Below are 51,214 nucleotides of genomic sequence, written 5' to 3' on the forward strand. Positions count from 1 at the left end.
GGACATATATGGACGACCGTACCCCTGCAGCGATTGCAGCGAGAACCACAGTTGCAGCGGTCGTTGGGGGAACAGCTTCAGTGATTGGTGGCGGGAAGTTTGAAAATGGGGCCAGAACCGCAGCGATGGCGCATTTGTTGAGTGCTGAGACGACTGCGGGTGCACAAAAGGGCAGGCTGCTCTTGATTTGATTAGTGAGCACAAAGATACAATTATAAGTGCTGCTAGGGCGATGGGAGTAGATCCCCAGCATGTGGCTAGCATCATATTTCAGGAAAAGTACCATGGCGTTTGGGCTAGCTTAAAAAATGGGCCTGCGTGGGCAATGATTGCAGCCGGGGCTAATGATGCCAGTGTCGGTTTAGCGGAAATGGATATAAATACTGCGGCTCGTCTTTTGGATGTGAATGTGTCCACAATGAGTGGAACCACAAGAAATCAAATAATAGGGCTTCTAGCAAATGATCAGTCTGCTATATCTCTAATTGCGTTAAATGTTGCTAGTTTTCAAACAGCGCTTGGCCGGCCAGTTACTCTACAGGAAGCAACTTATGGACATAATGCGGGGGTAGCTGCTTTGGTTAGAGATTTACCGATCGTTCAAGGCTCTCCAATTTCTAGGCGGTCATGGGGACATCAGGGCGCAATTTCGGATGCCTTAAGGTGATGGTGGTTGATGTGAAATATTTCAGATTTATAGTTATTTTTTTAGCATTTTCCGAAACGCTGCTGAGTCTTTTGTTTTATAAATTTGGCGGTTTGTATTTCTATCTTGACGAGCGATCTGAAGTGATGCCTGTCAGTAGTTTGGTAAGCCAGGGTGGCGGAGAAGATTTGCTGATTGGTATTGGGTGTGTTCTATTTTCTATTTTGGGTGTTTTTAATATTGTTCGCTCAAAATTCAGAGTTGGAAATGCTGATATTTTTACTTTATTTATTGTTTTGGTTGTTCAGTCCGTATCGCTGGCGATGATTGAAGTGGCTTCTTTCTCAATCAGTATCGATCAAGCGCACGGCTGGATGTTGTCGATGTGGTTTATTGTTTACGCTTCTCTATGGAGCGCACTTTTTGTATCTATCGTCAATAAGATTAGTGGTGGTCGTTTACTGTCAGGAGGGCCGAGCGCTGTTGTTTAAGTCTTACAGCTGCAGCGCTGATAATTAGGATCTCAAACAGAAATGACCAATGAAAAACAAAGTTTAAAATCCAGTGTGAATACTGGCTTGGCACGGTGATCAGGTGGTAGGAACTATTGGTAATGGGGAAAATAAAAAGGACGTCCATAAACTTGTTAGTAATAAAAAGGACATCCATAAATTTGTTCTGATATGAAAAAATTATTCCATGATTTAGATTGCAAAAATGAAATGAAGTGAGAGGGTGTTCAAAATTCTGTGTCAGCTAAAAGTCACAAAGGCAATTTACTTTTGATTCAAAAACTGATGTAGAATAAATAAAAGGACATCCATAAACTTGTGGTAGAGAATAACTATGGAATATGACCTTAACGCATTAATAAATTTCATCATATTATCGTCTTTTGCTATATGTTGGATAATAGCATTTGCATCGATATTATATATGATGTCTGCGTGGGTATTTATGTTCGAAGATGCAAAGGAATCTGGAAAATTTTGGGTCTCATTTTTCCCCATATTTTTATTTAATGACTCAATACTAAGCAGTGCGGGTAAAAAAAGGAGAAAAAATTTTTTCAAGGCTTCTATCAGCTTTTTGTTTAGTATATTGATAGTTACGATTCTCATATATTCTGGAATACTGAAATAAGTTGGCCTACTATTAAATATTCTGAGGAAATTTTAACCACACAAGACCAATAGGGATAAGCGTCAAACTAAGCCCGTCCTATCCGATGATCGCGGAAGCAAATAACCTAGCGAGGAGCAAGATAAAAAGGACACCTACAAACTTGAATTCCTCTCGCCGTCCTGCAAAGGGGGATTTTGGACAGAAATATAGACAAGTTACTCAACAAGCTAGGTTTTGACGTGCCAAACTTACCGGATTTGGATTTCTCAGTATCATTACGGGTTCAACCTGCTATAAGCCCTGAAGGGTTTGATATGGACATCGTGATTATTAGAAGAGCAGTAGGGTCAGAAAATTTTGCAATGCAAGCGAAAGGAGCTGTGAATTTCAATATAGGAACTATCCAATATGTTGCTGGTAGCGGTGGCAAAATTGGTATTTTTGCAGACAGAGTAGGTGTATCCGCTTCTCTTGATGAGTCAGGAAATATAACGGGAGCTAGTTATGGGCGAGGACTTGGAGTTGAGTTCTCTGGTGCTCTTGAATCATCATCAAATTGGACTCTCTTTACCGGTTATACTAGCTTTGGCTGTAAGTCTAATGAATATATGTGTGGTGGAGAATAACTATGGAATCTGATCTTAACGCATTGATAAATTTCATCATATTATCGTCTATGTTTACATCCTGGATAATAGCATTTGCATCGATATTATATATGATGTTTGCGTGGGTACTTATGCTTGTAGATGCAAAGAAATCTGGAAAATTTTGGGTCTTACTTTTTCCTGTATTTTTGTTTAATGACTCAATGCTAAGCAGTGCGGGTAAAAAAAGGAGGAAATTTTTTTTCAAGGCTTCTATCGGCTTGTTGCTTAGTATATTGGTACTTTCTACTTTCGCATATTCTGGAATAAGTTGGTCTACTATTAAATATTCTGAGGGAGTTTTAACCATAGGAAACCAATAGGGGTAAGCGTCAAACCAACCCCATCCTATCCGATGATTCCAGAAGCAAATAACCTAACGAGGACAAGATAAAAGGATACCCACAAACCTGAACTCCTCTCGCTGTCATATAAGGCGGTGATTTTGGACAGAAATGCTTTTTGTCCAAAGTGCTGATGATATCAGCTGCTCTTTTTGTATCCGTATCGGCCAGTGCTTTATCTTGCAGTGAGAACAATCATTGTAGTGGTGTCGTTCCAAAGATATATCATATTGATTCGAAAGGAATGGTGTACTTGGGAGTAGAGGGTAAAATTCCGTCGACATGCTCATGGTATACTAGGCAATTTACCTTTGACTCAAAAACTGATGCCGGAAAGTCAATGTTGTCGTCACTGCTATCCATGATTGCTCAGAAGCAGAAAATTATGATCTGGTACTCCCCGGTTGATTCAAGCCTGTCTGATTCTGATCAAACAAGTGGTTGTACGCCGGAGACAATGGCGAAGGTGACTGGTTTGGGAGTTGGAGGTCTCTAGGTTTTTATTATTTTTTGGCGTCTTTGGCCGGGTAGCGTTGTCAATGCAGTTATGAGCAAACCGGCCAACATAAGTTTTTTATATGCCGCGAATATATTTATAAACCGTATTACGGCTGACTCCTGCGGCCTTTGCGGTTTGTGATACGTTGCCATTCATTTCCTGATAAATTCTTGTAATCCTGGTTTCCAGTTCGTCTTTATATTCTGTGTTTTTAATCGGTTGATTTGTTTGTATGTTAAAGGCTGGGCTGTTGTTGAGGTCATCATAAAAGTCGTCTGGTAGATGCCAGTCTTCCATTTGCTCTCCATCTGCCATGGCGAGTGCGACGCTGAGTACGCTGGTTAACTGACGGATGTTTCCGGGCCAGGGGTGGGCGGTGAATTGATTAAGCAGGTCCGGGCTTAGTGGGATAAATGGTTCTTTGTGAATTTCACATAGACGTTGATGAACGTATTTGATCAGTGCACGTTTGTCTTGTCGTTGCCTGAGTGCTGGTAATTCGAGATTGAGGCCGGAGATTCGATAGTAAAGGTCTTCACGAAACTTTCCTTCCCGCACCTGTTGTTTGAGATGGCGATTGGTTGCTGAAATCAGTTTGATATCGACGGGGTAGGATTCTGTGGAACCCAGTGGTGTGACTTTCCGTTCTTGCAGCACTCTTAATAAGCGAGATTGTACATGGCCCGGCATTTCACCTATTTCATCGAGAAATAAAGTGCCCCGATGGGCTTTGCGAATCAGGCCGATGGAGCCTTTGCTGTTGGCACCGGTGAAGGCCCCTTTGTCGTAACCGAACAATTCTGATTCAACCAGATCCGCTGGAATGGCAGCGCAGTTGACGGCCACCAGTGCGCCTTTGCTGCGACTGGAGTGATAGTGCAGTGACCGTACAAAGACTTCCTTACCGCAACCGGTTTCACCATGTACCAGTATCGGAATATCTTTTTCAATAATACGGCTGGCCTGTTTGATCATTCGTGCCATTTGTTGATCGCCGTGTTCCAGCTCGTTCAATGGTACAACATCTGGTGGCAATTCAGGATTGGTTTCGGTGCTGTTGTTTTGAGTCTCTGGTTGCTTTTGAGGCTGACGAAAGTCCGGTACCTTGAGGGGTTTGTTTTTGGGTTTTTGAACCAACAGGTGAATGTGGTATTTGCCCATGGCATTCACTTCCAATGGAATGCCTTCCGGTTGACATCGCAATTCATGCAGATGGCAGTTAAATATCTGCTCTATTTCGACCAGCGCAAGATTATGAGCCAGTAGTATTTCAGCGCGCCTGTTGGCGGAAATTATCCGTCCAGTGTCATCGATCGCAATCAGGCCGGACCAGGGACTGTGCAGGGAGCTGACATTGGTGTTAAACGTAATCAGCAAATGGTCTCGGGCAAACGCATTGTAGATCAGCCGGTTTTCCACCGTTAACGTCATGAGTTTGACCATGCCAAGAGTGTGGTCTTGCGGAAGATAGGCATCCGACGAAATATCCAGCACGCCGATCATTTCTTTGTGGGTATTAAAAATAGGAGCGGCGGAACCGACCATGTAACGATTGGCCCGTAGAAAGTGTTCTTCTCTGCCAACCTGCACCGCCTGGCCAGTGGCAATGGCGGTACCAACGGCATTGGTGCCAGTACCACACTCCATCCACTGGTTACCCACCTTAAGCTCTGCTTGATGAGGCAGTAGAAAGCGTTGTTCTCCCCAGGTGCTTAATACATGGCCATTAGGGTCCGCCAGCAGAATGAGACATTTGGAGTTTGCCAGAATATGACCGTAATACGGCAGAACATCTTTTTGGGTGGTATGAATCAGTGTGTGGTGCTGGTCGAGCAGCGAACTGATGTCTCCCTTATTCAGAGTGCCATATGTCGGCTGGCTGTTATGTTGCAAACCATAATGTTCACATCGTTGCCACGAAGCCTCAATCAGTTCCTGATGAGAGAGTTCCCGGTTCATGTTGTTTTCCCGCTGTTTTTATTGGTCCGTATATAACACCAAGTTTTTTATTCTAATGGCCGGTTTTAGATATAAGCCAATTGTCGTAACGGACTGCTATATCTGAATACAGTTATCTTGTTGTTATTGTGTCTGACTGTTCAGAGAAGTGTTCAAATGGTGTTTTTGTTTTGAACAGTTGTCAACAGGTTTTTCGTTTTTGAACATTTTTGTTTTTATTTTCATATCTCTCCAATCGATTGGTTTTTCTGGTTAACTCATTGATTTTAATAACACTCTGAAGTTTTAGTGAACGAATAATTCAGCTTGGCCCGCGCTTTGCTCCAGGTTAAAAATGTTCGAATCTGTTGAATCGAACAATTCCGAAAAAGTAACAATAACAACGGAATCAACCATAGCGGGTTTATTTATGAGTTTTGAATTACAGAACGTCAGTCGAACGGTCGATGGCGTCTATTGGATCGATCATGTTGATCTGACCCTTGAACCGGGTTCCTTTAATGTTTTTCTTGGTCGTACCCTGGCTGGTAAAACCACACTGATGCGTTTGATTGCAGGGCTGGATCGTCCTTCAGAGGGGCGTATTTTTATGAATGGTGTGGATGTGACCGGTGTTCCGGTGAAAGACCGTAATATTTCCATGGTTTACCAGCAGTTTATCAATTATCCCAATCTGACGGTCTACGAAAATATTGCCTCACCATTGCGACTGGCCAACCTGAGTGAGTCCACTATCCGTCAGCGTGTCCAGCAGACCGCCGAAATGTTGCATATTGAACAGTATCTGGATCGTCTGCCACTGGAGTTGTCTGGTGGTCAACAACAGCGCACAGCGATGGCCAGAGCACTGGTGAAAGATGCTTCCATTGTGTTGTTCGATGAGCCACTGGTAAATCTCGATTACAAGTTGCGTGAAGAGTTAAGACAGGAACTCCGAGAGTTGTTCAAAGAGCGCAATACGATTGCCATCTATGCCACGACAGAGCCCAATGAAGCGCTGGCGTTGGGCGGCACTACAACCGTTCTCCATGAAGGCCGGATGTTGCAGCATGGGCCGACTGCGGATGTTTATCATCACCCTAACGATATTCTGACCGCAGAAATGTTCAGTGAACCACCCATTAATGTGGTCAGTGGCTGTGTCACTGAATCAGAGGTGTCCTTCGATGAACAGGTACATTTTCCGTTAAACCAGGACCTGCGCCAGTTACAGCCAGGAAAATATCGATTTGGTGTACGGGCTTCGCATATTTCTCTGGTGCCTCAGAATGATGATGACCTGGAGTTGTCTGTAAAAGTGGATCTGGCGGAGATCAGCGGATCAGAGACGTTTCTGCATGTACGTAATGACTATATGAGCCTGGTATTACATCTGTCCGGTGTTCACGCCTATGATGTGGATGATGATTTGAATGTCTATTTTCCCACCCACAAGCTTTATACATTTGATCTGGACGGCCGTATTGTACAGTCGCCATCGCAGCGGTTGAGGATGTAATCATGGCGGAAATCCGTTTATCACAGCTGGCACACAGCTACAGCAGCGCACCGCAATCTGACAGTGATTATGCAATCCGGCAAATGGATCATATCTGGGAGCAGGGGGGGGCGTTCGCACTATTGGGTCCATCCGGGTGTGGCAAGAGCACCATGCTGAATATTATTTCCGGACTGCTGGCCCCCTCAAATGGGGAAATCATGTTTGATGGTCAGGTGGTTAATCATATGACGCCGGAACAGCGAAATATCGCCCAGGTATTTCAGTTTCCGGTCGTCTACGACACTATGACTGTATTCGATAATCTCGCATTCCCTCTGCGCAATGTGAAAATCGCCGAACATAAAATCAAAAGCAAAGTGCATGAAATCGCCAATATTCTGGAACTGACACCGCTGTTGAATAAAAAGGCCAAAGGCCTTAGTGCGGATGAAAAACAAAAGGTTTCCATGGGACGCGGGCTGGTACGTGATGACGTCTCTGCCATTCTGTTTGATGAGCCACTGACCGTGATCGACCCTCATTTAAAATGGAAGTTGCGCCGTAAACTCAAGCAGATCCATGAGCAGTTCAATATCACGATGGTTTACGTGACTCACGATCAGTTGGAGGCTTCTACCTTCGCGGACAAAATCGCCGTGATGTACAACGGTCAGATTGTGCAGTTTGGAACGCCAAGGCAGTTGTTTGAAAGTCCCAACCATACCTTTGTCGGCTTTTTTATCGGCAGTCCCGGTATGAATCTGGTAAGCGTGGAAAAGTGTGAAGGTGGAGTATGTTTCGGTCAAACCCGTATCGCGTTGTCAGAACAACTGCTCTCTCGTCCTGAATTCATTAATTGTGAAAATCTCAAAGTGGGAATACGACCGGAATTTGTCCATGTCTGGGATGAACCTAATGATGATGCCTATGTTGCAGAGGTCAAATATGTCGAAGATCTCGGCACCTACAAAATCATGACCTTTGTGCTTGATGGTGTGGACATGAAGGCGCGTTTGCAGGAAGACCAGAAGGTACCGCACGGTCAGGCTTATATCAGCTTTCCGGAGCAATGGCTGAAGGTGTATGTCGATGAGTTTTTGCTGGAGGAAGCATCATGAACAAGGTTGAAAACAATAAAGCCTGGTTACTGGTTTTACCGGTGTTTCTGATTGTCGCATTCTCGGCCATTATCCCGTTGATGACTGTAGTGAATTATTCTGTACAGGATATTTTTGATCAGAACACCCGTTATTTCGTGGGCACGGAATGGTTCCGGCAGATCCTCCTCGATACGCGGTTGCATGAGGCACTGCTGCGTCAATTTATCTATTCCCTGGCGGTGCTCGCGATTGAAGTGCCATTGGGGATTGCGGTTGCATTGGTCATGCCTTCCGGTGGTCGGTGTTCTTCGGCAGCGCTGATTCTGATTGCCATTCCCTTACTAATTCCCTGGAATGTGGTGGGAACGATCTGGCAGATTTTCGGCCGTGAGGACATCGGTCTGTTCGGCTGGACGCTCAATCATATCGGTTTGGATTACAACTATGCCGGTGATCCAGTAGATGCCTGGCTAACTGTTTTGTTGATGGATGTCTGGCACTGGACATCACTGATCGCGTTGTTGTGTTACTCGGGGTTGCGTGCCATTCCGGAAGTGTATTATCAGGCTGCCCGTATTGACCGTGCATCACGTTGGGCGGTATTCCGGTACATTCAACTGCCAAAGCTGACGAACGTATTGATAATTGGTGTGCTACTGAGATTCATGGATTCATTCATGATCTACACCGAACCATTTGTTTTGACGGGTGGTGGTCCTGGCAATGCCACTACTTTCCTGAGTCAGTCGTTAACCAAGATGGCGGTTGGTCAGTTTGATCTGGGTCCAGCGGCGGCGTTTTCGTTGATCTATTTTCTGATCATCCTGCTGATGTGCTGGCTGTTTTACACCACCATCATGACAATCAGCAGAGACGATAAATAGGAGTGTGTGATGTCACAACAAACTGTCAGTGTAAATCACAGTGAACGCTCAATACAGAGTAATATCCGAAACCGTTCAGGACGACGCATTATGATACAGAAATCCAGAATAGGACTGCTTGCGTATATCGCCTTTGTGCTGATTCCTATCTATTGGTTATTGAATATGTCATTCAAAACCAACGAAGAAATTCTGGGCGGGCTAAGTGTTTTTCCACAGCACTTTACTTTCGCCAATTACATTAAAATCTTCACTGACCCGAGCTGGTATCTCGGTTATGTTAATTCCATTTACTACGTATCCTTAAATATGGTTTTGAGTGTGGTTGTGGCATTGCCGGCCGCATATGCTTTCAGCCGCTATAAATTTATCGGTGACAAGCACATGTTTTTCTGGTTGCTGTCCAACCGTATGGCACCGCCGGCGGTATTTCTGCTGCCATTTTTTCAGTTGTATTCATCGGTTGGGCTGTTTGATACCCACATTGCCGTGGCACTGGCGCATTGTCTGTTCAACGTGCCGTTGGCGGTATGGATATTGGAGGGTTTTATGAGTGGTGTTCCCAGAGAAATAGACGAGACCGCATATATTGATGGCTACAGTTTTCCAAAATTCTTTATCAAGATTTTTATCCCTATGATTCGTTCTGGTATTGGTGTCACGGCATTTTTCTGCTTTATGTTTTCATGGGTGGAGCTGTTGTTGGCGAGAACGTTGACAGCTGTGGATGCCAAGCCTATTGCTGCAGTGATGACCCGTACGGTTTCGGCTTCCGGGATTGATTGGGGGGTCCTGGCTGCTGCAGGTGTGTTGACCATTTTGCCAGGTATGTTAGTGATCTGGTTTGTCCGCAATCATGTGGCTAAAGGGTTCGCCCTTGGCCGGGTATAAGCGAGGGTAAGATTATGAACTGGATGGCCTGGACATTGCCAACGGCCGTTTTTTTTACGGCAATAGCATTGATACTGACTGCAATGACCGTATGGGAATTTGCGTCACCCAGCATAGAACGAAGAGGTTTTCTGCCACTTAAGACCAGCCGTGGCGACAGGCTGTTCATTGGTTTGTTGAGCAGTGCATATATTCATCTTGTTTGGTTACTGTTGACAGAAACGGCTCTGTGGCCGGCAACGGTTATTTCTGTTGTCTGGATGGCCATTGTGATGCGCTGGGGGTGACCGCATACCAGATTTAGAGAACCTCTGAAAAATGGCTTATTTTCGTGTAGGACGTTGTCAGGCCCCGTCTCACATCCTCGTTTACGTCAGTAAATTGCGGTGTTGCGAGTGGTACTTCCTCGCCTGCATCAACACTATTCCTATTTTTCAGAGGCCCCTTAGAATTTTGATTGACGTTGTGCGTTGCCACGACTCTCAAAGTATGGAGTAACGGCGTAGGGATACATCCACTAATAAGAACAATGAGGCAGATTATGGACAACCATTATAAAACAAAGAGCCTGCTAACCGTTGCGATAACCCTCGCAATGGGAGTCAGTACTCTTTCCTGGGCGGATCAATACAGTGATGCAGCGAAGAAGTGGGTGGATAGTGAATTCACTGATTCGACTCTTACAAGAGAGCAACAATTACAGGAAATGGCCTGGTTTACCAAAGCCGCGCAAAAATTCCGAGGAATGGAAATTAATGTTGCATCTGAGACGATTACCACCCATGAATATGAATCCAAGGTACTGGCCAAGGCATTTACCGAAATCACCGGTATCAAGATCACTCATGATTTAATTCAAGAAGGGGATGTCGTAGAGAAATTACAAACCCAGATGCAGTCGGGTCGGAATATTTACGATGGTTACGTAAACGATTCGGATTTGATCGGTACTCACTTTCGTTATGGCAAGGTCGTTCCCATTTCGGACATGATTAAAGGGGATGGTAAAGATTATACCTTACCCACGCTCGATCTGAACGATTTCATTGGTCTGTCTTTCACCACCGCGCCCGATGGAAAAATATATCAGTTGCCAGACCAGCAATTTGCCAATTTGTACTGGTTCCGTTATGACTGGTTCAACCGACCGGACCTGAAGAAACAATTCAGGGAGTTGTATGGGTATGAACTGGGTGTCCCAAAAAATTGGTCGGCCTATGAGGATATCGCAGAGTTTTTCACCGATCATGTTAAAACGATTGATGGTCAGCGTGTTTATGGCCACATGGATTATGGAAAAAAAGACCCCTCACTGGGATGGCGTTTTACTGATGCCTGGTTCTCCATGGCAGGTGCAGGTGATAAAGGGCTACCTAACGGTTTACCGGTAGACGAGTGGGGTATTCGGGTTGAAGGTTGTCGTCCAGTCGGTTCGAGTGTTTCCCGGGGCGGTGCGACCAACGGTCCGGCGGCTGTTTTTGCAACGACCAAGTACGTGGATTGGTTACGCAAATATGCTCCTCCGGAAGCTCAGGGGATGACTTTTTCTGAATCCGGTCCGGTTCCGGCGCAGGGCAATATCGCTCAACAAATATTCTGGTATACCGCATTTACTGCAGATATGACCAAACCAGGATTGCCGGTGGTCAATGAAGACGGTACGCCAAAATGGCGTATGGCTCCATCACCTAAAGGGCCATATTGGGAGCCAGGTATGAAACTTGGTTATCAGGATACCGGTTCATGGACATTTATGAAGTCGACGCCGGTTGATCGCCGTTTGGCTGCCTGGTTGTATGCTCAATTTACCGTATCAAAAACTGTGTCACTGAAGAAAACATTGATTGGTCTAACGCCTATTCGCGAGTCTGATATCGTTTCGGAACAAATGGCCAAAGCGGCTCCGAAGCTGGGTGGCCTGGTGGAATTTTACCGTAGCCCAGCGCGTGTGCAGTGGACACCAACCGGTACCAATGTGCCAGATTATCCGAAACTGGCACAGTTATGGTGGCAATATATTGCTGAAGCGGCCAATGGGGAAAAATCACCTCAGGCGGCACTTGATGGATTGGCAGCGGCACAGGATAAGGTGATGATGCGTTTGCAGCGGGCGAATGTTCAGGGCGAATGTGGTCCAAAGCTGAATCCTGAAGTAGATCCGGCTGTCTGGTTGAATAAACCCGGTGCACCAAAAGCAAAACTGGCTAATGAGAAGCCACAGGGTGAAACGGTTTCATACGATGACCTGATCAAATCCTGGGAACAATAAACAAAAAAAACGGCGGGAACTTTTCGATCCTGCCGTTCTTTTTTATCCCGCCCTCGTTATTAATCATACTACCTGGCGACAGAACTGTTGGTTGATCACAGAAGAAAACCAGACAGGATTGTTCCGTTGTATGTATATAGCGTGAAGATATCCCCCACAAGACAGATACATGCTTTAAGATAGAAAACTTAGGATGCTTCTGAAAATGGTCTATGTTCGTGTAGGGCGGCTGTCAGCTCGACACACACTCTCTAATTCTCATATATCCCAGCAAACTACGGTTTAGAGTCGCTTGCCTCAAACAATTTTGATTATTCATAAATCCACATATTTATTAATGATATTTTTAAGGGACCTCTAAAAATAGGAGTAGTTTTGATGCAGGCGAGGAAGCACCACTCGCAACACCGCAATTTACGGGTGTAAATGAAGATGTGAGACGAGTGCCGACAACGCCCTACGCGAAAAAAAAGGCTATTTTTCAAAGGTTCCTATGAGTACACCTTTTTCAGGCCATACGTAGTATGGAATTTTTATTCGGCCTATGGGGATATATTTATGGGAAAAGCATTCGTTATTTTTTCCCAGTCGTAAAAATAGAACAGTACTCTGTGGTTCTGGTATTTTTGGGTTTTATATATTTTGATTTAATTGTGACTGGCAGAAATATCGCTAACTAAGCTTGCGGATTTACATGGAATATTCTTCTTTATTGCGTGATCTTTCACTGAATTTTGTCGTGTTCATGATTTAATTGTTAGCATGATTGTTAAATATAAATGTTCGAGTCGAAAACTAAATAGGTTGCTAAGTAATCGGCTACAATTAATGAATGTTAAACGAAATGTTCTGAATAATATCGATGGTTTGGAAGGTTAATCAGAAGTTCATTAAAAAACAGAGAGTGTAATTCTTTGTTGTACCAGGCAGGAAATCTGGATGGGATTCTCATATGAGAGGTTGGTTACAATATTTCTCGACCCGTATACGTTATAAGTTGTTTGCTGGTGCGCTTGCATCGGCCCTTTTTGTTGGTTTGACTGGTGTGGTCAGTTGGCGGTTTATCGAGATATTTACCAGTGCAACCGCTGTTGCCGGTGAAGTTAATCTGCCATTGTTGAGTCATTCCATGGATGCAACAAATGCCATTCATGAATTGACAGGAGCAACCGAAAGGCTGTTTTCGAGCTGTAATGCGATCGATAGCTCCTATATGCTATCGGCGCAATCCAGTCTCAATAGCAGTCTTGCCTCTGTCGATACACTCCTAGTATTTTTGAATCAAGTTCCTTTACAGGCACATACTGACAGTATCCATCAAGCCAGAAGTCGTTTGTACCAGGCATTTACAGATCTGTTGCAATCATGTGAGATGCAAAATTCATTGCAGCAACAACTGCAACAACAACAAAAGTTAGTGCTGACTAATATCGATTTGCTTGATCGCACATCGGATCAAGCGATGATAGAACTGACTTCGCAACTTATGCGAAAGCCGGACGAAAAGGCTATGGCCCACGACAACTATACGTCGTTCTGGCCGATACTGAATTCTTTTGTCCACCTCAAAGACCATACCCGCGATATTCAAAACAGCTTCCTGAAACTGGTCTCAGGGATTCCAGATAATGAGAAAAAAAGATGGTTTGCTGACTACCGGAATTTGATAACTCAGCTCAGTAATGAAACAGAGAAGGCACAACGTTTATTAACACAGGTTGATGAACATCTCACTGATTTTAAAGCGGTTGAACCCCTAGAGACACTCACGCTATCTGTTCAGCGCATTCAGGATATCTGGCAGAAACAAACAGCCTTACGAGTGGATATGCAGGTTAATCAAGCTGCCGCAGATTCGGCCAGACTCACAATGATCTCTACCTTGGAAACACTCGAGTCGAAAATCAGAGCCAACTATATCGATACAAATGCGTCCAAAAACCGGGCTGTGATTGAAGCTGGTTGGACGCTCACGCTTGTGGCATCCATAGCGTCAGTCGTATTGCTGTTGTCCGGTTTCTATTTGTTCCGTCGATTGCTGCAACCTTTAGAACGAATGGAACAACACGTTAACACCGTTTTGACTGACGGCGAGCCATCCCAGCCTGTACTGGAAAAGCTGACCGAGCGGCGTGACGAAATCGGTATGCTGGCAAATTCATTTCAGACCTTGCTTGCGGAATTGGGCTGGACAGGTTTGAAGACCCTGACTGGCGAGCAGGTGAAAATCAACAAGCAATATGAAAGATTATTAATAGCACTGGAAAGCATCCCTCAGGGGATTTGTCTGGTGGATGCATCTGATCGTGTGTTGATATGTAACCACCATTTCAAGGCTATCTATTGTCTGACAGATCAACAGATTCGTGAAGGAATGCCAATCCTCGATGTCGTAACTGCGTGCCAAGATAACGGCGCGGTATTTAATATGTGCAAACAGGAAAAAAATGGAGATCCGGTACCTGCGGGATTTTCATTATCACAGCAAATGATTAATTTCCGCGACGAAAAAATTATCGTGGTTAGAACTGCTGAAACTGCCGAGGGTGGTCGGATATCGATACATGAAGATGTCACTGAACGTCAACGGCAGGAAAAACAGATCACCTATCTGGCCCACCATGATGCGTTGACCGGATTAGCAAACCGGACATTGTTTCGCATCGAATTTAAAGACGTTCTGGATACACTCAATAGCGGCCAACATGTTGCGTTGTTATACCTGGATCTTGATTGCTTTAAAATGGTCAATGATACGATGGGACACCCAATAGGAGACCGGTTATTGGTTCACGTTGCAGAGAGGTTGCGGGTATGTCTGCGTGATACGGATAAGGTCTGTCGTTTTGGCGGGGATGAATTTGCTGTTTTGTTGACACAGCATTCTGATCAGGAAAGTGCCGTAATGATATCCGAAAGGATAATTCAAACTATCAGTCAGCCTTACAATATCGAAGGACAAAGTATTCTCATCGGTATATCCATTGGTATCGCTATTGCCCCAATCAATGGAAGCGACCCCGACAGGCTGATCAAATGTGCAGATATGGCGTTGTATCGTGCCAAACAGAAAGGACGAAAGACTTATTGTTTTTTTGAAGTGGCAATGGATGCTCAGGTTCAGTCTCAGCGAGCATTGGAGGTGGACTTGCGGATGGCGGTAGAACAGCGGCAATTGGAGTTATATTATCAGCCGCAAGTGAGTACTCTTAATCATCAAATTGCCTGCTTTGAAGCGTTGTTACGCTGGCATCATGCCGAACGTGGTCCCATTGCACCTGATGAGTTTATTCCCGTTGCAGAGGATACCGGACTGATCGTTCCAATAGGTCGCTGGGTGTTACTACAGGCCTGTCAGGATGCCAGGAAATGGCCGGAAAGCGTTTCTGTGTCGGTCAATATCTCACTGGTACAGTTTCGTACTGAGAAATTATTAACAGATGTAAAGGCTGCATTGTCAGTATCCGGACTCAATCCCAAAAGATTGGAATTGGAAATCACCGAAGATATTTTATTGCACGATACTTTCAACACACTAACGACGCTGACAGAAATCAGCCAGATGGGTGTGCAGATTTCGATGGACGATTTTGGAACCGGATACGCCAGCCTGAGTTACATTCAGAAATTCAAATTTGATAAGGTCAAAATTGACCGGTCTTTTGTGAACGATCTGGTTTGTTCGAAAGACAATCAGGCTATGGTACATGCCTTATGCCGGCTATGTATTTCTCTGGGTATTGGCACCGTTGCCGAAGGTGTTGAAAACCTCTGGCAATTAAAGTTATTGGAACAGGAAGGGTGTACCAATATGCAAGGTTACTATTTTGCCAGGCCGATGCCCGCTGATCAGGCCGCTATTGCACTCGAAAAGCAAATACACCATATTCGATAATTAACGAAATGTATCGGGGTGTTATAGAGCCTATCGGTAACCAGATGCAATGTTCATGTAGGCATTCAAATCTACTCAAATCTATTCATCGTGGTCTTTCACGACCAATCATAGAAGTATTTCAAAATCCCTCTTTGGCGAGTCTGTCATGATCTGTTACTTTGCCCTTTTTTACTGACATTATACAAAAATGTCTTGATCCTACTTAAAACCAACGAGGATTTCACAAGTCATTAGTCTTTTCTTCAAAGTGTCATAAAAATGAAAAATTTATCTCATATTTGAAAAATATTTTTGCTCTCATGATTTTGAATGTCATGAATATTGTTGCCAAATATCTATACATATCGCTTTTCAGTACCCGTACGAATGTAAACCATCCCTTAGTCTGGCCTGGATATCGTCGGTGTTTAAAAGTATCGTTATTGACCAAGTTCATAAATAAGCTTTTTGATGCCTATAACATAGCTTTTATGGTCATTTATCTACATTTACATGTTTTAAGACTGCAATATTGTTTTAGTGATACGCACTTTTAACACCATCATATGTTTATCCTACTTTAGAATGAGAATCATTCCTTGTGAGTGTCATGTCCAATTTGGAATGGTAGTTTAGTAGCAAAAGACGACATCAAAAGATCATCTTCTGTACATCATCCGACTGAATGTTTAGGCAGAGTCAATGATATTAAGTAATTATCTAAAGGCCTGTAGTGAAGTTTTCAGGCTATGAATTTTGAGTTCGGATTTGAATGTTTTTTTTTAATCGTTCTGCAATGTTCTTGCTAAAGAATGTTAGGTGTAATGTTTGTTGGGTCGATTCATTTCAAAAGTTGTGTATGACACACAGCGTATATTTGCTTCTCTGAATTGACCTGGAAACTAATGACCTTTATCAAAAATCAATACTGATAGATATAGAGCTTACTGTCGCTTTGTTGTCAGCAGGTTTTATAGCGGGAGGGAAAATATGGTAATGGTGACTGAAGAGACAACAGTCAAGGAAATAACAATAGAGTTCAAATCGGCGCCACATGCGGAGTTTTCTTTGCCTTATAGCGTTACCTCTGACGCCTCTATTACAAGCTTGGCGACTGAGGTGTCAGCTTTGATTAAGCAGCGGCTGCATCAACATGGTGCTATCTTGATTAGAGGTGCTGGTGATGTATCTATCGATTCATTCGGTCAGCTTGTTGCAGCGACAACCGGAGATTCCATAAACTACGATTTTGGCTCAACTCCACGTTCCCGCATCCAGAGTGGGGTTTATACTGCCACAGAATACCCCGCGCACCAGACAATCCCACTCCATAACGAACAATCCTATACCAACATCTGGGCCGATTACCTCTGGTTCTATTGTGAAAAGGCTGCTGTCAGCGGCGGTGCCACCACACTGGCCGACAGTCGCGAGATTTTTCGAAAAATACCTGAATCCATCAGACAAAAATTTATGGATAAAGGTGTTATGTATGTCCGTAACTATGGCACTGGATATGATCTGGATTGGCAAAAGGTTTTTAATACCACTGACAGACAGGAAGTGGAAAGTTTTTGTCATAAACGCGATATCCAGTTTGAATGGAAAAGCGAAGACGAACTAACCACCACTCAGGTTTGCCAGGCTCATACCGTGCATAAGGTTACCGGAGAAACGGTCTGGTTTAATCAGGCCCATTTGTTTCATGTATCCAGTCTTGCTCCCGAAATCCGAGAAGCGTTAGTTGAAATACTCGGAATCGAAGGTCTACCGAGAAATGCCTGTTATGGCGACGGTTCGACGATTGAAGATTCCGTGTTGGATGAAATTCGCGGCATATATGACGAAAATACAGTTATTTTCCCATGGCAGGCTGGTGACATCATGCTGGTGGATAATGTGCTGGCAGCCCATGGACGACAGGCATTTGAAGGCGATCGAAAAGTATATGTCATGATGACCTGATACTGCCGAATTCCCTCTGTCTGTTTATCGGAATAATAAATCTCTTAAACGTGTTCATAACACACTCTGGGCTTTTGGCTTCAGTATAAATGGCGTTACATCTTGGAATTTTTTGTGATCGAGCAGTAACTACCATAAGGCATCGGTATCAGGATGTACCGTAATCGGACAGTGTCAATTTGACAACGTCCACCCTGAGCCGTCAAAGACCAAGCCTGGCATTACGCCGGTCTGGTTTTGTCGGCTCTTAATCGGGCCGCTTGGGAAGAGCTGTCTGGTTATTAGATCAATCATATCCAGCACGGAAAGGAAACACAGTGGTCGTAGAATTAATACAGCGTTATAAATGGTCATTACTGTTTGCAACCATACTGAGTACGTTGAGTGCGTTATTCAGTATTGGTGTGATGGTGATGTTAAACGGAGAAATTTCCGCGCTCAGAGAGGGGGTGGATAATGTTTTGCGTAACGTGGCCATTTTCGCTCTGGCACTGGCAGGGCTGGGCGCATTTGGTATTTTCTCTCAATATATCCTGTCTTGTTTGAGTGCTGGTTTTACCAGTCGTATGAGAGACTACATGGTCAGGAATGTCCTGAATACTGACTATGAAGGTATCGAACGTCTGGGCGGGCATCGGATCTACGCCACTTTGACTTCAGATATCAGAAACCTCGCTGCAGGTTTCTCTCTCTTGCCCCATCTGGCCTACAACATATCTGTGGTATTGCTATGTCTGGGATATATGGCGTACAACTCCTGGCAGTTGTTTTCATTTGTATTCGTTTTCTTGGCGCTTGCTATCGGTTTCGCCCAGCTTCTGATGAACCGGGGGATGCGGCTTCTTAAGATACTGCGTGAAACGGACGACAACTTGTTTGGCAGTTTTAAATCTCTGGTCGAAGGCGGTAAAGAACTCAATATTAACGTCAACCGGAAATACTATTTCTATCAGGATATAGTGGCTCCTCAGGTTGAAGAAATTAAAAACAAGACTGTCAAAACCGAATTCAACTTCATCATCATCCATAACTGGACCAATGTCATACTGTTCATTGTGATGGGTGCAATCGTGTTTCTGTCACAAGCAGTGTTCACTCAGGTGTCTGTAGAAGTAGTGACAGGTTTTCTGCTTATCATGATTTATCTCGTCGGTCCTATTTCCTCACTGATGGATATGTACTCTGTTGTGGCAGCGGGGTTTGTAGCGCATCGAAAAATAAACAGTCTTAAGTTGTCCACCAACGGTATGGATTCCGAACGTTGGGATAATCGGGACCATGCCAATGTGACCACGCTAAAACAGTGGAATTGTTTGTCCGTGCGTAATCTTACCTACCACTATGAATCAGAGGCGGGTGAGAGTTATCACTTTGGTATCGGTCCAATCAGTATGGATATACAGCAGGGTGAGGTCATTTTTATTACCGGAGGCAATGGCAGTGGTAAATCGACTTTTATCAAAACCCTGGTCGGACTTTACACCGCTTCAGCCGGAGAAATTTATCTGGACAATATCAAGGTGGATCTGAGTCAGAACCGGGAATGGTATTGTCAGCATTTCAGTATCATTTTTTCCGATTTTCATTTGTTCGATTATGCCCTTGATCGGCATGGTAACCCTGCTGATGATGCACTTATCAATGAACACCTTAAGAAACTCAAGCTTGATGACAAGGTGTCCAGTCACAATGGCGTGATCTCATCATTATCGCTGTCACACGGACAAAAAAAGCGTCTGGCATTGTTATTGTCTTACCTCGAAGATGCGCCGATTTACATTTTTGACGAGTGGGCCGCCGATCAGGATCCGTACTTCAGAAAATATTTTTATCATACCTTGTTGCCTGAGCTGAAAGCCCAGGGCAAAACTGTTATCGCTATTACTCATGATGATGCTTATTTTCATACAGCAGATCGAATGTTCAAGTTTGAAAACGGACAGTTGGTGGACAGGCTGGACTATGAAGATGATCTGGCGGAGCCCGTTGAGTGGCTGAAAAGCACATGAGACACACAGTGTTTATCAAAAATATAAGATGAAAACATCTCAGAACTGAATAGCAAAAATGATTGCTCAGAAAGATGTCAGCGGGGCGACAGACAAGAAAATATCGAATTTGAACAGAGACGAAGTCTCTGAATTCATCGTAACGAACATTCTCGGGAATCCTCAGGTTTTTACGAATTGTGTCAGGACAAGTCCTGGAGGTGCATGTCGCTTTCACAATCCGTTTGGACACATGTGACGGCTCGCTGGAAATGGTTTGGACAATTGCCGGGTAGTAATTCAGAACAACACAAGAACGGATCGCGTCGACTGATGTAGTCAAGTTGGTTCGTGTTATCTCATTCAGATTAACCCGTTGAATATTTTTGTCGGCTTAATCGTGTGATGCAGGGATGAATCACTCTTGGTTGTGCCAAAGCCAGCCAAGAACAATCAAAAGATGTTTCGTGCAACATCATCGGATTTCTCAGCGCGGCCATCAAAAAGATCAGAGCAATTTATTTGATAGCTGGGTTAACAGTACGAACGGAATAAGGAAGGGTGTCATAGATAAAGGATGAGTAGTCTTATCGTGACGTTAAGTGAATTATCATTGACTGAACGGACATATTGGTATTATGGCTTCGGACATACTGACGCAAACGCAGGACCTGCCTTCAGGTTACGAAAAGCTGACTTCTTCACAACAAGCAGTTTACCTGGATCAGCTAATCAATCCGGAAGTACCGGCCTACAATATAGGGATCAAGATAAATTGTGATAGCAGCTTTGAAGCGGATGCCATCAGAACCGCTGTCGAAGCACTGTGTGTTCAACATCCATTTTTGACGGCAGTGCTGGTTGAAATTAATGGTGAAGTGCTGCAACAGACAAGCGAGGATTTTAAACCGGATATCGAGCTTGTTGATTATTCCGGGATCGAAAATGCCTCTCACCAGGCCGATGAGTATCTCATAAAACGTCTTCATGATACCTATGATCTGTTCCGTGCCGGCTGGCGGGCGGTGGTCGTAAAAATCAGCGAACACAGCTGGAAAATACTGTTGTGTGGCCATCACCTGTTTCTCGATGGCGTGTCAGTGGTGAATCTGTTTGAAGGCTTTCTACGCAACCTCGAACAACTTTATCTGGGTACAACCTTTGCGCAACTGACTCAGGAAAGTGACTGGAGTTACCGGGATTACATCCAGGAAGATCAGGCCTATCGCGCCTCTGCCCGATATCAGAAAGACAAGCACTTCTGGCAACAAAAATACCAGACCATTCCCGACTGTGTATTGCCACCCACCGGTGTGCCTTCGAAAGCCACCGACAAAAGTACATTCGAACGGGTCTATATTCCCCGGGCCGTATATAACCGGCTGGAAAAAGCGATCACCGACCACGGATTATCGATGGCTCATTTTGCCATTGCCCTGATTGCTGGCTATTACGCACGCCTTAAAAATCTTGATGAACTGGTCATCGGGGTGCCCGTTCACAACCGAACCAAAGCCCGATACCGCCACACCATCGGCATGTTTGCATCGATGATGCCGGTCAGGCTCCGCATTGATAAACAGCAGTCATTTTTGGCTCTGCTCGAAGAGGTCTCCAGAGAAGTACGCAGTGGTTTTCGGGCTCAGCGCTTTCCGGTAGCCGAAATTAACCGTCTGTGTCAGTTGTCCCAGATCGGTCGGCGACAGTTGTTTGATATCAGCGTGTCTTATGAAAGCAAATATGTTGAAAGCGATTATGCCGGTGGCACATTCAAGGGCATAACCATGCCTCTGGGATACGAAAACACTCCGGCTGCACTGGCGCTGAAGGATCACTACGAACAGGGCGATATCTGTCTGGAGCTGAACTGCAACTCCCTGTATGTCGAGGCCGATGAAGTAATTAAAGTTTGCCAGCGCTTAAAATACATGGCGGAGGTGCTGTCAGAGGCGCTGGAAAAACCGGTCGCCGAATTACCCATCGTCACACCCGATGAACAGCATTATCAAGTACATACTCTGAATCAATCTTTTTTTGCCTGGCGTGAATGTCAGTCTGGCAGGCCAAAACTGATACATGAATTGTTTGATGAATGTGCATTAAGCTTTGGTGATCATCCGGCGGTACTGTATCGATCCTGCAGGGGCGAAGAGCAACAGCTCAGCTATCAGCAGTTACATATCCGGGTTGATCGGGTTGCCCGTTACCTGAGTGAAAAAGGAATATCACCGGGCAGTATCGTTGGTGTTTATCTACCAAGACAGACTGACCTGCTGGCCATCATTCTTGGCATTCTCAAAGCCGGATGTGCTTACCTGCCGTTGTCGGTGGAGACGCCCGTCGATCGCGTCATCAAACTGACAGGATTGGCCCGTAGCCCGTTGTTGTTTGTAAATGATCAGAGCACCGCAGAACAATTTGCCAATGACTCTGCCATAGCTGTGGTTACTGCCGACAGAGCCTTGGTTTATGAAAGCTCAGCAGTTGTGACATTTCCGCAAGTGCATCCGCATGATCTTGCGTATGTCACGTTTACGTCCGGATCTACCGGCGAACCGAAAGGCGTCATGGTACAGCACGATGCCATACAGAGTATTTTTCAGGCCTGGCGCGGGAGCTATCCCCTGAATCCTGGCCATTGTCGTATTCTGCAAATGGCCAATGTGAATTTTGATGTTTTCAGCGGTGATTGGGTGCGGGCCCTGTGTTCGGGTAATACCCTGGTGTTGTGTGACCGGGAGAAACTGCTGTCACCGGTCCAGCTTTATCACGAGTTACTGGATAGCCGTATTACCTTCGCTGAATTCGTACCTGCAGTATTGCGTTCGTTGGTGGAATACATGGTCATGGAAGGGTTGCGATTTCCGCCGCTGGACATGCTTGTTGTTGGCTCTGACAGCTGGTACCACCACGACACCCAACAGCTGTTGGGTGTGCTTGGAGAACAGACCCGGTTTATCAATTCTTACGGTGCCACCGAAGCCGCGGTGGACAGTACCTGGTACGAAATCCATCCGGAGCAGGCGTTTGTCGGCAATATGGCGCCTATTGGAAAGCCGTTTGCCAATACCTGTACCTATGTACTGGATGACAATGGTCAGTGCCTGCCCTTCGGTAGTGTCGGTGAACTCTATATTGGCGGTCCTGGTGTGAGCCTCGGGTATTTGAACCAGCCAGAACTGACGGCAGAAAAATTCGTGCAGAATGCATTTCTGCAGGACGGCAGCCGTTGTTATCGCACCGGTGATATGGTGCGTTATCTCGCCGATGGCAATATCGAGTACATTGGTCGTACCGATAACCAAATCAAAATCAATGGCTACCGGATCGAACTTGCCGAAATCGAAGATCAGCTGGCGGCCATCGAATTTATCAAACATGCTGTTGTCACCGGACAAAAAAACCACCTTGGAACTCCGAGGCTGGTTGCGTACATTGAGTTGCACGATGATATCAGTATCGGGCAGCAACCGATCCCATTCATTAAGGATGCTCTCAACCGTAGTCTGCCGAAATATATGGTGCCAGCTGCGTTCAAACTGATAGATCAGTGGCCATTATCCGCCAATGGCAAAGTGGATAAAAAAGCGTTGTCGGCCATGGATGCCGATATTTTTAGTGAAGATTATTTGCCTCCAGTATCGAACGCAGAAAAAATTCTCACCGATATCTGGGCGAAGTTGTTTCGCATCGATCCTCAGCAGCTCAGTATTAATAGCAATTTTTTTGAACTTGGCGGCGATTCCATTCTGTCCATTCAGGTGGTATCGCGTGCGTCCGCTGCCGGTTTGAAATTGACCATCAAACACGTATTTGAACACCAGACCATTGCTGAGCTGGCGGCCTGCACAGAACTGCGTGCGACAACCGCCGTCGATCAGTCTCCGGTCACCGGAACCGCACCGTTGTTGCCGATTCAAATGCGGTTTTTCGAGGATCAAACCGATCTTGACCACTACAACCAGTCTGTCCTGTTAAGTACCACCGCGGCGTTTGATCCGCAGTCTCTGCCGGCACTGGTAAAGGCCTTGTATCAGCGTCACGATGTGTTTCGGTTGCGGTTCCATAGCTCTGCCGATGGCTGGCAGGCGGAACACACACCGCTGACAGATCAACGGCTGCGCGACAGTCTGGATATCGTTACTCTGGCGACGATTGAGCAGGCGCAGCTGCAAACGGTTTGTGATCAGGCTCATCAAAGTCTGTCTCTTGATGATGGCCCGCTGCTGAAGCTGGTCTACATTGGTCAAGCGGATACAGCAACTCCAGGTTATCTGTTTATAACGGTTCATCATCTGGTGGTTGATGGTGTGTCTTGGCGGATACTGCTGGAAGATATTCATACTCTGCTGGATCAGCATCAGGCAGGCAAAACATTCGGTCTGGCAGCGAAAACCACTTCCTATCAGGCTTGGGGCAGATTTCTTCACGAGTATGCCCGGTCGGAAGCATTCACGGAGCATCTTCAGTACTGGCAAGCAGTCAGTCGTATGGACACCGACAGCGTTCGTGCCACTGTTCCGGCCATTACTGAAACGCCATCGAAATCCTCCAACAGCATAAATATTGGCTTTGATGCCGAACTCACAGGTCAGCTGCTCAATCACGCTGGTCGGTGTTACCGCACCAATACCACCGAACTGCTGCTCAGTGCCCTCTATCTGGCAATATACCGGTTAACCGGATGCGCCCGAGTGGCCGTCGATCTGGAGCACCATGGTCGCGAAACTTTCAGCCAGGATATTGATCTCAGCGAAACCGTCGGCTGGTTTACCAGCCTGTACCCCCATGTACCGGATGTATCAACCTCACCCGGCTGGCACAATCCGGAAACATTGATCTGTGACCTAAAAGAAAGTGTACGCAGGATTCCGGCAAATGGTATCGGTTATGGCCTGTGTCGCTATCTGTTGCAGGACAAAACCCTGCCGCAACAGGCGGATATTGCCTTTAACTACCTCGGTCGCTTTGAAGCCCTTGCCGATGGTCGCTTTTTCTCTGACATCGTTGAAAACTACGGGCAGGTGATCAGTGAACTGCGGCAGCCGGAACATGGTCTGACGTTCGATGGCTGGGTCAAAAGTGAGACATTGCAATTTACCTTGAGTTATGACACCGGTCTTTACACCGAAGTGTTTGTGCAGTCTCTGGCTGATCAGTTTTCAGTAGCGGTCAGAGAGCTGACCGAACATTGTCTGGTTGCTGATCATGGCCGGTTAACACCGTCAGATATCGACCTGACGACCGTCGACCGGACCCAGCTGCAACTCTGGCAACAGCAGTATGAGCAGCAGAAACGCACTCTGGTGAACGTCTATCCGGCCTCCATGATGCAACAGGGCATGCTGTTTCACAGCCTGTTTGATAAAAGCAGTTATCACACCCAATTGTTGTTTGAACTGAGCGGCGAATTCGATACCGATGCGTTTCATTGGGCATGGCAGCAGGTGCTGGATCGCCATGACATCCTGCGCAGTTGTCTGGTGGCTCAACAGGATGGCCAGTGGCAACAGCTGGTATTCCAGGGCTTGGAACTGCCATGGCGATACGCTGATATCAGTGGTCGATCTGAAGTGGATCAGCATCAGGACATCGAACAATACCGGTTGGAAGACAAACGTCAGGGCTTTGATCTCAGTGATGCACCGCTGATGCGCGTAGCAGTGTGGAAAACAGCCCCCCGCAGTCATCAGGTGCTGCTGTCGCAACATCATATTCTTACCGATGGCTGGAGTATGCCGTTGATACTCTCTGAACTGCTGGCGCTCTATAGTGCCCGTCTTAGCCAGCAGCCATGTCAGCTGGCCAGTCCGGTGCCCTACCATCATTTCATTCGCTGGCAGCAGCAACAGGACAGCACCCGGGCCCGCAACTACTGGCGGCAGCGATTGGCAGATTTTCAGACGCCGACACCTCTACCCGGGCAGGTCACCCGTAGTGAAGAGCGGCATCCGGACAGCGCTGAATACAGTCATCTGCATGCGGTGTTCAGTGCTGCTGAAACCGCTCGTCTGAATGCCTTTGCCCGGCAGACCCAGACAACCGTAAACATCATTCTGCAGGCTGCCTGGGCTTGTCTATTGTCCAGCTACAGTCATGAAACCACAGTGACGTTCGGGGTTACGACTTCTGGTCGCCCGGCAGAATTGCCGGGGGTGGAAACCATGGTGGGATTGTTCATCAATACTCTGCCGGTCACCGTCGATGTGGACTCAGGTGTCACCATTGCCGACTGGTTGCAGCAACTGCATCAGGCCCAGGTTGGTAGTGAAGAATTCAGCTATCTGCCGTTCGCGGATATCAACCGGCTGGTGGACAAAGACCCCCATACTCCGCTGTTCGACAGTCTGCTGGTGTTCGAAAACTACCCCTCAGCTGAGTCTCTCGATCACAGCCTGAAAGCTGCGTCTTTACAGCTCACTGATCTCCACAATTACGAAGAAACCAATTTCCCGCTGACCCTGGTCGCCACGCTGGGTGAAACCCTGGCCCTGGACCTCGGGTTTCCGGCCGCAGATTTCGATGCAGCCATCATGGCCACTCTGCCGCAACGGCTCAAACAGATGATTCTGCAGCTGACAGACGATGCCCGGCAGCCGCTCGCAGCTGTTACGCCCGTCGATGCTATTGAACAACAGCAGCTGCATGCGTTTAATCAGACCGCGCGACCATTTGCCGATCAGCTGACCATGCATCGCTGGTTTGAACAACAGGTCCAGGCCACTCCGGACCATTGTGCAGTGGTCTGTGGTGAAGAACGTCTAAGCTACCGGCAGCTGGATGAGCGTGCCAATCAGCTGGCCCATCTGCTGCGGGCCCGACAGATCGGTGCCAATACCCCGGTTGGGTTGGCCTGTTATCGCAGTATCGAAATGATCATCGGTCTCTGGGGCATACTCAAAGCCGGTGGCGCGTATGTGCCGTTGGAACCGGATTATCCCGTTGAACGGCTGCAGGACATTATCGATACCAGTGGGTTGCAGCTGGTTGTGACTCATCAGGCGGCGGATATTCAAGTGCACTCAGTTACACAGATCGTCCTGGATGACGGTCTGGTTGTTCATCAACTGAATGCCCAATCGACGGCCGCACTGATCGATGAACCTGCCTGTGCCACCGATCTGGCCTACATTATTTTCACCTCTGGATCGACCGGCAAACCCAAGGGAGTGATGATAGAACACCGGGCGCTGGTCAATCGTGTCGACTGGATGCAGCGTGAATATTGTCTGGATCACACCGACGTGGTGCTGCAAAAAACGCCTTTCAGTTTTGATGTTTCGGTATGGGAATTCACTTGGCCGCTGGTTTGTGGTGCCACTCTGGTGGTGGCCAGACCGGAAGGACATAAAGATCCTCACTACCTTCAGGCCGTCAGTGTCGAGCACCGGGTTACAACTCTGCACTTTGTGCCATCCATGCTGCGGGTCATGCTTGAAAGCGGCCAGTGGAGTGGGTTTAGCAATGTTCGGCAGGTGTTTTGTAGCGGCGAAGCACTGACTACTGATCTGGTGGAACGTCACTATCAGCAGCATAACGCCGCGTTGCACAATTTGTACGGGCCGACCGAGGCGGCCATCGATGTCAGTTATTTTGCGTGTCAGGCACCCTCGGCCGGCGCATCCATGGTCAGCAATATCTCCATTGGCCGGCCGATCCAGAATATCCAGTTATACATACTTGGGCAGCAGCAACAGCTGTTGCCGGTGGGAGCCGTCGGAGAGCTGTATATCGGTGGTGTTGGTCTGGCCCGCGGTTACGCCAACCGCGACGATCTGACGGATGAACGTTTTGTACAGGTAACGCTGACAGATGGCGTACCGGTGCGTCTCTATCGCACCGGGGATCTGGCGCGTTGGCAGGCTGATGGCAGTATCGATTATCTCGGTCGCATGGACGATCAGGTGAAGATTCGTGGCCTGCGTATCGAACTGACCGAAGTGCAGCAGCACATTCTGGCGCTGGCCGGTGTGCGTTCGGCGGCGGTCATTACCCGGCCTGACCGCTCGCAGCAGCCGCGCATTGTCGCCTATGTGGTCTGTGAGGATGATCAGCCATTGCAGGCACAACAGATCCAGGTTGCGCTGCAATCACGGTTGCCAGACTACATGGTGCCGGCGGTGGTATGGGTGTTGGATGAATTACCCGTCACCAGCAATGGCAAACTTGACCGTAAAGCCCTGCCGGAGCCCGATTTCAGTGCCTCCGATACCGAATATGTCGCCCCGAGCGGACCACTGGCTCAACGATTGACACAGATCTGGGCAGATCTGTTGTCATTGCCTGCGGAGCAGATCAGCGCCGATGCTGATTTCTTCGAACTGGGCGGTCATTCTTTGCTCGCCATCCGATTAATGACCACTTTGCGGGCTGAATTTGATCAGGGTATCGATATTCGCAGTGTGTTCGAACACAGCCGTTTACAGCAACAGGCTGAGTGGCTGGTGCGGCGAGATCCCAATAACGTCGCTAGGGTGTCCGCAACACCAGAGATTACGGCCGCGGAAGACTGGCTTCAGCATGACCAGATCCCTGCCTCTTTCGCCCAGCAACGGCTGTGGTTTCTGGATCGGATTACGCAAGACAGTGGTCAATACCATTTACTGGGCGCTATCGAGGTGAAGGGGAATTTCAATGTCACGGTCGCCGAACAGGCGCTGAACACAATTCTGGACCGTCACCCGGTACTGCGCTGTCACTATCTCAGTGAGGGTGAGCAGGTTTTTCAACGTCTCAGCCACGATCAGCGGCTGTGTCTTAAGCATCTGGGACAGAGCGGTGATAGTGCCGATAAGCGTTATCAGGAGATGGTTGGCTTCGTTTGTCAGCCATTTGCCCTGGAGCAGGATTTGCCGATCCGCGCCGGTTGGCTGCAAACCGCTGACGATTCCGGCGTACTGCTGCTGGCCATGCATCACATTGCCTTTGATGGCTGGTCGATGACCTTACTGGCGCGGGAATTTTCGGAGCTGTACGCCGCCGGGTTGGAACAGCGGCCGGCGCGACTGCCCACCGTTGAGCTCAGTTATTTTGATTACGCTGTCTGGCAGCGGGATTTCCTCAACGCCGACCAGCCGGCACTCCAGGCACAGTTGGAATACTGGCAGACCCATCTCCAGGGGATTCCTGAAGTACACAGCCTGGCGACCGATGTTCCCCGTCAAGCGAATCAACAGCATATTGCCGGCCGTTGTGACATCCATCTGGAACAGAGCCTGCTGCAGGCGCTCAAAACTCTGGCCGGCCGTGAAAAAGTTTCCCTGTTCATGCTCCTGCATGCCGGTTTTTCGGTGTTGCTGTCCCGTTATGCTAATGACACCGATATCGTCATGGGTACGCCAGTGGCCGGACGATTGCAGCAGGAACTGGAAAACGTCATCGGCATGTTCGTCAACACCCTGGTTTTGCGGGCGGATTGCCGGCCTGAACAGACATTCCGGCAATTGCTGCATCATATCCGCGACACTCACCTGTCGGCGCAGCAACATCAGGACATTCCATTCGAATGGCTGGTGGAACAGCTCAATCCGGGTCGTAGCGCCCATTACAGTCCGATCATCCAGATCATGTTGAGCATGAACAACAACCAGCCGATAGAGATGCAGCTGCCGGATCTACAACTGACTCTGCACGATGGGCAGCAATATTTGCAAAGCCAGGCACAGGAAGCGGCACTGGAATTTCCCGGCAAATTCGAGCTGTTGCTGAATGTGGAGGAACAGGCTGACGGTCTGCTGCTGGCGTTTGAATACAGCCGTGCGCTCTGGCAGCCGCAGACCATGGCGCGGTTGGCAGAAAGTTTTGGGACCCTGCTACGGGCCATTGTTGATAACAGTGATCGCCGTCTCGACGAGTTACCACTATGTGCTTCAGCCGACGGATTACCCGTATCGATGGCCGAACCTGAACGCGGCTATGGCCCGGCGGATTCCATTCCCCGGCTATTTGAACAATATGCTGCCCGGATGCCGGAGCAGGTTGCACTGATCACCGCTGATCAATCCTTGAGTTATGGCGAACTCAACCGGCGTGCCAATCAGCTGGCGCGACATCTGCAAACTCTGGGTGCGGTTCCCGGAGCCCTGATCGGCACCTGCCTGCCGCGTTCGCCGGATCTGATCGTAGCGCTGCTGGCGATTCTCAAGACCGGTGCCGCATACGTGCCGCTGGACCCCGATTATCCACCGTCGCGACTCGACTACATGCTGGCCGACAGCCAGCTGAGCATTCTGATTCAGTCCGCTGCACCGGCGACATCATGGTCTGCCTCTGATGTGACGGTTTGTACTCTGGACGCCACGCTGCAACAGGCTTTGGATCAGCTGCAGGAGGATAATCCTGACTGTCCTTTGCAGGCAGAAGATGCGGCCTATATCAACTATACCTCCGGCTCTACCGGACAACCCAAAGGCGTGATCACACCGCATCGCGGCGTACTGCGACTGGTCCGCCAATGCCGCTTCATGACACTGAATGAACAGACCCGTTTCCTGCAGTTATCGTCGGTTTCCTTCGATGCTGCGACGCTGGAAATCTGGGGGCCATTACTGAACGGCGGCAGTCTTGTGCTGTATCCGGCTCAGGCATTTGATATTCAGATCCTGACTCAGCTGATCCGGCAGCATGACATTAACAGTCTCTGGCTGACATCGGCTCTGTTTGACCTCTGGAGTCATGCCGATGGTTTGGAACACTGCCATAGCCTGCGCTGGATTGCCGCCGGCGGTGATGTTGTTAACCCGCAGGCCGTGCGCCGGGTTTATGAGCGGCTGCCAGAGACCACGCTGATCAACGGTTATGGACCGACTGAAAACACCACATTTACCTGTTGTTATACGATTCCGTCGGCGCATCCGGTCGATCAGGCGCTGCCTCTGGGAACGCCGGTCAACGGCACTCGTGTTTATATTCTGGACCGCCATCAACAGCCCTTACCCCGAGGGGCCATTGGCGAACTGTATGCCGGGGGGGAAGGTTTGGCGCTGGGTTATCTGCATCAGCCGGAGCTGACCCGTGAACGCTTTATCGATCATCCGCAACTCGGTCGTATTTATCGCAGTGGCGACCTGGCACGTATCAATTATGACGGTCAGGTTGAGTTTGTCGGTCGTGCCGATAATCAGGTGAAAATACGTGGGTATCGCATCGAACCTGGGGAAATCGAGCGCCGCTTGCAAAGCCATCCGGCGGTGCAGACCGCTGTGGTGGTGGTGTGGACCGATGATGCACAGCAAAAAGATCTGGTGGCCTATCTCGTTGCGACGGATCCAGAGCAGACCGAGAGTGCCATCCATGCCGCCAGAACTTACCTGCGTGAGCAATTACCGGCGTACATGGTGCCGGCGTTTTTCATGGCATTAGCGGAGATACCGGTCACTCGCAACGGCAAGGTAGACCGGGGCGCTTTACCCCGCCCGGTCGTTAGTGCTACCGAATCGACTTATGTCGAACCGGTTACCGCAACAGAACAGCAATTGTGTGCCATCTGGAGCCGGCTGCTGAAAGTTGAAACCGGACACATCAGCGCCACGGATGATTTTTTCGATTTGGGCGGCCACTCGCTGCTGTCCATCAAACTGCAAACCGAAATCAAAGAACACTTCGACATCGAAATACCCGTAGTGACGCTATTTGAAGCCAGCACCCTAAACACCATGGCCGCGAATGTCGACATTCTACGGATTCAACACGGTATGGCCGACGAAACCGCCACAGACGAATACACCGACAGGGAAATATTTGAACTATGAACATGTTTGACTTACTGGCAAAGCTTCACCAGCAACACATCAAGGTCACAGCCGAAAATGGTCAGTTGAAACTGGATGCCCCGAAAGGCGCCATGACCGCGGAATGGTTACAGCAGATCAAAGACCACAAGGAAGATATTCTGGCCTATCTGCAATCCTCTGCCCAGCAGGACAACCGTATCGAGGTTGTTGAGCGCGGCAGACCGTTACCACTGTCCTTTGCCCAACAACGTCTGTGGCTGGTGGATCAGATGGAGGGCGGCAGCTCCCATTACAACGTCTGTAGTGCGTTTGAAGTGGATGGTGGGTTCGATGTGGTACTGGCGCGTCTGGCATTTCAGTGCATCATTGATCGTCATGAAACCCTGCGCACCGTGTTCATTGCCGATGAGCAGCACGGGGCTTTACAGGTCATTCGTGAAGACTGCGAATTTGAACTGCTGACACAGGACTTCAGCGGCAGCACGCGCAGTGACAGCCATGATCTGATTACCGAAAAAGTCCTCGCCGAGGCCGCTTATCAGTTTGATTTACAGCATGACCTGATGCTGCGTATCAGTTATCTCCAGTTTGCCGGCCAGCAAGGTATCCTGCTGTTTAATATTCACCACATTGCCTCTGATGCCTGGTCCCTCGGGATCTTGGTGAATGAATTTGCCGAATGCTATCGGGCACTGGCCAACAGTACTGCACCGCAATTGCCGGCGTTGGCGATTCAATACGCCGACTATGCCGTTTGGCAGCGCCAATGGTTATCGGGTGAGCGCCTGCAGCAACAGCTGGATTACTGGAAAACACAGCTTGCGGATCTGCCTCAGGTACACAGTCTGCCCCTGGATTATCCTCGCCCGGTGCAACAGACCTATCGTGGCGTCAGTCATATCGAGCCGGTGGCCGATGAGGTGTATCAGCAGCTGACCCGCCTGGCCAGAAACCAGAAATCCACGTTGTTCATGGTATTGCACGCGGCGTTCAGTGTCCTGCTGGCGCGCCATGGTCACAGCTCCGATGTAGTGATTGGCACACCGGTGGCCAACCGGCTGCAAAAATCCCTGGAACATCTTATTGGTTTCTTTGTTAACAATCTGGTGTTGCGGGTGGACTGTACAGACAACTGTACGTTTATGGAGCTATTGGCACGGGTCAAAGATATCAACCTCAAGGCTCAGAGCCATCAGGATGTGCAGTTTGACCAGGTGGTAGAGCAACAGAAACCGGAGCGCAGCAATCAGTACACGCCTCTGTTTCAGATCATGCTGAGCATGAATAACAACGATGCCTTTGAGCTGACACTACCCGACTGCCGGCTGGCGGCTGTGCATCCGGACGAGATCGAAACCCGCTATGAGCTGATCTTGTATGCCGTTGAAGAACACAATCATCTGTCCTTTAACTGGGTATACAACAAGGCCTTATTCAAGGCCGAGACTATCCACCGTCTTGCCGCACATCTGAATCGATTACTGGCGGATATCGGTCGTCACCCTGAAACCCCGATATACCAGCTGGCACTGCTCAGCGATGCTGAACAACAACAGTTGCAGGGTTTCAGCGAGGGTTCGGCTGCCGAGCACCGGACTCATGAAGCCGAGCCCGTATCAATACTCGCACAATTCGAGCAACATGCTGCGACGACGCCTGATGCCTGTGCCGCCGTTTGTGGCGAGGCGCGGTTGAGTTATCGCGAGCTGAACGAACGAGCCAACCAGCTGGCCAGACGGATGCAGCAACAGGGCGTTAGTCGTGGCGACCGTGTTGGTCTTTATCTGCTCCGCAGTATCCACCTGCCGGTCGCGATACTGGCGGTGTTCAAAGTAGGGGCCGCCTATGTGGCACTGGAGCCATCCTATCCACGCGCGCGGCTTCAGTACATGCTGGCCGACAGTGGCGCGACGCTGGTACTGAGCCAGAGCTCGCTGCCCTATACCGACGAACTGCCACAACAGATGCCGGTACTGGTGGTGGATGAGCATGATGCAGATGCGACGCTGAGTGGCGATAATCTGTCGGCAGTGGCACCCGGGGCGCTGGCCTACGTGGTGTACACCTCTGGGACCACCGGTCAGCCCAAGGGGGTGGCTGTCAGTCAGGATAATCTGGCCGCCTATGTGTCCGGTCTGTTGACTGCATACCCAATTGCCCATGGGTTACGTTACGGACTGTTGTCCACCGTAGCGACCGACCTGGGGAATACCGCACTGTACACCTGTCTGGTGCGCGGCGGTGAGCTGCATCTGATCGATGATGATACGGCTACTGATGCCCAGGCCTTCATGGCCTATCTGCGTCAGCAACAGCTGGCTTTTCTGAAACTCACTCCAAACCATTTCAATGCTCTGTTTGCGACCGAAGAGATTGACTCGACGCTGCCGCTGCAGTGGCTGTTTGTAGGCGGAGAGGCCAGTCATGGTGAAACCATCAGTAAGTTGCGGCGCCTGGCCGACAATGGGTGTCAGGTCATCAACCACTATGGCCCTTCGGAAACCACGGTCGGTGCGACGACCTATGCGCTGACCGCTGATCATCAGGATGCGGTGGTGCCCATTGGTCGGCCGCTGCCCCATGCCTGTACCTGGGTGCTTGATCATCATCGTCAGCCAGTGCCTCAGGGGGGCATTGGGGAATTGTATATCGGTGGTGATGGCGTGGCCCAGGAGTATCTGAATCAGCCCGAACTGACGGCGCAACGGTTTATCGATAACCCGTTTGGTAATGGAAAACTCTATCGTACAGGGGATCTGGTGCGATATCTGGCATCCGGCGAGCTGGAATTTATCGGTCGGGTCGATGCTCAGGTGAAAATCCGTGGATACCGCATCGAACTCGGCGAAATCGAACAGCAGCTGGCAGCCATTGATGGCGTACGTGCGGCGGTGGCCGTTATTGTTGAGGACGATAGCGGCGCGAAAAAAATTGCCGCCTATGTGGTCATGAATGATGCGCTGACAGGCGATGCCGATGTGATGCGTCAGACTCTGGCGCAGGCACTGCCGGACTACATGATTCCGGCCACGTTCACTTTTCTGCCACAACTGCCACTGACTTCAAACGGCAAAGTCGATCGCAAGGCGCTGCCGGACCCGGACGAAAATGCTACCCGTGACCAATACGTGGCGGCGCAAAATGAAGTTGAACAACAGCTTGTCGATATCTGGGCCAAAGTGCTGAAAACCGATGCCGCGACCCTCAGTACCACGGCCAATTTCTTCGAGTCAGGTGGTGATTCCATTCTGTCGATTCTGATGATTTCCCGGGCCGTCAAAGCCGGACTGGTGTTATCACCCAAACTGCTGATCAACTACCAGACCATTCAGACTCTGGCTCCTCATGTAAAACGGAAAAATGCGCCCCAGGCCCCGTCCGTGACCGACAACGCCAGCAAGGGCGAGCAGCCGCTGTTACCGGTGCAGCAACGGTTCTTTGAATGCGAGGTCGAGCCGCATCACTATAACCAGTCTGTACTGATTACCACGCCCGCTGGGTTCAGTCTTGAACAACTGCGCCATGTGGTCAGCTGGCTGGTCAAAAAACACGATGTCCTGCGGTTGAGTTTTGAGCAGCGTCAGCAGGGCTGGCACGGTCATTATGTGGCCGTCGAAGAGTCGGCGCTGCAATCGGCCATTCGTCATATCCGGGTACCCTCCCTGGCGACGGATGCGCTGAGCAGTATCCTTGACGACATTCAACAGGGTCTGGTGCTCGATAGCGCACCATTGATCCGGTTTGTCTGGCTGACCACGGCGGATAACACTGCCGGGCGGTTGTTGATCGTGGCTCATCACCTTGTCGTTGATGGGGTGTCCTGGCGTATTCTGCTGGCGGATATGGAGCTGTTGATACAGCAGGCAGATAACCATGACGCGCTGCAACGCTGGCAGGCTCAGAAAACCACTTCCTATCAACAGTGGGCGCAGCAGCTGCAACGATACGGCAGTAGCCAGCGCGCCGCTGATCGCCGCGCCCGCTGGCTGCAGATTCTACAGACAGAGGCGCCACAAACTCTGGCAATCCGCGATGATGCCGGTCAGGGTCATCATGGTGAGGCCGGCGAACACAATTTCGCCCTCAATGCTGAACTGACCGAACTGTTGTTGAAACAAGTACCCCGTCGCTATCGCAGTAACGTCCATGAAGTACTGCTGACGGCTCTGTATCTGGGGCTGTCGCAATGGGCGGATATCGATACCCTGCGCATCGATCTGGAAGGTCATGGCCGTGAAACCGGTCTGGCTGATCTGAGTGAAGACCTCGATCTGAGTCAGACCGTCGGCTGGTTTACCTCAGTGTACCCGGCGTTACTTTGTGCAGACCGTTACGATCTCGCAGCGACCCTGTCTGTGATCAAGGACCAGCTGCGGCGGATCGAACATGGCGGTATAGAGTTCGGTATTTTCAAATACCTGCTCCGGGACGAGGCGTTTGTCCGCTGTCCCGCATCACCGGTCATTTTCAATTATCTCGGCCAGTTTGATCAAAGTCTGACCGATGACAGTGACTTTGCGCTCACCACTGAGTCCAGTGGCTGTGAAATCAGTCCGCGTCGGCCCCTGGCTTACGAATTGAACATCAGTGCCGTTATTGTCGAGCAGACGTTGCAGTTCAGTATTCTGTTTGACCGGCAGCGGTTTACCGATGCTTCGGTGGCGCAGTTGAACAGTGCCATTGAATCGGCCCTGCATTCGTTGATCGATCATTGCCTGACCATACCCGAAGGCACCTGTTCGGCAGCGGATTTCCCGTTGGCTCACCAGGCTGAACCGGGGTTACAGCAGGCTCAGCTGAACGCCTTGCGGACGGCCGGATACCAACTGCATCCGCAGTCGTTGGAATTGACCCGTGAATCGGACAATGGCACCGGCATCAATACCGTGGTGGATATCTATCCGGTCACGGCAATGCAGCGCGGCCTGCTGTTTCATAGTGCCGTAGAGGGCGGGGCCTATGTGTCCCAGCTGGTTATGACCCTGAAGGGTGAACTTAACCTCGAATATTTTCGCCGCGCCTGGCAGTCAGTGGTCAGCCGGCATGCAATTTTCCGGACCTTTTTCATCGGTCTGGATGCCGCCGCCGCGTTTCAGGTGGTCACACAGGCGGCGCAATTGCCGTTTCAGGAGGAGGATCTGAGTCAGCTGCCAGCCGATAAACAGCAGGCGGTGCTTGAGCGGCTGGTGGCTGAGGACAAACAACACGGCTTCGATCTCCAGCAGGCGCCGTTGATGCGGGTGACCGTCTGGAAGCTGGGAACTCAGCATTTTCAGGTGCTGTGGAGCCGGCATCATGCTCTGAGTGATGGCTGGAGTTCACAACAGGTGTTCGAAGAAGTGACCGCGACCTATCAGTCACTGCTGCAACAGCAACCGTTGCAACTGCCCGAACCACCGCCTTATCGGAACTATATTGCCTGGCTGCAACACCAGAACGTAACAGCCGCGCGGGAGTTCTGGCGTCGTTATCTGCAACCGGTCAATGCGCCGACCCGTATCGGCGTTGCCGGTGTAGCAGTCAATGGTGATGAAACCGGATTGGGACGGGAAATCCTGCAGCTCGATCCGGTTTTGTCTGAGGCCATGGCTACCCTGGCGCGCCAGTCCCGTACGACAGTCAGCACGGTGGTGCAGGCCGCCTGGGCTTATCTGTTGTATCGCTACAGCGGTGAAAACCGGGTGACGTTCGGAGAGACCGTTTCCGGCCGTCCGGCGGACCTCGATGGCGTTGAAACCGTGGTTGGGCTGTTCATCAACAGTTTACCGGTATCGGTCGAACTGGCACCGCAGAGCACGGTGCTGAATTGGTTACAGTCGCTGCATCAGGCCAGTATCGAACGCAGTGAGCACGGATTCGTGCCGTTGGCGGACATCCAGCAGCTCAGTGCGTTGAACAATCACAGCGAACTGTTCAGTTCGCTGATCGTGTTCGAGAGTTATCCAGGCGAGCAGGGGGCAGACAGTGTGGTGGATAGTGGTTCCGGATTACAGCTGGAATCATTTTATACCGATGAATACACCCACTACGACCTGACCCTGTGTGTGGAACCCGGGGCGGCGATGGAATTCCGGCTTGAATATCAGCGTCAGCGCTATGCTCCGGTGATCATTCATCAGATGCTGACGCATCTGCAACGCATCCTGCAACAGCTGGTAGCAGCTCCGGACGCCCGGATAGCTGACATCGAATTGCTGTCGGTCGACGAACAGCGTTTGCAGTTACAGCAGTGGAACAGCCCACAGGTGCAATATGCCGGCGCGGCTACCATCCACGAACGCTTTCAGGCATTGGCGGCACAGTATCCGCAACGGGTGGCTGCGGTGCATAACGAGGACAGCATCTGCTATGGCGAACTGGACCAGTATGCCAACCGACTGGCCGGTTATCTGCGTGCCAAGGGTATCGCCAAGGGCAGTCTGGTCGCCATTTATGCCTATCGTTCGGTACATTTTCTGGCTGCCATACTTGCGACCATGAAGGCCGGCGGTGCTTATGTGCCTCTTGATCCGGTTAATCCGCCGGAACGTATTCGTTACATGCTGGAGGATTCCGCCAGCGCCGTGGTGATTACCCAGAGTGCATTGCTGGACCGTATCGATAACGCCGATGCGGTGAATATCTTCTGTCTGGACCGTGACCAGTCACTGTTGTCGGCCTATGCCGATGATGCGCCAGTGACCGGGGTCAGCGCTGATGATCCGGCCTATATGATCTACACCTCCGGTTCCACTGGCCGGCCCAAAGGTGCGTTGGTTCATCATGCCGGCGCTTTGAACCATATCGATGCCGAGTTCGATGTACTGAATTTTATGTCTGCCGACCGGCAGCTGCTGCCGAAAAATTTCCTTCAGAGTGCGGCTTCCAGTTCCGATGTGTCGGTCTGGCAGTTCCTGGCACCGGTGATCAGTGGCGGGCACACCGTCGTGCTCGATGATATGACTGATTTCGCCAGTCTGATGCAGATGCTGCAACAGCATCGCGTGCATCTGATCCAATGTGCTCCGGTATTGCTGCAGTTGCTGGTGGAATACGTTGCCGAACTGCCACCGGCGCAGCGGGCGTTACCCGATCTGCAATGGATGATGTGCATCGCCGAAGCCGCTCCCGTCAAGCTGGTGAACCATTGGCTGTCGCTGTATCCCGATATTCCCATCATGAATGGTTATGGTCCGTCGGAGGCATCCGACGACATCACTTACTACATTGTCGATAAACCGTTGCCCGATTCCGAACGCAATATTCTGATCGGTAAACCATTGCCAAACCTGACGGCTTATATCGTTGATCCGCAACTGCAGCTGCAACCCCTTGGCGTACCGGGAGAGCTGTGTATTTCCGGAGTCGGCGTCGGGCCGGGTTATTGGCGCAATCCTGATAAGACGGCCAGCAGTTTTGTCAGCAACCCGTTCAGCCGCGATGGCAATGCTTATCAGGTGCATGGCGACCGCATTTACCGTACTGGCGATCTGGCGCGCTGGTTGCCGGATGGCAATCTGGAATTTATGGGCCGTCTGGATAATCAGACCAAAGTGCGCGGGTTCCGTATCGAACTTGGGGAGGTGGAGGCCCATCTGGCACGCCTGTCCGGTATTGGCGAAGTCGCCGTGCTGGTGCGTAAGGACAGTCTGGGCAACAACACCCTGGCGGCATACATCGTCTGCCGCTCGCAGGCGCCGTTGTCGGTGCAGCACATCCGTGACCAGCTGAGCCAAAGCCTGCCGGACTACATGATTCCGGCCACATTCACCTTTATGGACAAGATGCCGTTGACGCCGGCCGATAAGATTGATCGCGCCGCCTTGCCGGAACCGACTGTGGAGCTACGCGAAGATTTCGTGGCTCCGGCTGGTGAGAAGGAAATCAAGCTGGCAAAAATCTGGCAGGAGTTGCTGGGCATGGCTCAGGTCAGTGGCAACGACAACTTTTTTGCCTGTGGCGGTGATTCCATTCTGACCATTCAGCTGGTCTCACGGGCGCAACGTGTGGGGGTGAACATCACCCCACGGCAGGTGCTCGAAAGCACCAGTCTGACGGCCCTGGCCGCAGTGGCCAGTGATGAGCGTCGGATCGATGCACCGCAGTATCCGATTAGCGGACAACAGCTCTGGCTACCGGTTCAGAGCCGCTGGCTGGCAGGTGATCAGACCGACATGCACCATTACAACCAGTCGTTTCTGCTACGGCCACCAGCCGGGTTTGAAATGGGGCAGCTGCAACAGATCCTCTCTGCGTTGTACAAAAAACATGATGTTCTGAGACTGAGCATACAGCCGGCGGCGGGCGTCTATAGCCCGTTCCAGTCGTCGCTGGTTCACGATGCCATGGGCCATGAATCCATTGCCGGGCTGGCTGTGAATGACAAGCCGAACCGGCTGCGGCAGATCTGCGAGCATGTCCAGACCACGCTGTCCTGGGCGGATAACCGGTTGTTACGGGCTGTTTTGATTGATGCCGACCGTGAAGAAGAACGGCGTTTGCTGCTGGTCATCCATCACATGATCGTCGATGGCGTTTCCTGGCGCATCATCAAGGCTGATTTCGAACAGGCCTGGCAGCAACTGCAGGCCGGCCAGGGCATTGATCTTGGACCTAAAACGTCATCGTTCCAGCAATGGGCCGGTGCTCTTAACCGTTATGCCGAAACCGGCATCAGCGAGGCGGAACGCGAGTACTGGAGCGCACAGCACAGTACGGTCGTGACGCCATTGCCCGTCGATCAGCAGACTGATGACCACACCATGGCTGCGGCAGCAGAGCTTCGCTTTGAGCTTGACCGCGAGATCAGTGCAGAACTCGAAGGTCGGTGTCATCAGGCATACCACACCCGCAGTGATCATTTGATTCTGGCGGCAATTGTGCGGGCCCTGAATCTGTGGTTCGGGCGATCCAGCATCAAGGTCGAACTTGAAGGACACGGGCGTTTTGATCAGCTCGATCAACTGGATGTCAGTGAGACCGTTGGTTGGTTTACCAACCAGTACCCATTGATATTCAACGTTAATAACGACTGTAACATCGCAGAACTCATTACCCAGGTGAAGGAAACCCTCAATACCGTGCCGAATGATGGTATGGGGTATGGCCTGCTGTTTGGTGGTCAGCCCGCTGATGATGTGCAGATCTCCTATAACAACCTCGGTAAAGTCGATAACGCAGAAACAGCCGGTGAAGCGTTCAGTATCGCCACCGAAGCTTATGGCAACGACGTCAGCCCACGCCGTCAGCGAGAACATCCGTTGTCCTTCAGCGTCAAAACGGAGGCGGGAATACTGTCTCTGACCGTCCATTACAACCGTCACGAATACCAGCAAGACACCATCGATGTGCTGGGTGCGCAGATCATTCGTACCCTGACCGGGCTGATCGGTCACTGTTGCAGTCGTCAGAACCGTTGTTTTACCCCCAGTGATTTCCCGTTATTGCCGGTTACCCAAGGGCAGTTACAGACATGGCAGCAGAGTTATCCGCAGCTGTGCAAACTGTATCCGGCCACGGCAATGCAGCGCGGCATGTTGTTTCACAGCGCACTGGATGCCTCGGCCTATTGTTCGCAGTTGGATCTGCAACTGCACGGACCTCTTGAAACCGAAATTTTCCGGCAGGCCTGGCGGACGGTTATCCGTCGTCACGATATTTTCCGGACGGCGTTTGTCGGCAGTGAGCATCACCAGTTGGTGGTGGAGGACGCTGACATGCCCTGGACCGAGCAGGACTGGCGACCATTGAACACCGGGCAACAGGAGCAGCAGTTTGCAGACTACCAGCAGGCTGACAAAGCCAGGGGATTTGATGAAACCCAGATTCCGCTGATGCGTATGTCACTGTTTCGTCTGAAGGACGATCAATATCGGCTGTTGTGGAGTAACCATCATGTGCTCATGGATGGTTGGTCGTTGCCAACGGTGTTTGCTCAGGTCATGGAATACTATCAGGCCGGCCTCAGTGATCCAGCGGCAACTATCAGCCTCGTGCCGCAGACACAATATGACGATTACATCCACTGGTTGCAGCGCCAGGACCACAATGCTGCAGAAGCGTTCTGGCGCAATTATCTGGCGACTCTGGAAACCCCAACCCACCTGAGCCTGCCGGCTGCTACGGCCACGTCGGACGATAGCTCCGGTGAATGCCGATTGGATCTGTCGGCGACATTGACCGCACAGCTGCAACAGCGCGCCCGACACCACAGAACCACCCTGAATATCCTCATGCAGGCGGCCTGGTCCTACCTGCTGCATTGTTACAGTGGTGAAGATCAGGTGCTGTTTGGTGAAACGGTGGCTGGTCGGCCGGGGGATCTCAACGGCGTCGAAGACATCGTTGGGCTGTTTATCAACAGCTTGCCCGTCAAGGTGGATTTCAGTGCCGATATGACCATTGCTGACTGGCTTCAGACATTACACCACGACAGCTCCAGCCGCAGTGATCATGGCTTTCTGTCATTGCCGGAAATCCAGAACCTCAGTCCCTTCGGTAACGGGGTGACGCTGTTTGAAACCCTGCTGGTGTTTGAAAACTTCCCGGTGGCCGGTCAGTTGCAGGAACAGTCCGTTCTGACCATCAGTGATGTCTGCGCCGACGAACAGACCAACTTTGATTTCACCCTGGTCATTTATGCCGGTGACACACTGGCGTTGAACCTGCGTTATCAGCCTCAACAGCATGATTCCGCAGCGGTGCAGACTTTGTTGCGGCATTTTGCCGGTATCCTGGAAAGTCTGGCGGATCCGCAACGGCTGAAGCTCAGTGAACTGACGATGCTTGATCCAGAGGAAACCCGCTGGCTGCTCGATCCAGCTCTGCGCCCGACCCCGCATCGGCCTGTGGAAAGCGAACTGCGGCTCGGTGAGGTGGCCCGTCAGGCCGCTGAGCAACCGTTGCAGCGTCTGTTTGAACAACAGGTTGAACGCACTCCGACTGCTATTGCTGTGGTTTGCGAAGGTGAGTCGTTGAGCTATCAGGCCCTGAATGAGCGGGCCAATCAGCTGGCGGCGGAACTGCGGACTCATGGGTTATCACCGGATACTCTGGTGGGCATTTGTCTGGAACGTTCTGTGGACATGGTGGTGACCATACTGGCGGTACTCAAAGCCGGGGCCGCCTATGTGCCGCTGGACCCGCACTATCCGCGCGAGCGTCTCGACTACATCGTCAGTGACAGCCGGATGGCATTACTGATTACCGAAACCCGGCTGACAGAGCGCTTCAGTGAGCAGTCGTCGCTGACGCTGATCTGTCCGGATCAGCCTGAAATGCAGCAGCGTCTGCGTCAGCATCCGGCCGTTAATCCCGAACCTTTACCCGGTGCCGGCAGCCACGATCTGGCCTACATCATTTACACCTCCGGATCCACCGGCCAGCCCAAAGGCGTCATGGTTGAGCATGGCAATGTGCACCGGCTGATGCAGGTGGCGCAGCTGGATTTTGAGTTTAGTGGTGATGATGTCTGGACCTTGTTCCATTCCTTCGCATTCGATTTCTCGGTCTGGGAGATCTGGGGCGCATTGAGCAGCGGTGCCCGATTGGTGGTGGTACCGAAAACAGTGGCGCAGTCGACTGAAGAGTTTTATCAGTTGCTGGCACGTGAGCAGGTGACGGTGCTGAACCAGACCCCGACGGCGTTCGAACAACTGTGCCGTATGGATGAACTGCAGCCGCAGCCGCTGGCGTTGCGTTATGTGATCTTCGGCGGGGAGGCGCTGAAGCTCGAATCCCTGCGTACCTGGATCAGCCGTCATGGCGATAACCAGCCGACGTTGATCAACATGTACGGCATTACCGAAACCACCGTTCACGTTACCTGGCGGCGTATTACCGCCGCAGACATCAGCAGTGGCCGTGGCAGTCCGATCGGTTATCCGCTGGCGGATTTGCGGGTGTACATCCTTGATGCCCATCAACGGCCAGTGCCGGTCGGCTGTGTCGGTGAGTTGTATGTCGCCGGTGCCGGGGTAACCCGTGGTTATCTGCACCGGCCGGAGCTGACCGCCGAGCGCTTTGTGAACTCGCCGTTTGCCGCCGGAGAAACCCTGTACCGCACCGGAGATCTCGGCCGATGGCTGGCCAATGGTGAAATCGACTACGTCGGACGTATCGATCATCAGGTCAAAATCCGTGGTTTCCGGATCGAACCGGGTGAAATCGAGCAGCACATTATGGCCCTGGATTGTGTCAATTCAGCCCTGGTGACCGTGCATAACCAGGCTTCTCTGGTTGCTTACCTTACACCGGCACAAACATCGCGGGCCGAGCCGGCACGGCAGCCGGAACTGATCACCGAAGTACGAGCGGCACTGCGGCAATCTCTGCCGGAACACATGCAGCCGACTTTCTATGTGGTCATCGCTGCTTTCCCATTGACCGCACACGGCAAGATCGACACCCGCGCACTGCCGCAGCCGGATATCAGCGGATCGCAGCAGAGCTATCGGCAGCCGGCCGAAGGCTGCGAACAGACTCTGGCGGAACTGTGGGCCGGATTGCTCGATATCGACGCAGACAAGATCAGTGCCGATGCTCATTTCTTCGAACTTGGTGGTCACTCGCTGTTACTGATCAAAGCCGCAGCGGCCATTCGTGATGTGTTCGAAGTGGCGCTGAGCCTGCGGGACATTCTTGAAAACCCACGCCTGAATGAACTGGCGGCGGTGATCTATCAGCATCGCCTGACCCAACAAATAACCATGGATAACGACGACGCGTTACAAGCAGATGAGGTGGAAACGGTCATATGAATAAAATCTCGCTTTTCGAAGCGCTCCACGCCAAAGGAATCAAACTGCAACTGGATGACAACCTGAATCTGAAAGTCAGAGGCAAACAGGAGAATCTCGATTCACAACTATTGCAGACTCTCAAAGATCATAAGGCTGATATCGTGCGCTGGTTACAGGAAGAACAGACAGCGTCCACTCCGGCCATTGTCGCCGTCGACCGTCATCAGCCATTGCCAGCCTCCTTTGCTCAGCAGCGGCTGTGGTTCATCGATCAGATGGAGCGGGATAGTCGCCATTTTCATATTCCTGGCGGTTTACACATTCAGGGAGACTTTGACGAAGCCGTAGCCGAACGGGCGCTGCAGCGTATCGTCGACCGGCACGAGCCGCTGCGGACGGTGTTTCAGGAGAGCGAACAATATCCGTTGCAGATCATCCGTACCCATGTGCCGTTCAAGTTAGAATGCCATGACCTTTCCGGGATCGATAACCGGGAGGATCAGGATGCCCGCGTCAGTGAAATTCTGCAGGCGGTGCTGACAGAGCCGTTCGATCTCAGCCGGGACCTGATGATTCGTGCCAGTTGTCTGCGGCTGGACGAGCAGTCACGGATCCTGTTTTTCAATCTGCATCATATCGCTGCTGATGGCTGGTCAATGGCGATTATCTTTCGCGAATTTATGGCCCAGTATCAGGCCATTACCTCCGCCGCGACCGATCCGTTAGCGCCCTTGAGTGTGCAGTATGCTGACTATGCCGTATGGCAGCGTGATTTTATGGCCGCCCGTGGCAGCGCTTACCAACAACAGCTGAATTATTGGCAACAGCAGCTTCAGGGATTGCCGCAGTTGCACAGTCTGCCAACAGATTTCAGCCGTCCGCGGCAACAGAGTTTCAATGGCCGTATCCATCGCGTTACTCTGCCAGCCACTCTCCAACAGCAGCTGGAACAACTGGCTGCTGCCCATGACTGTACGTTGTTCGTGTTACTGCACAGCGCCTTTTCGCTACTGCTGAATGCCTATGCCGATGATTCTGATATCGTCGTCGGCACCCCGGTGGCGAATCGTTTGCACAGTGAACTGAAGGATCTGGTTGGCTTTTTTGTCAACAGCCTGGTGCTGCGCACCGATGCTGGGTTCGAGGGGCGATTCAGTGACTATCTGGCCTATGTCCGACAGGTCAATATCGATGCCCAGGCCAATCAGGAAATACCGTTTGAACATCTGGTGGAAGTACTGAATCCGGCCAGAAGCACCAGCCATGCGCCGTTGTTTCAGATCCTGTTCAGTCTGAACAACAATGACCGCACTGACTCGGATATGTCCGCACTGGCGTGCTCGCCACTCGATCTCAGAGCACAACATGCCGATGCCGTCGTGGCCCAATATGACTTGTCGTTGCAGGTGCAGCATAACGCCGATGAGCTGGGCTTTGAGTTCGAATACAACACCGATCTGTTCAGCCCTGCGCGAATCGAAGGCATGGCACAGCATTTTATTCAGCTGTTGCATGGCATCGCAGCAGATCCACACACACCTGTTGCACAGCTGACCCTGCTGTCGGCAGACGAGCAGGCGGCTCAATTAAGCCGGCTGAATCATCGTCGTGAACACCCACAGGATGCCGTCTGTCTGCACCAGCTGTTTGAAATTCAGGCTGACCGGACACCCGATCAGATCGCCCTCAGTTATGCTGATCGCCAGCTCAGTTATCGCGAGGTGAACGAACAGAGCCACCGGCTGGCCGGTTATCTGGTCAGTCGTGGTATCGGCAGTCAGTCTCTGGTTGGTGTCTGTCTCGAACCGTCACCGGAGCTGATCATCGCCCTGCTGGCAGTGTGGAAGGCCGGCGCCGCTTATGTGCCTCTGGATCCGGCTTACCCGTCTGAACGCATTGATTTCATGGTCCAGGACAGTGGCGTTGCACTGATACTGTCGCAGCCGCAACTGCAACATCTGAACTTTGCCGCAAATGTGGAACGCGTGGATCTGGATGAAGCATGGTTTGCCGCCCAGACCACACTCGACTGGCAGTTGGCGAGGGCGTGTCGGGACGATGATCTGGCCTATGTCATCTATACCTCCGGTTCCACCGGTCAGCCCAAGGGCGTGATGGTGGAACATCGGGCGGTGGTGAATTTTGTGCACGGCCTGACCGGCGTACTGCCACCAGTGCCCGGCAATACCTGGCTGCTGGTGACCAGTCTGTCATTCGATATTGCCCTGTTTGAATGGTTCGGCTGCCTTGCCAGTGGTGGGCGCTGTGTCATTGCCAGTGCCGCGCAGCAGGTTGATGCCTTTGCCCTGAAAGCGCTGCTGGAAACCGAAAAGCCAGGCCTGATTCAGACCACACCATCGCGCTGGTCGCAGCTGCTGGATGCCGGTTGGCGCAACAATGCCCGGATAATTACCTTGTGCGGCGGTGAACCCCTGACCCGTAGCGTCGAACAACGGCTGTCCGATAACGCCCTGAGTTTCTGGAACTGCTATGGGCCGACCGAGGCCACGATCTGGTCGCTGGTCAATGAAATCAAACACGGTCACAGCGAACGGCAGCGTTTTGCCCTTGGTTACAGCCTGGCCAATTATCAGCACCTGGTATTGAGTCCATCTCTGACCCTGGTGCCCGATGGCAGTATCGGCGAACTGTATATCGGTGGTGACAGTCTGGCGCGGGGGTATCTGCACCGGCCGGAACTCACTGAATCACGTTTTATTGCCAATCCGTTTGCCGATCAGGACCCGCATAATCCACGGCTGTACCGCACTGGTGATCTGGTGCGTTACCACGCCACTGGTGAACTGGAATTTATCGGTCGGGTTGATGATCAGATCAAACTGCATGGTTTCAGGATCGAACTCGGGGAAATTGAGGCGCAACTGCTGGCGTTGCCAGCGGTACAGGCTGCCGTGGTGCTAGTGCGCGAATCGGCCAATGGTCTGCGCCAGCTGGTGGCCTATGTAGTGGCCCCGAATGCCCCAGAACCGGCACAGCTGCGCGAACACCTGCGCGCGACTTTGCCTGACTATATGGTGCCGGGGCGGATCATGACCCTTCAGGCACTGCCGCTGACTCCCAATGGCAAAGTGGATAAAAAAGCGCTGCCGCAGCCGGATACCGACGCTGCTGAGCAGGCATTCGTGGCCCCGGAAACCGAGTTGCAGCAGCAGTTGGCTGCTATCTGGGCTGACTTGCTTGGCATCGATGCCGCCGGGATCTCATTGCATCACCACTTTTTTGAACTGGGCGGACATTCGTTGTTGTCTGTGCGTCTGGTCACCGCGATACGTGAAGCCCTGGGGGTGGAGCTGTCGGTCCGGGATATTTTCAATTATCCGGTACTGGCTGATTTTGCCGCTTTTGCCGGGCAATGCCAGCCCGGTACCGTGCGCCGTGCCGTAATGCCAGTAGCGGCCGGTCAGGCCGATTATCCCGCATCGTTTGCTCAGCAGCGTTTATGGATCATCGACCAGATGGCAGGTGACAGCCGGCACTACAACATGCCTGGCGGTCTGCGGGTGCAGGGACACTTTAATGCGGATCATGCCGAGGCGGCATTGCAGGCCATCGTCGAACGTCACGAGAGTTTGCGTACCAGCTTTCACCATGATGATGGCCAGACCCGTCAGACCATTCATCCCACTGCCGGCTTTGAGTTGCAGCGGCTTGATGTCAGTGATCAGAGTGTGGAGGCACAGGAACAGGCTATCCGTGCGGAAGCGATACGACAGGTGGAAACCCCGTTTGATCTGACTGCCGGATTGTTGATCCGAGCCGTTTATATTCATCAGGCAGACGCGTGCGGGGTACTGATTTTCAACCTGCATCATATCGCCTCGGACGGTTGGTCCATGGGGATTCTGATCGATGAGTTTGTGCAGTTGTATCAGGCCATTGCCAGCGGGCAACCGCAGCCACTGCCAGCACTGCCAATTCAGTACCGGGATTACGCCTGCTGGCAGCATGATTTTCTCTACGGAGATGCCGCTGCCGATGTCGCCCTGCGCGAGCAGCAGTTGAGTTATTGGCAGCAGCAGTTAATGGGTGTGCCACCGGTGCACGAATTGCCGCTGGATAAACCACGCCCGCCACAACAGGACTTCAGTGGCGCGCACTATGGCTTCCAACTGGATCAACAACGCTCTGAACGCTTGTTGCAATATGCACGTAGTAACGGACTGACGCCGTTTATGGTATTGCACGGAGCGTTGGCTATGTTGTTATCGCGCTATGCCAATCAAACCGATGTGGTCATTGGTACTGTGGTTTCCAACCGCTTGCAGGCGGAGTTGGAGCCGTTGGTGGGCTTCTTTGTGAATACCCTGGCGTTACGAAGCCATTGTGATGGCGAGCTGACTCTGGATGAGTTCTGGCAACAACTGCGACAGACGGATATCGAAGCACAGGCCAATCAGGATCTGCCATTTGATTTCCTGATTGAGGCACTGAATCCGTCCCGCAATGCCGCCTATTCACCGCTGATCCAGATCATGTTCAACATGAACACCCACGATCGAACGCAGCAGGAAATCGAAGGACTGGTCTTTACGCCGCTGGAAAACTACGAAGCCACGGCCCAGTTTGAACTGACTCTGGATGCCACTGAAACCGACCAGGGTCTGGTGTTCGATTTTGAATATGCTACTGCGCTGTTCGAGGCCGATACCATTGCCCGACTGGCGGACCACTTCATCGTCCTGCTGACGATGTTGCCACAGTGTGGTGATCGCTTATTGAAGCAGCTGCCGATCCTCACGGATGCCGAAGTGGCGCAGCAACTCGAAACTTTCAATGCCACGCGCAGCGATTATCCACGCGAGCAGACCATCCATCAGTTGGTAGAGGTCAGCGCCGCGCGAGATCCGCAGGCATTGGCACTGGAGTTTGGGCACGATACTCTGAGTTACGATGACCTGAATCGTCAGGCCAACCGGCTGGCACACTATCTGATCGCCCAGGGCGTTCAGGCCGACAGTCTTGTGGGCCTGTGCGTGGAGCGTTCGGTCGATATGGTGATCGCCATGCTGGGTATTCTCAAAGCCGGCGCGGCCTATGTGCCGCTGGACCCGAGCTATCCGTTGGAACGGCTCGAATACATGCAGGTAGACAGCCAGATAGAATGGTTGCTGCAACAGGCCGATCTGACCTCCTTGTCAGCACCGCATACGGTCGTGCTGGATGACCCGGCATGGCAGCAGCAACTGCAACAGTACCCCGATCATAATCCGGATCTGCCGGCCACTGCGCAGCAGCTGGCCTATGTGATTTACACCTCCGGGTCCACCGGCCAGCCCAAGGGCGTATTGGTGGAGCATCGCAGCGTGGTGCGTCTGGTCTGTGACAGCGACTACGTAAAACTGACCCCTGCCGATGTCGTGGCGCAGGCGTCGAACAACTCGTTTGATGCCGCCACCTTTGAAATCTGGGGAGCGCTGCTGAATGGCGCGAAGCTGTCTTATATCAGTAAGAACGATCTGCTTAATCCGCTGGCGCTGAAACGCAGCCTGTTTGGTCAGCAGATCACCACGCTGTTTGTGACCACAGCGTTGTTCAATCAGGTATCGCAGGTGGCACCGGATACCTTCTCGCGCCTGACATACTGTTTATTTGGCGGTGAAGCCTACGACAAGAGCAGCATTGACCGGGTCATCCGTCGCGGTAAACCAGCGCATTTACTGCATGTTTATGGCCCTACTGAAAACACCACGTTCAGTACCTACCATCCAATTACCGCCATAGCTGATACCTATCCGATTGGTACGCCGATCAGACAAACCCAGTGTTATGTGCTGGATCAGTTCCAGAACCTGCTGCCGCTTGGCAGTGTGGGTGAATTGTATGTCGGTGGTGATGGTCTGGCGCGCGGCTATCTGAATCGTGAGGACTTGACCGCCGAGCGGTTTGTCGATCATCCGTTTGCGGCTGGCGAACGACTGTATCGTACCGGCGATCTGGTACGGATGGATGCAGACGGTGTGATTGAATACGTCGGGCGCGTCGATGCCCAGGTGAAGATTCGAGGTTTCCGCATCGAGCTTAGCGAAATCGAACAACATCTGCTGGCGATGGAGGCGATTAAGTCGACAGTGGTAGTGGCGCGTGAAGACGCACCCGGCCAAAAGCGTCTGGTGGCCTATATCGTGATCGATTATGACCGCTTCGATGAAGAAGACGAAGAGGATGAGGCGTTCGAGAGCGACCTGATCAAAGAGATCCGACTGCGATTGTCCGGCGCGTTGCCAGCTTACATGATGCCATCGTTCTTTGTGCCGATTGAGCGCCTGCCGTTGACCGTTAACGGCAAAATCGACACCCAAAGCCTGCCATTGCCAGACAGCATTGCCTCGATGGGGGAGTACGTCGCTCCGGTGACTGAAACCGAACAGACCCTGGTGGATATCTGGTGTGAGCTGTTGCAGTTCAACCGCGAAGATATGAGTGTGGCTGCCAACTTCTTTGAACTCGGCGGCCACTCACTGTTGGTGGTCAAACAGCTGGTACAGATCAAAGCCGCGTTCGGACTGGATCTCGATATCAAAGTTCTGTTCGAAACTGAATCCATTGCCTCTCTTGGTCAACACATCGACCGCCTGCTGGAGCAGCAGAAGCTGTCGCAGGAACTGTCGTCATTGGATCAGGACAACCTTGAAGAAATGGAGTTTTAACATGAGCCAGGTGATTTCGGCAGCGGACCTCATTCATACCCTGAACCAGCAGGGCGTCGAGTTGTATATGGATCAGGGAACGTTGAAAGCACGTTCCCGCAAAGGCCGGCTGACGCCAGATGTGGTGAAGCTGATCAAAGCTCATAAACCACAGTTACAGGCGCATCTGACGGCTACCGGTGGAAGCGTGCACCAACGCCCGCCGATCACTGCCGTGCCAAGAACCGGTGCGCCGATCCCACTGTCCTACGCCCAACAGCGGTTGTGGTTTATTGATCAACTGTCCGGCGGCAGTGCCCACTACAACATTCCCGGTGCGTTACGGGTACAGGGCCGCTTTGATGATCAGGTGGCCGAACAAGCCCTGCAACGCATCGTCGACCGCCACGAACCCCTGCGCACCGTATTCCGTCAGCGCGGA

General features: G+C 50.9%; 19 protein-coding genes. 18 read left to right on the top strand and 1 reads right to left on the bottom strand.

Going from position 1 to position 51,214, the window contains the following annotated elements:
- From ACQY6I_RS08345 to ACQY6I_RS08365, 5 genes are all read left to right on the top strand, one after another.
- On the top strand, window positions 1–191 hold a 191-nt coding region (locus tag ACQY6I_RS08345), incomplete at its 5' end, for a hypothetical protein (RefSeq protein WP_428241017.1).
- A complete protein-coding gene (locus ACQY6I_RS08350; protein WP_428241018.1) occupies window positions 188–667 on the top strand; it encodes a hypothetical protein in 480 nt (159 codons plus the stop codon). The genes ACQY6I_RS08345 and ACQY6I_RS08350, both read left to right, overlap by 4 nt.
- Entirely contained in the window at window positions 664–1,137 is a 474-nt protein-coding gene (locus ACQY6I_RS08355) for a hypothetical protein (RefSeq protein WP_428241019.1), read from the top strand. Before ACQY6I_RS08350 ends, ACQY6I_RS08355 begins: the two co-directional genes overlap by 4 nt.
- An 828-nt stretch (window positions 1,138–1,965) precedes the next feature.
- Window positions 1,966–2,397, top strand: a complete 432-nt coding sequence (locus tag ACQY6I_RS08360) for a hypothetical protein (protein ID WP_428241020.1) — start codon at window positions 1,966–1,968, stop codon at window positions 2,395–2,397.
- A gap of 2 nt (window positions 2,398–2,399) precedes the next feature.
- Window positions 2,400–2,741, top strand: coding sequence for a hypothetical protein (locus ACQY6I_RS08365; protein ID WP_428241021.1), 342 nt, complete (start codon window positions 2,400–2,402; stop codon window positions 2,739–2,741).
- Between the two features lie 595 nt (window positions 2,742–3,336).
- Here ACQY6I_RS08365 and ACQY6I_RS08370 read toward each other — a convergent pair.
- On the bottom strand, window positions 3,337–5,220 hold the full coding sequence (locus tag ACQY6I_RS08370) for a sigma-54-dependent Fis family transcriptional regulator (RefSeq protein WP_428241022.1): 1,884 nt from the start codon (window positions 5,218–5,220) through the stop codon (window positions 3,337–3,339).
- Window positions 5,221–5,629: 409 nt separating this feature from the next.
- Here ACQY6I_RS08370 and ACQY6I_RS08375 point away from each other — a divergent pair, with 409 nt between their 5' ends.
- The 13 genes from ACQY6I_RS08375 to ACQY6I_RS08435 all read left to right on the top strand — a co-directional run.
- Window positions 5,630–6,718, top strand: a complete 1,089-nt coding sequence (locus tag ACQY6I_RS08375) for an ABC transporter ATP-binding protein (protein WP_428241023.1) — start codon at window positions 5,630–5,632, stop codon at window positions 6,716–6,718.
- A 2-nt stretch (window positions 6,719–6,720) separates the two neighbouring features.
- Window positions 6,721–7,818 carry an ABC transporter ATP-binding protein gene (locus ACQY6I_RS08380; protein WP_428241024.1) on the top strand — a complete coding sequence of 366 codons (1,098 nt, stop codon included), beginning with the start codon at window positions 6,721–6,723 and terminating at the stop codon, window positions 7,816–7,818.
- A complete protein-coding gene (locus ACQY6I_RS08385) occupies window positions 7,815–8,684 on the top strand; it encodes a carbohydrate ABC transporter permease (RefSeq protein WP_428241025.1) in 870 nt (289 codons plus the stop codon). Before ACQY6I_RS08380 ends, ACQY6I_RS08385 begins: the two co-directional genes overlap by 4 nt.
- Window positions 8,685–8,774: 90 nt before the next feature.
- The gene (locus ACQY6I_RS08390) at window positions 8,775–9,575 is read left to right on the top strand and encodes a carbohydrate ABC transporter permease (protein WP_428241035.1); all 801 of its coding nucleotides are present in this window, start codon (window positions 8,775–8,777) and stop codon (window positions 9,573–9,575) included.
- Between the two features lie 14 nt (window positions 9,576–9,589).
- A complete protein-coding gene (locus ACQY6I_RS08395) occupies window positions 9,590–9,862 on the top strand; it encodes a DUF2160 domain-containing protein (protein WP_428241026.1) in 273 nt (90 codons plus the stop codon).
- A gap of 254 nt (window positions 9,863–10,116) precedes the next feature.
- On the top strand, window positions 10,117–11,844 hold the full coding sequence (locus tag ACQY6I_RS08400; protein ID WP_428241027.1) for an ABC transporter substrate-binding protein: 1,728 nt from the start codon (window positions 10,117–10,119) through the stop codon (window positions 11,842–11,844).
- Window positions 11,845–12,796: 952 nt separating this feature from the next.
- Window positions 12,797–15,739 (top strand): EAL domain-containing protein, encoded by a 2,943-nt coding sequence (locus ACQY6I_RS08405; protein WP_428241028.1) that lies wholly within the window; start codon window positions 12,797–12,799, stop codon window positions 15,737–15,739.
- A gap of 972 nt (window positions 15,740–16,711) precedes the next feature.
- The gene (locus ACQY6I_RS08410) at window positions 16,712–17,686 is read left to right on the top strand and encodes a TauD/TfdA family dioxygenase (protein WP_428241029.1); all 975 of its coding nucleotides are present in this window, start codon (window positions 16,712–16,714) and stop codon (window positions 17,684–17,686) included.
- 317 nt (window positions 17,687–18,003) lie between these two features.
- The gene (locus ACQY6I_RS08415; protein WP_428241030.1) at window positions 18,004–19,695 is read left to right on the top strand and encodes a cyclic peptide export ABC transporter; all 1,692 of its coding nucleotides are present in this window, start codon (window positions 18,004–18,006) and stop codon (window positions 19,693–19,695) included.
- 617 nt (window positions 19,696–20,312) lie between these two features.
- On the top strand, window positions 20,313–31,424 hold the full coding sequence (locus ACQY6I_RS08420; RefSeq protein WP_428241031.1) for an amino acid adenylation domain-containing protein: 11,112 nt from the start codon (window positions 20,313–20,315) through the stop codon (window positions 31,422–31,424).
- Window positions 31,421–44,143 carry an amino acid adenylation domain-containing protein gene (locus ACQY6I_RS08425; protein WP_428241032.1) on the top strand — a complete coding sequence of 4,241 codons (12,723 nt, stop codon included), beginning with the start codon at window positions 31,421–31,423 and terminating at the stop codon, window positions 44,141–44,143. Before ACQY6I_RS08420 ends, ACQY6I_RS08425 begins: the two co-directional genes overlap by 4 nt.
- Window positions 44,140–50,793 carry an amino acid adenylation domain-containing protein gene (locus ACQY6I_RS08430; protein WP_428241033.1) on the top strand — a complete coding sequence of 2,218 codons (6,654 nt, stop codon included), beginning with the start codon at window positions 44,140–44,142 and terminating at the stop codon, window positions 50,791–50,793. Before ACQY6I_RS08425 ends, ACQY6I_RS08430 begins: the two co-directional genes overlap by 4 nt.
- A gap of 1 nt (window position 50,794) precedes the next feature.
- Window positions 50,795–51,214, top strand: a 420-nt coding sequence (locus tag ACQY6I_RS08435; RefSeq protein ID WP_428241034.1) for a condensation domain-containing protein, incomplete at its 3' end; no start/stop codon positions are given.

It is taken from the genome of Gynuella sp., from assembly GCF_050297175.1.
Classification (GTDB): Bacteria; Pseudomonadota; Gammaproteobacteria; order Pseudomonadales; family Natronospirillaceae; genus Gynuella.

Bases quoted from the DNA above. Each gene is read 5' to 3' on its own strand.
- ACQY6I_RS08365 (WP_428241021.1), top strand. From the start codon at position 2,400: ATGGAATCTGATCTTAACGCATTGATAAATTTCATCATATTATCGTCT.
- ACQY6I_RS08370 (WP_428241022.1), bottom strand. From the start codon at position 5,220: ATGAACCGGGAACTCTCTCATCAGGAACTGATTGAGGCTTCGTGGCAA.
- ACQY6I_RS08375 (WP_428241023.1), top strand. From the start codon at position 5,630: ATGAGTTTTGAATTACAGAACGTCAGTCGAACGGTCGATGGCGTCTAT.
- ACQY6I_RS08380 (WP_428241024.1), top strand. From the start codon at position 6,721: ATGGCGGAAATCCGTTTATCACAGCTGGCACACAGCTACAGCAGCGCA.
- ACQY6I_RS08385 (WP_428241025.1), top strand. From the start codon at position 7,815: ATGAACAAGGTTGAAAACAATAAAGCCTGGTTACTGGTTTTACCGGTG.
- ACQY6I_RS08390 (WP_428241035.1), top strand. From the start codon at position 8,775: ATGATACAGAAATCCAGAATAGGACTGCTTGCGTATATCGCCTTTGTG.
- ACQY6I_RS08395 (WP_428241026.1), top strand. From the start codon at position 9,590: ATGAACTGGATGGCCTGGACATTGCCAACGGCCGTTTTTTTTACGGCA.
- ACQY6I_RS08400 (WP_428241027.1), top strand. From the start codon at position 10,117: ATGGACAACCATTATAAAACAAAGAGCCTGCTAACCGTTGCGATAACC.
- ACQY6I_RS08405 (WP_428241028.1), top strand. From the start codon at position 12,797: ATGAGAGGTTGGTTACAATATTTCTCGACCCGTATACGTTATAAGTTG.
- ACQY6I_RS08410 (WP_428241029.1), top strand. From the start codon at position 16,712: ATGGTAATGGTGACTGAAGAGACAACAGTCAAGGAAATAACAATAGAG.
- ACQY6I_RS08420 (WP_428241031.1), top strand. From the start codon at position 20,313: ATGGCTTCGGACATACTGACGCAAACGCAGGACCTGCCTTCAGGTTAC.
- ACQY6I_RS08425 (WP_428241032.1), top strand. From the start codon at position 31,421: ATGAACATGTTTGACTTACTGGCAAAGCTTCACCAGCAACACATCAAG.
- ACQY6I_RS08430 (WP_428241033.1), top strand. From the start codon at position 44,140: ATGAATAAAATCTCGCTTTTCGAAGCGCTCCACGCCAAAGGAATCAAA.